Consider the following 57,238-nt stretch of genomic DNA (forward strand, 5'->3'; position numbering starts at 1 on the left):
AGGGACCGGGCTCTCGTCACGGTGGGCGGCCTCCTGAAGGACCGGGGAGGGTGCTCGGCGTCTAGGCTGGCGGGGTGCTGCGCACCCGCCAACCCACCCGGCTCCTGGGCCCCGACGACGTCGATGCCGCCTTGGACCTGTGCGCGCGCGACCCAGCCGCCCACGTCTTCGTCGCGAGCCGGATCCTCGACGGTGGGCTGGGGTCCGGAGCGGCCGGCGCCTTCGGGTGGTTCGAGGACGGACAACTGGCCTCTCTGGTGTGGACGGTCGCCAATGTCGTGCCCGTCGGGACGACCCCGGCCAGCTGGGGGCCGCTCGCCGCGCAGGTGCGCAAGGTCCGTCGCCGGTCGGCCTCCTTCCTCGGCCCCCGCGACGAGGTGCGCGGCCTGTGGGACGCCGTCGGCCACGACTTCCCGCCCCCCCGCGCAGTGCGCGGCGAGCAGCCGCTGCTCGCGACGGCGACACCCCCGTCTCGGCTGGGGATCCCGCTCGACCCCCGGGTCCGGCCCGCGCAGGAGCACGAGGTCGACCTCGTGCTTCCCGCCGCCGAGCACATGTTCACCCAGGAGATCGGCTACCGGCCCTACACCGGCAGCCCTGCCTTCTACCGCGACTCGATCTGGCGGCTGATCCACGCCGGACGCACCTACGTGGTCGTCGAGGGCGGACGGGTCCTCTTCAAGGCCGACGTCGGCTCCGTCGGTCTCGGGGCCTGCCAGATCCAGGGGGTCTGGCTCACGCCCGAGCTGCGCGGTCAGGGTCTGGCCGCGCCGATGATGGCGGCAGCGCTCGAGCAGTCGATGCTCGACCACGCGCCGCTCGCGACGCTCTACGTCAACGACTACAACGCGCCCGCCCTCGCGACCTACCGCCGCATCGGGATGGAGCGGGTCGGCACCTTCGCGACGATCCTGCTCTAGGCCCTCACGACGGGTCGGTCGGCTCCCAGCGCCAGCGTGACGCCGTCCGTTGCACGGGCGATGCCAGGGTGAAGGTCGTCTTGCCCGCGACGGTGGTGGCCATGGCCACGACGGTCTCGTCCAGCCGGTGACGCATCGCCTCGGGGGTGACGTCCTCCCACACCTCGTCGCCCGCGCGGAGCAGACGGGCCCGGCCCGGGGAGTACCCGGGGTTCGCCCACGCATGGCCGTCGGAGGCGCCCGCGCCGACGACCCACCGGTCGTCCACGCGGGCCGCGCTGGTGATGCCGTAGATGTCCACCGGCAGCGGCAGTGCCTCGACCTCGTCCTCGACCGTCCCGTCGGTCGAGACCCGCTGGATGCTCAGCTCATCGGGTCCGTCGTCACCGTCGGTGCGCCACAGCAGGAGGGCGCCCTCGGGGGTGTCGACTGCCCGCGCGAGATGCATCCCCTCAGGGGCCTTGCCGACCTCCTGCCAGTCGAGTCCTGCGTCGTCGGCGAAGAGGACCCGCACGCCGTCCATCCCGTCGACGACGAGGACGAAGCCGGTCCCCGTCGAGGCGAGGTCGACCGGGATGCCCGGCGCCTCGAGTTCGTCCCCCCAGCGGCAGGCGCTCGCGTCCGGGCTCACGGCGAGCCCGCGTGTGGTGTTCTTCACCCCCGACGTCGACTCCTGGTGCCAGGCGGTCACCCCCAGATCGTGGCTGTCGATGGTCGCCACCGCGACGAAGGAGTGGAGTGCGGTCTCTCCAGAGATCATCGGGTCGGGAGCTGCCGGCACCTTCGACGCCGTCGGCGCGGGCAGCGCAGCGTCGGGGTCGGACTGGCCCGCCCAGTCGCCGGACCACGACCGCAGCGTGTGGTCAACCGTGTGGGCCGACGAGGCCCCCAAGGCCACCCACGGGCCGTCTTCGCTGCCCGGCAGGGCCGCGAGATCGACGGGGCGGACCCTGCTCGTGGTGTCGACGTATGCCTCCCACCGACCTCCGGGTACCTCTCGCTGCGGCAGCAGGGCGAAGCCGCTGTCCGTGGGCGCCAACAGGAGGGTCGAGCGACCGTCGGTCCACCACTGCTGGAGCCCCCCGGGAACCTCGTCGTGGGCTTCGGTGGCGATGAGCTGCACGGTGCCGCTGCCGTCGCCCGCCTCGGTGACCATCAGCTCGTCCTGCCAGGGGCGCGCCGCGCCGAGCCACCCCGCGCCCACCCCAGGAGGCCGGCGAGGGTGGCGGCAACGACGGTGGTACGGGAGGGAGCGCGCATGCGGCGAGGGTAGCCGTGCGGGCCGGCGTCAGAGGGTGAAGACGATCTTGCCGATCTGGTCGCCCTCGATCATCTGCGCGAACCCGTCACGGGCCTGCTCGAGCGGCAGCTGGGCATGGACGAGGGGCCGGGTGCCCGTGGCGTGCAGCATCTGGACGAGGGCGTCGAGCTCGTCGCGCGTGCCCATCGTCGAGCCGATGACGCCCAGCTGGAGGAAGAAGATGTGCGTGAGCATCGCGTCGTCGACCTGCGGCCCGCTCGTCGTGCCGGCGATGACGATCCGACCGCCGGGGCGAAGGGAGCGGATCGAGTGCTGCCAGGTCGCACGACCGACCGTCTCCATGACCGCGTCGACCTTGACCGGCAGTCGCTCGCCGGAGTCGAAGACCTCGTGCGCCCCGATCTCCAGGGCCCGGGCTCGCTTGGCCTCGCTGCGGGAGGTCGCGTAGACCCGCAGGCCGGCGGCCCGGGCCAGCGCGACGAGCGCCGTCGAGACGCCACCACCGATGCCCTGGACGAGCACGCTCTCTCCGGGGCGCATCGCCCCGCGGACGAAGAGCATCCGGTAGGCGGTGAGCCACGCCGTCGGCAGGCAGGCGGCCTCGACCATGCTCAGGCCCTCCGGCTTGGGCACGAGGTTGCGCCGCGGCACGACCACGGTGTCGGCGAAGGTGCCCTGATAGCGCTCGGACAGCAGCGAGCGACGCGGGTCGGTCGTCTCGTCGGTGCCGGTGAAGCCAGGGTCCGAGATGACCGCGTGGACGACGACCTCGTTGCCCTCCTCGTCGACGCCGGCGGCGTCGCAGCCGAGGATCATCGGCAGGGCCTCCGCCTTGAGCCCCTGACCACGCAGCGACCACACGTCGTGGTGGTTGAGTGCCGCGGCCTTGACGGTGACCCGCGCCCACCCCTCCGGCGCCTGTGGCTCGGGTCGCTCGCCGACGACGAGCCCGGAGAGCGGGTCCTTGCTGTTGATGCTCTCGGCGTACACGGCGCGCATCGGTGCGCTCCCTTCGATCGGGGACGATGCGCCCTACTCTGCCACCGGGCACTAGCGTGGGCATTACGGACTGTTCCCGAACAAGGAGCTGCGCATGAGCACCATCGCCGACAACGTCATCGCCACCCTCAGGGCCAACGGGGTCACCCGCGCCTACGGCGTGCCGGGTGACTCGCTCAACGGCTTCACCGAGGCTATGCGTCGTGACGGCTCGATCGCCTGGCGTCTGGTGCGCCATGAGGAGTCCGCCGCCTTCGCCGCTGCGGCCGATGCCGAGCTCACCGGCGACCTGGCCGTCGTCCTCGGCAGCTGCGGCCCGGGCAACCTCCACCTGATCAACGGTCTCTTCGACGCACAGCGCAGCCGGGTGCCGGTGCTGGCCATCGCCGCCCAGATCCCGAGCTCCGAGATCGGCAGCGGGTACTTCCAGGAGACCCACCCGCAGGAGCTCTTCCGCGAGTGCAGCGTCTGGGCCGAGATGGTCACCGACGCCTCGCAGATGCCACGGATGCTCGAGACCGCCATGCGCGCGGCGATCCAGGAGCGCGGGGTCGCCGTGCTCGTCGTCCCCGGTGACGTCGCCCAGACCGAGGCCGCCGACGACCGGGTGACCGTCGTCGAGCGGGCCCGCGCGCGGATCGTCCCCGCCGCAGACCAGCTCGAGCGGGCCGCGGAGCTGCTCGGCGCGTCGAAGCGCACCACCCTGCTCGTCGGGGCCGGGGCAGCCGGAGCGAAGGACGACGTCCTCGCCCTCGCGGACCTGCTCGCGGCACCGGTGGTGCACACCCTTCGCTCCAAGCAGGACATCGAGGGAGACAACCCCTTCGACGTCGGCCTGACCGGCCTGCTCGGTTTCGCCTCCGGCTACCGGGCGATGGAGGAGGCCGAGACCGTGCTCATGCTCGGCACCGACTTCCCCTACCGGCAGTTCTACCCGGAGGGTGCGCGCTTCATCCAGGTCGACACGAGGGGCGAGCACCTCGGGCGGCGGGTGCCGCTCGACCTCGGGCTCGTCGGCGACGTCGGCGACACGATCCGGGCACTGCTCCCGCTCCTGCAGCGCGCGCGCGACCGCACCCACCTTGAGGACTCGGTCAAGCACTACCGCAAGACCCGCGACAAGCTCGACGAACTCGCCGAGCCACCGAAGAAGGGGCTGCTCGGGGGCCGCAAGCACCAGGCGATCCACCCCCAGTACCTCGCCCGACTGGTCGACGAGATCGCGGCCGACGACGCCGTCTTCATCCCCGACGTCGGTTCGCCGGTCGTGTACGCCGCCCGGTACCTCGAGTGCCGCGGTGACCGCCGGCTCATCGGCTCCTTCATCCACGGGTCGATGGCCAATGCCGTGCCGCAGGCCATCGGCGCGCAGCTCGCGCAGCCCGAGCGTCAGGTCGTCACGCTGAGCGGTGACGGCGGCCTGGCGATGCTCATGGGGGAGCTGCTTACCGTGCGTCAGCACGACCTGCCGATCAAGATCGTCGTGCTCAACAACTCCTCGCTCAACTTCGTCGAGCTCGAGATGAAGGCCGCCGGACTACCCGACTTCGGCACCGACCTGCACAACCCCGACTTCTCCCAGGTGGCACAGGCCTGCGGGATCAAGGGCTGGCGCGTCACCGAGGCCGCCGACCTCGAGACCAGCCTGCGCGAGGCCTTCGCCCACGACGGACCGGCGCTCGTCGACGTCGTCACCGAGCGGCAGGAGCTGACGATCCCGCCGGCGATCTCCGCCGAGCAGGTCAAGGGATTCACCCTCTACGCCCTGCGCACCGTGATGTCCGGCCGCGGCGACGAGCTGCTGGACCTGTCGCGGGCCAACCTGCGACAGATCTTCTAGGAGGAAACCGATGACCCGACCCGACCTGCCCACGACCGGCCTGGCCGCCCTCCTCGTCGGCGCGGGAGTGCTTCACATCGCGCGTCCCGAGGTCTACGAGCCGATCATCCCCGCACCACTGCGCGGGCGCGCCAGAGAGCTCGTCCTCGCCTCAGGTGTTGCCGAGATCGCCTGCGGTGCAGGGTTGCTGGTACCGGCGACCCGCCCGGCCGCCGGCTGGGCCAGCGCAGCGCTCCTGATCGGGGTGCTGCCGGCCAACGTCCAGATGAGCGTCGACCACGGCCGTCGGGCGCGGCGCAAGGGCACGCCGCAGGCGGTCGGGTTCTTCGCCGGGACGCTGGCCCGGCTGCCGCTCCAGTGGCCCCTGGTGCGCACCGCCCTGCGCGCGGCCCGCGGCGGCTGATCCGTGGGCGTGCTGGAGTGGTCGCCCACGACCGCGGACGACATCGCCTCGCTCGTCCGCCTCGGGACGGCCTGCCTCGAGCGCGACGGCGGGCTGCCCGACCTCGCCGACCCGCAGCACCTGCGCGACGGCTACCTGACCGAGCAGTCGATCTGCGGGCGGGACGAGCTCGGTGACATCGTCGCGGCGGCCGCCATCGGCATCAGTGCCGACGGCGCTCGGACGGCGACCGGCCTCATCGACCCCGCCGCCATGGGGCAGGGGCTCGGGCAGGAGATCGCCGAGTGGGTCATCGGCCACTCGGTGGGCCCGGTGCGCTTCGTCCTGGACTCGGTGAGCCCCGAGGCGGAGACCCTCTTCGCCGAGCTCGGCCTGCACCGCGGTTTCGCCGAGTCGATCATGCGGCACAGCCTGCGCTCGATCCCCTTCGTCCGCCGGCCCGAGGACATCGTCACCCTGCCCTTCACCGACGACACCTCCGAGGCCTTCCGCCACGCCTACGCGGCCTCCTTCGGCGACCAGCCCGGCTACAGCGCCGGCAGCTCCCGGGCCTGGGGCCGGTGGCTGCGCGAGCAGCGCGGCTTCCAGCCGGAGGACTCCCGGGTCGCCATGGACCGCCGCGGCCACGTCGCCGGCTTCGTCACCCTCTCGGACGGCTGGATCGAGGAGGTCGGGGTCGTCCCCGAGTGGCGCGGCCACCGGCTCGGTGCCCATCTCGTCGCCCGCTCTCTGACGGCCCTCCAGCGGGCCGGCGCCGACGAGGTCTGGCTGGCCGTGGGCTGCGACAACCCCGCCCGGTCGCTCTACGAGCGCCTTGGCTTCCGGGGCCACGGCACCCGTGCCCAGTACGAGCAGCCGACCCCGGCGAGCCAGGACTGACCGCGGTGCTCGAGACCCACGAGGCCCCATGGCGCAGCCAGGTCTCCTTCGGCCGGCGGATGCGCCACGACCTCAACGAGATGTGGGGCAACTGGCCCGTGGGGTGGAACCGTCTCGGCGTCTTCTTCGTCGCCCCCATCGGGGTGCCCCTCCTGCTCGGGCTGGCGGTCCGGCCGAGCGGCTCCGTGGGGGACCGACTCTGGACCCTCGTCCTGGCCGCCGCCCTCGGCCTCTACTGGTGCTCGATCTTCTTCCACATGCTGCGCCCCGGTCCGGTGGTGCGGGTGCTGCTCATCGGGACATACGTGCTGGCGTCCGCAGGGGCCGTGCTCGGCGGCCTCGCGCTGCTCGCCGTCGGGGTGCTGGGGCTCGCCCTCGGCGGCGGGGTCGGCCTCGAGCTGGCTCTCGTCGGGTTCGTCCTCCTCGGCGGCGGTGGGTTCATGGCCTTGTGGCTGCGCTGGGAGGTCCGCGGCGGATCGCGGTCCGCTCGGGCGCGCGCGGGTCAGGGAGGACCGCAGGACCCGTCGGCGGCGGTGGTGCTGCCGACGAGCCCGGACACCTCGCATGTGGTCCTGCGGTCGCCGACCGGAGAGGTCGGCACGACACTCCTCGGGCCGATGCAGGCGGCCACCCCCGTCACCACCGCAGCAGGAGGCGTCGTGCACTCGCGGGCCGCCGTCTTGCTCGGCGACCCCGGGGGCCGCCTCGTCGTGCCGGCCGACGTCGCCACCCGGCCCGGGCACGTCCTCGTCACCGAGGTCCTCCGAGGCGGGCAGGTGCACTTCCTCGTGCCGCAGTCCGTGCCGCCCCTTGCGATGATGTGGCGGCACGCCCAGCCCGTACCTCCGCAGGAGCACTCGTGACCGAGACCACCGAGACCGACCTCGTCGTGCCCGACGCCGTGGTCGATGCCGTCCGCGGCGCCCGCCGCGTCCTCGTCCTCTCCGGTGCGGGGATGAGCGCGGAGTCGGGCGTGCCGACCTTCCGCGACGCGCAGACCGGGTTGTGGGAGGAGTTCGACGCCAGCGAGCTGGCGACGGCCGAGGCCTTCCGGCTGGACCCTCCCTTCGTCTGGGCCTGGTACGCCTGGCGGATGCAGCTCGTCCGCGGCGTCGAACCCAACCCCGGGCACCGGGCGCTCGCCGAGCTCGCCGGCCGGCGCGAGGTGACCATCGCGACGCAAAATGTCGACGACCTGCACGAGCGGGCCGGCTCGACCGTCGCCGCCCACCTGCACGGGTCGCTCTTCGAGCTGCGGTGCAGCGACTGTGACACCCCGTACACAGGCGACGTGGACCTGCCGACCGAGCCGACGGAGCGCATCGACCCGCCGACCTGCCCCGAGTGCGAAGGGGACGTGCGTCCCGGTGTCGTGTGGTTCGGCGAGGTCCTGCCGGACGACGCGGTCGCCGCGACCGAGGCGGCCATCGACGCCCTCGAGCCGGGTGACGTCGCGCTCGTCATCGGCACCTCCGGCATCGTCTACCCCGCAGCCGGCTACCCGGCGATGGCGCGGGCCGAGGGAGCCACGGTCATCGAGGTCAACCCCGGCGAGACCGAGATCTCGGACATGTGCCACCTCGTCGTGCGGGGCACCGCCGCGCACGTGCTGCCGCAGCTGGTGGCCGCCGCCCGGTAGAAGCCGGTCGGGTGCGCCCGTCGCTGCCGGCGGTCACCTCCCCACGTGGGCCGCCGGCTCCGGCGAGGGGTCCGGCAGCGCCTCAGGCCGGCGGGGGCGTGAGGCCCACAGGACCCCGCCGACGACCAGGGCGCCTCCGACGAGCTCGAGGGGGGCGGGCACCTCGTCGAGGAGGAGCCACGCGAGGGCCAGGCCGGTCACCGGCACGAGCATGGAGAAGGGGGCGACCGTCCCCGACGGGTGGCGGGCCATGAGCCAGGTCCAGATGCCCAAGCCCACGAGCGTCGCGAGGACGGTCGTGTAGGCCAGGCCCAGCCAGGCGGGGATCGCCGCGGTGGAGAGCGAGTCGGCCAGGGCCGTGCCGATGCGCTCCGGCCCCTCGACGAGCAGCGACAGGGTGAGCATGGGGACCGGCGGGATCACCGTCATCCACAGGGTCAGGTGCAACGGCCGCGGCGCCACGGCCAGGCGGGAGGCGAGGTTGCCGAAGGCCCACCCGAGCCCGCCCATGAGGGTGAGGACGAAGGGGAGGAGCCCCGCCTCCGCGTCGAGCCGCTGGCTGCCGACGACCGCCATCCCGAGCGCGGCGACCGCGACGCCGGCCGCGGCCCGGGTGCCGAGGCGCTCGCCGAGGAGTACGGCCCCGAGGACGACGGTGAAGGGAGCCGAGCTCTGCAGCACGAGGGAGGCCAGACCGGCCGGCATGCCGACGTCCATGGCGAGGTAGAGGAAGGCGAACTGGAGGATGCCGAAGCCGACGCCGTAACCGACGAGCCACCGCGTGGGCACGTCGGGGCGGGGCACGAGCAGGAGCGTCGGGATCGCCATGAGCGTGAAGCGCAGGGCGGAGCAGAGGAAGGGTGGGAAGATCTCGAGGGAGGCGTGGATGGCGATGAAGTTGGCGCCCCAGAGGACGGCGACGACGACGGCGAGCAGGCGGTGGCGGATCGGCACCCGTCGATCGTCGGCGACCAGATCGTGCAGGACAAGCAAATCATCGTGACTGCTCCCTTTAGGGTTGCTACATGGACATCCGGCACCTCGAGCTGCTCCGCGACCTGCGCGAGCGGGGGAGCCTCGCGGCCGTCGCGGCGGCCACGCACCGCACCCCGTCGGCCCTCTCGCAGCAGCTGCGCACCGCCCAGCGGGCCGCCGGCACGCCACTCGTCGAGGCGCGCGGCCGGGGGCTGCGCCTCACGGAGGCCGGCGAGCTGCTCGCCGACGGCGCGGACGAGGTCGGCGCCGCGCTGACCCGGGTCGCGGCCCGCCTCGAGGAGCACCGGGGTGACCCGGTGGGCACGGTCCGGGTCGCCGGCCTGCCGAGCGGCCTGACGGCGCTGCTGCCCGGTGCGCTGACGTCGCTCGCCGGCAGCCGTGTGTCGGTGGAGATCGACGACCTCGACCTCGCGGAGACCGACTACGCCCGGGCCGCGGCCGATGCCGACATCGTCATCGCGCACTCCCTGACGAGCGAGGTGCCCGTCGGAGGTGAGCGGCTGAGCAGCACCGTCCTCGTCCGCGAGCCGCTCGACGTCGCCGTCCCGCCCGACCACCCCCTCGCCCGGCGCTCGTCGCTGCACCCCGGCGACGTCGTCGACGAGGCGTGGATCAGTGTGCCGGAGGGCTACCCCTTCGACACGGTGCTGCAGCGCATCGAGGCCGAGTGCGGTCGAGCCCTGCGGCGGCGCCTGCGCGTGCGGGACAACCAGCTCGTCGCCGCCCTCGTCGCGACCGGCGAGGGCCTGGCCCTGCTGCCGCGCTACACGACCCGCACGGCAGACGAGTTCGCGCTCGTCCCGCTCGTCGACGTGCCCGCGGCACGGTGGATCGTCGCGCTCTCACGACCCGACCGTGCCGAGCGGGTCGCGGTCCGCCTGGTCACCGCACGCCTGCGCGCTGCCGGGGCGGCCCTCACGGGCGAGCGGATACCCTGAGCGGGCACACCCCCTTCGCCTCACCAGGAGCACCGTCCGTGGTCACTCGCATGTCGTCCTTCTTCCTCCGCACCCTCCGCGAGGACCCCGCGGACGCGGAGCTGCCGGGCCACAAGCTCCTCGTGCGGGCGGGCTACGTCCGCCGCGCCGCCCCCGGCGTCTACACGTGGCTGCCGCTCGGGCTGAAGGTGCTGCGCAAGGTCGAGGCGATCGTCCGCGAGGAGATGGAGGCGATCGGCGGCCAGGAGCTGTCCTTCCCCGCGCTGCTGCCCAAGGAGCCCTACGAGGCGACCAACCGGTGGACCGAGTACGGCGACAACCTCTTCCGCCTCACCGACCGCAAGGACGCGCAGATGCTCCTCGGGCCGACGCACGAGGAGATGTTCTGCCTCGCGGTCAAGGACATGTACACGTCGTACAAGGACCTGCCGCTCACCCTCTTCCAGATCCAGACCAAGTACCGCGACGAGGCCCGCCCGCGCGCTGGTGTGCTGCGCGGTCGTGAGTTCGTCATGAAGGACTCCTACTCCTTCGACATCGACGAGGCCGGCCTGCAGAAGGCCTACGACGCGCACCGTGACGCCTACATCAAGATCTTCGACCGGCTCGGCTTCGAGTACGTCATCGTCCACGCCGACTCCGGCGCGATGGGCGGCAGCGCGAGCGAGGAGTTCCTCGCCGTCAGCCCCAACGGCGAGGACACCTTCGTGCGCGACGCCTCCGGCTACGCGGCCAACGTCGAGGCCGTCGAGCTGCCGCAGGCCCCGGCGGTCGAGGTGACCGCCGGACCCGCGCACGTCGAGGACACCCCCGACACCCCGACGATCGAGACCCTCGTCGCGGCCCTCAACGCCCACCACCCGCGCACCGACGGGCGGGAGTGGACCGGTGCCGACACGCTGAAGAACGTCCTCGTCACCCTTGTCCACCCCGCCGACGAGGAGCACGACGAGCCGTGGCGCGAGCCCCTGGCCATCGGTGTGCCCGGCGACCGCGAGGTCGACGCCAAGCGCCTCGAGGCGCAGGTCTCGCCCGCGGAGGTCGAGGACTTCGGCGAGGCCGACTTCGCCGCCCATCCGATGCTCGCCAAGGGCTACATCGGCCCGGGTGTCCTCGGCTCCGAGCGCTCGAGCGGCATCAGGTACCTGCTCGACCCGAGCATCGCCGAGGGCAGCGCGTGGGTCACCGGCGCCGACGAGCACGGCAAGCACGTCATCGACCTCGTCCACGGCCGGGACTTCACCGCCGACGGCACGATCCAGGCCGCCGAGATCCGTGAGGGCGACCCGAGCCCGACCGGCTCCGGCACCCTGACCCTCGCGCGCGGCGTCGAGATGGGCCACATCTTCCAGCTCGGCACCAAGTACGCCGAGGCGCTGGGCCTGAAGGTCCTCGACGAGAACGGCAAGCTCGTCACCGTGACGATGGGCTCCTACGGCGTCGGCGTGACCCGTGCGGTCGGTGTCGTCGCCGAGGACAACCACGACGAGCTGGGCCTGGTGTGGCCCCGCGAGCTCGCTCCCTTCGACGTGCACGTCGTGGCCGCGGGCAAGAGTGACGAGATCTTCACGGCGGCCGGTGACCTGTCGGCCCAGCTCGAGGCGCAGGGTGTCACCGTGCTCTACGACGACCGCACCGGCAAGGTGAGCCCGGGCGTGAAGTTCAAGGACGCCGAGCTCGTCGGCGTCCCGACGATCCTCGTCGTCGGCAAGGGCCTGGCCGACGGGGTCGTCGAGATCAAGGACCGCCGCAGCGGTGATCGTCGCGAGGTGCCCGTGGCTGAGGCCGTCGCGGCCGTGCTCGCAGAGGTGAGGGGCACGGCCTCGTGAGCGTCGACGAGATGCGCCACCCGCTGACGGTCCACGAGCGGCCGGCCGCGGGCCCGGTCGAGGCGGTGATCTTCGACTGGGGCGGCACGCTCACCCCGTGGCACACGATCGATCTCGGCCAGCAGTGGCGGGTCTTCGCCCGGGAGGTCCACGGCATCCCGATCGAGTCCGACGAGGTGCCGCAGGCGGACCTGGACCGCGCGCAGGAGCTCGCCGAGCGGATCCACGCCGTCGAGGCCCATGCGTGGCGCCAGGTCCGCGACGAGCAGCGCGGCGCCCATCTGGACGACATCCTCGCCGAGGCCGGCATCGACCCGCGCGAGGACCGGCACCACGTCGCGCTCGCGGCCTATCGCCGCTTCTGGGAGCCGCACACCCACACCGACCCGCAGGTGCGGCCGCTCTGGGAGGGGTTGCGCGCGAGGGGCCTCAAGGTCGGGGTGCTGTCCAACACCATCTGGAGCGGTGAGTACCACCGCGAGATCTTCGCGCGTGACGGAGTGCTCGACCTCGTCGACGGGGACGTGTACTCGTCGGAGATCAAGGTCGTCAAGCCGCACCGGGAGGCCTTCGAGGCGGCGGCCGCGGCCGTCGGTGTGCCCGTCTCCCACGCCGTCTACGTCGGCGACCGGCTCTTCGAGGACGTGCTCGGGTCGCAGGAGGTCGGCATGCGGGCGGTCTGGGTGCCGCACAGCGACATCCCGGCCGACCAGCAGGTGACCGTCGACGTCGAGCCCGACGGCGTCGCGCACGAGCTGCTCGACGTGCTCGACATCGTCGACGCCTGGCTCTAGGCGAGGCGGCTGACGACGAGCCAGGTCGCGCCGGCGAGCACGAGGGCGAAGCTTGCCACCCACAGCAGGGCCGGCACACCCGTGACCCGGGCGAGCGCGCCCGGGTCGCTGGCCGGCTCGGGCCGGGGCAGCAGCGTCGCCAGGTGGCGCCAGGCGCCGATGAGCAGGAGGACCCCGACCCCGACGAGGACCTGCTGCTGCAGCGCGTCGTCGCGCCACCACCACAGGGCGCCCGTCGCCGCCGTCACCGTGAGGACCACGAGGCCGGTGAGGGCCGATCGCACCCGCGTCAGGGCAGCCAGCAGCCCGGCGAGCACGACGGAGAGTGCAGGGGCGGACCACCCGACGGTGGCGAGCAGGACCACTGCCGCACCGACGACCCCGGGTGCGGGGTAGCCCGCCCAGGTCGTGGCGACCACACCGGCGCCCCGGGCCGGGCCGACGGTCACCGCGTGGCCGGACATGTCGGAGCGCAGGACGAAGCCCGTGAAGCGTCGCCCGCACGCCATGCCCACGAGGGCGTGCCCGAGCTCGTGGACGAGCGTGACGCCCAGGCGCAGGGTGCGCCAGGCCGGCCACCAGGTCGCGGCGATGCAGCCCACCGCGAGGACGGCGACGAGCACCCAGCCCTCGAGGTCGGGGGCGGGACCCGCGGGGGAGAGTCGGTCGATGAGCTGCTGCACGGGGGAGACGCTAGGTGCGCAACCTGTGCGTGGGAGGGTGAGCGCATGACGCACGTGCTGATCCTCGGTGGGACCGCCGAGGCCAGGGATCTGGCCGCCCACCTCGAGGCGAAGGGAGTCCCTCTCACATCCTCGCTCGCGGGCCGTGTCTCCCGCCCCCGACTGCCCGTCGGACAGGTCCGCATCGGCGGCTTCGGGGGCGTCGGAGGACTCCGGTCGTGGCTGCAGGAGCACGACGTGACGGCGGTGGTCGACGCCACCCACCCTTTCGCGACGACGATGGGCGACCATGCGGCACAGGCCTGCTCGTCACTCGGCCTGCCTCTGCTCCGGCTCGCGCGACCGGGCTGGCGTCGGCACCCGGATGCCGGGTCGTGGACCTGGGTGGACTCGCACGAGGCGGCACGGGCGGCCGCGGACGAGGTGGGGGGGACCCCCTTCGTCACGACGGGTCGGCAGACGTTGCACCACCACGTCGACGCCTGGCGTGAGCGGCCGGTGCTCGTCCGGCTCGTGGAGCCGCCCGAGTCGCCGCTGCCGGCGGCGTGGACGGTGCTGCGCTCGCGCGGGCCCTTCGCCGTCGCCGACGAGGAGGCGATCATGCGCACCCACGACGTCTCCGTGCTGCTGACCAAGGACTCCGGCGGGCGCTACACCGAGGCCAAGCTCGACGCCGCGCGCACGCTCGGCGTCCCCGTCGTCGTCGTGGCCCGACCCACGCGTGCTCCGGGCGTCGCCGAGGCGGCGGATGCCGCAGCAGCGGCGACCTGGGTGGAGTCGCTCGGCTCGCTCCGCCCCTGACGCGCGCCCCAGACGCGCTCAGGGGCGGAGCGCGCGGGCGACCAGGCGACCGGCGAGGGCGCCGGCGAGCGCGACGGTCCCGACCCGACGGGCCAGGGTGATAGCACGTGGGAGGTCGGGGACCGTGGGTGCTGGTCCCGACCCCATGACGACCCGGTCCTCGGCACCGCTCGCGTAGACCGTCCGACCGCCGAGGCGGATACCCAGGGCGGCGGCGAAGCCTGCCTCGACCGGTCCCGCGTTGGGGCTGGGGTGGGCCCGGCCGTCGCGGGCGGCGGTGCGCAGCACCTCAACGGCACGGAGGGGGACCGCCGCCGCGGTCGCCAGCACGGTCGCCCGTGCGGGCACCCAGCCCAAGAGGTCGTCGAGTCGCGCTGCGGCCCAACCAAATCGGGCATAGCGCGAGGTGCGGTGCCCGTGCATCGCATCGAGGGTGTTGGCCGCGCGGTGCAGCACGATCCCGAGCGGGCCGAGGGCGGCGCCCCACACGAGTGTGCCGACGACGGCGTCGGAGGTGTTTTCGGCGATCGACTCGACGGCGGCCCGGGCCACCTCGTCGGCCTCGAGGTCGTCGGTGACGCGACCGACGAGGTGCCGCACCCGGGTCCGGGCGCCGGTCAGGTCGTCGGCGGCGAGCAGGTCGTGGACGGCGCGGCCTTCGCGCCCGAGGCTCGTGCCGCCCAAGGCTGTCCAGGTGAGTGTCGCGGTGGCGAGGGTGGACGAGGGGCCGGTGAGCCGGCCCGCAGCCACCCCGAGGGCCACGACGGGGGCGAGGGCGAGGGCCTCGGTGGCGATGCCCGCGGCCCGGCTGTCGCGGTGGGTGCGGGCCTCGACCCACCCGGCCCACGTGCCAAAGAGGGCGACCGGATGCCCGCGGCGAGGGTCGCCGAGCGCAAGGTCGGCCACCCAGCCGAAGGCCAGCCCGAGGCTGACGGCGTCGACGCGGGAAGCGTGGGTCATGCCGGCTCCTTGATCGTCAGCACCTGCCCGGAGACGACGAGGTCGACCCGGTCGGAGGCGCTCGCGATGCGTTGGTTGAGCCAGCCGAGCCGGTCGGCGAAGATCCTCCCGGACCGGTGCTCCGACACCAGTCCCCAGCCGACCTCGTTGGTCACCCCGACGATGAAGGGGGTTGCGCGCCAGGCCTCCTCGAGAGCGGAGACCCGCTGCTCGAGATCCGGTGCCCAGTCGGTCTCGGGGGCCGCCCACGCACCGATCTCGTCGAGCTGCGCGGTCAGCCAGGTGCCGAGGCAGTCGAGGAGCACCGGGCCCGACGCCGCCCGCATACCGGCGGCGGCGTCGGTGCTCTCGAGCGTCAGCCAGGTGTCGGGTCGCCGCGCTCGGTGGGCGGCCACGCGCGCGGCCCAGTCGGCGTCGTCGCGCTGGGGCCCGGCTGCCAGGTAGGTGACCGGGTCCACGCGTGGGTCCCATGTCCCGCGGGGGCGGCCGTCCTCGATCGTCTCGAGGGGAGAGCCCGGCAGGAGCAGGGACTCTGCGTGCCGGGACTTGCCGGACCGGATGCCGCCGGTGACGAGGACGCGCATCGTCACCACGCCACCGTGAGCAGGACGAGCAGGACGGTGAGGGCCACCTCGACCCCGGCGCCGATGACATCACCGCCCACTCCACCGAAGGTGCGAGCAGCCCTGTCCCGCAGGGAGATCGCGGCCCAGACGGCCGCTGGTGCCGCCAGGGCGCCGATGAGGAGCGCCCGGACGGTGACCCAGAGGGAGGTGCTGGAGTCCAGGCCGCCGGGCTGCAGGGCGACGGGCAGCACCGAGGCCACGAGGAGGGCGCTGACGGCGAGGGTCGCGAGCAGCGCGCCCACGACGGGCACGGTGCCCACGAAGGCTGCGCCGAGGCTCGAGCCCTGCGAGGCCCGCTGTCCCCGGGTGCAGACGGCGGCCGGCGCGACCCGGGAGGCGATGACGGCGGCACCGACGACGAGGGCACCCCGCCACCCGGCACCGAAGAGGGCGGCCATCGCAGCGGCCTGCACCAGCAGGAGGACGACGAGAGCGATCGCTCCCATGGGGCCGACGTCACCGCGACGCATGACCTCGAGCGCGCGGTCCCGGTCCCAGCCGGCGCCGAGGCCGTCGACCGTGTCGGCGAGCCCGTCGAGGTGCATCCCGCGCGAGCCGTACGCGAGCACGCCGACCGCGAGGCCCGCGGCGACGAGCGCTGGCACCCCGAGCGGGACGGTCAGCCCGACGAGGACGACCGGGAGAGCGAGTGGAAGCACGGCGAAGGGGGCGAAAAGCAGGGCCGTGCGCGCGGTGTCGGGGGTGATCGTGACCCGACCGCTCGGCGACCGGGTGAAGGTCCCGACCGCCAACCGCATCCCTTCGCCCAGGCTCACGACGAGGCCGGGTCCTGCAGGGAGTCGACGACGTCGCCGATGACGGTGATGGCCGGGGGTGCGATGCCCTCCGCGTCGGCGACGGCGGCGATCTGCGACAGCGGTGCGCGCACCGAGCGCTGCAGGGGGGTAGCGCCGTCGGCGATGCAGGCGGCAGGCGTCTCCGGAGACAGGCCGGCGGCGACGAGTGCCTCGGCGATCGAGCTGAGGGTCGCGACGCCCATGAGGACGACGATCGTCAGTCGCGAGGTGGCGAGGGCGGCCCAGTCGACCTCGCTGCGCGGGTCGTCGGGGCCGACGTGGCCCGACACGACGGCCACTCCCTGGGAGAGCCCGCGGTGGGTCACGGGGATGCCGGCGAGGGCCGGAACGGAGAAGGCAGAAGAGACCCCCGGAACGGCCTCGACGGGGACACCGGCGGCGACGCAGTGGTTCCACTCCTCACCGCCACGACCGAAGAGGTACCCGTCGCCCCCCTTGAGCCGCACGACGGTCCGCCCGGCCCGGGCGTGCTCGACGAGCAGCTCGTTGATGCGCTCCTGCGGGGTGAAGTCCCCGCGCGGGATCTTGCCGACGTGCACGATCTCGGCCTGGGGTGCGATCTCGTCGAGGGCTGACACCGGGCCGAGCCGGTCGGTGACGACGACGTCCGCGGCGGCGAGCGCGTCGCGTCCGGCCACGGTGAGCAGGGCGGGGTCCCCGGGTCCGCCGCCGACGAGCAGGACCCGACCGGTGGCGGGTGCGGTGGTGGCGTCGGTCATGCGGTCCTCCGGTGCAGGATGTGGCCGAGCTCGCGCAGGAGCCCGTCGATGGTGTGCGGGTCACGGACGGCGATCCGCACCCAGGTGGGGTCGAGCCCCGGGAAAGTATCGCCCCGACGCACCGCCCAGCCGGCATCGCGCAGCGCCCCGTGGACACCCGCGCCCACCCGGGCGAGGACGAAGGGGGCGGCCTCGCCCCCGGTCGGGACGCCCAGGGCGTGCAGCCCGCGGGTCAGGTGAGCGCGCCAGATCGTGAACTCGTCGGCGGCACGGGCCGCCTCGGCGAGCGCGGCCGGGGTGGCGGTCTCGGTCATGAGCCGCAGTGCCAGCGAGCCCACGGACCAGTGCGGCTGGTGCGCAGCGAGGGCGGTGACGAGCTCGGCGTCACCGACGACGTAGCCGGCGCGGATGCCGGCGACGGCCCAGGTCTTCGTCAGGGAGCGGACGACGAGCAGGCCGGCGAGGTCACCGTCGAGCAGGCTCTCGCGCTCGCCGGGCACCGCGTCGACGAAGGCCTCGTCGACGAGCACGACCCGCCCCGGGCGCACGAGCGTGCGGATCGCGTCGGCCGGGTGCAGCACGCCCGTCGGGTTGGTCGGGTTGCCGATGACGACGAGGTCGGCGTCCCCGATCTGCCCGAGCGCCTCGGGCGTGAGCGCGAAGCCCTCCTCCGCCCGCAGCAGCACGTGCCGCACCTCGTGCCCGGCAGCCCGCAGCGCGGCCTCCGGCTCGGTGAACTGGGGGTGCACGACCACCGCGTCGGTCGGCGTCAGCGCTCGCGCGACCAGCGTGAAGGCCTCGGCCCCACCGCTCGTCGGCAGCACCTGCTCCCGCGCCACACCGTGTCGCGCCGCCAGCGCGTCCACCGCCCGGGTCGCGTCCGGGTAGGACGCCACGGACCCGAGCTCCTCGACGAGTGCCCGTGCGAGCCACTCCGGAGGCTGCGTCAGCCGCACGTTGACCGCCAGGTCCACCAGGTCGTCCGACACCTCGGCGTCGCCATGATGCCGCAGAGGATCGGGCACCGATCCCTCGAAGGCGACCGGGGGCGTGCGGTCCGGCAAGGACGTGGATCGGGCTGGGGTGGCGCGACTCAAGGGCTGAGCCGGTTGCGATGAGTCAGGTGAGAGCTCCGAGAACTCGTGGTGCACGTGCGAACCCCCCAGCGCCACCCCACCCGATCCACGGACGCCCCGAGGGCCCGCGCCAGACGCCACCGCGCGGGCTTGTGACGCCACCACGCGGGCAGTGCCCCAGCCACAGGCGGCGTCGACGAAGGAACGGGCGACGGAGGGCGAGCCGGCCCAGTGGGTGTGGAGGTAGGAGGCGACGAGGGTGGCTCGGCCGGTGGCGGCGGGGTCGAGGGCGAAGCCCTCGGTGCGGTCGCCGAGGTCCCAGGCTGCGGTGGTGCCGAAGGGGGGGTCCGTCACCGTGCGGTGGAACTCGTGGCCCGTCACCCGGGTTCCGGCGGGGCCGAGGACGGAGTCGACGACGCTCGTCGCCTCGCGGTAGCCGAGGGTGAGGCGCCGACCCATCGCGGCCCGGGCGGGCAGGGCGCCGACCATCGGGTGGTCGTCGAGGGCCTCGGCGAGGTAGAGCATGCCGGCACACTCGGCGACGGTGGGCATCCCGGCGGCGATGGCGTCGCGGATCTGCTGCACGAGAGGGCGATTCGTCGCGAGGGTGCGCGCGTGCACCTCGGGGAAGCCGCCCCCGAGGTAGAGGCCGCTGGTCCCCTCGGGGAGGGCGACGTCGCGTGCCGGGTCGAGCTCGACGACCCGAGCACCCGCCGCTTCGAGCAGCTCGACGGTCTCGGGGTAGCGGAAGGTGAAGGCCCGACCGCCCGCGACGGCGACCACCGGGGTCTCCCGTCGAGACGGGCGCGGGGCGCCCTCCTCAGGGTGCGAGGAGGGGAGCGCTGGGTCCCAGGGCGTGACGTCGAGGTCGGGCGCCGTGCGCGCTGCGGCGAGCAGGGCGTCGAGGTCGAGGTGCTCCTCGGCGACGGCGGCGATGTGGTCGAGGGTCGCGGCGGCCTGCCCGCGCTCGGCGGCGGGGACGAGGCCGAGGTGGCGGGAGGGCACGTGCATGGCGGCGTCGCGGGGGAGCACGCCCCACACGGGCACGCCGACGGCCTCGACGGCTCGGCGGGCCTCGTCGCCGTGGCGGGAGGTGCCCGCCTTGTTGAGCACCACGCCGACGACGTCGAGGTCGGGGTCGATGGTCGCGAGCCCGTGGACGGTCGCGGCCACGGTCCGGGAGGTCGAGCTGATGTCGACGACGACCAGGACGGGGGTGCGGGTCAGCGTGGCGACGTGGGCGCTCGAGGCGAAACCGTCGGTGCCGAGTCGCCCGTCCATGAGGCCCATGACGCCCTCGAGCACCGCGACGTCCGCGGGGGTCGGGTGGGTGGCCCCCCGGGCGAGCAGCGGCTGGACGAGGTCCTCGCCGACGAGCCACGGGTCGAGGGTGCGGCTCGGCCGGCCGGTGGCGAGCGCGTGGTAGCCGGGGTCGATGTAGTCCGGGCCGACCTTGGCCGGGGCCACGGTCAGTCCACGGCGGGCGAGGGCGGCCATGATCCCCACGGCGATCGTCGTCTTGCCGTGACCAGAGGCGGGTGCCGCGACGAGCACCCGGGGGAGGGTCACCACTCGATGCCCTTCTGGCCCTTCTGACCCTGGTCGAAGGGGTGCTTGACCTTGGTCATCTCCGTCGCGACGTCGGCGATCTCGAGCAGCCGCGGGTGCGGGTCGCGGCCGGTGATGACGACGTGCTGGTAGCCGGGGCGGTGGGTCAGCGTGTCGATGACGTCGTCGAGCTCGACCCAGCCCCACTTCATGACGTAGGTGAACTCGTCGAGGATGTAGACGGTGTGCGTCTCGGCGGCCAGCCGCCTCTTGATCTCCTCCCAGCCCTCACGGGCGTCGGCGGCGTGGTCCTCCTCGGACCCGGCCTTGCGCGACCACGACCAGCCCGAGCCCATCTTGTGCCACTCGACGGGACCCCCTTCGCCGGTCTCCTCGTGGACGCGGCCGAGGGTCCTGTAGACCTCCTCCTCGCCGATGCGCCACTTCGCGGACTTGACGAACTGGAAGACGCCGATCGACCAGCCCTGGTTCCACCCGCGCAGGCCGAGGCCGAAGGCCGCCGTCGACTTGCCCTTGCCGACGCCACCGTGGACGACGACGAGCGGCCGGTTGCGGCGCTGCCGCGTGGTCAGCCCGTCCTTCGGCGTGACGGGGGTCTGTCCCTGGGCCATCAGGCGGCGCTCCTTCGGGTGGTGCGGTCGGTGACGATCTCGACGAGGCCGCTCGCGGCGACCTGCTCGAGGGGGATGTGCTCGGCGCCCATCCGCCTGGCGAGGTCGGCGGCCAGACCCATCCGAAATCGGCCGGTCTCGCAGTCGACGACGACCGTCTCCGCGGTGCCGCCCCAGGCGTCGGCGATGTGCTGGGCGCGGGCGAGGGCGTCGGGCCCGGCGGTGGCGCGCCCGTCGGTGACGAGGACGACGAGGGCGCGCTGGTGACGGTCGCGGATGCGCTCTCGGGCCACGACCTTCGCGATCTCGGTCAGTCCCTCGGCGAGCGGGGTGCGGCCTCCGTGCGGCATCTGGGCCAGTCGCGCGGCGCCCGCCTCGACCGACGAGGTCGGGGGCAGCAGCAGCTCGGCCTCGTGCCCGCGGAAGGTCACCAGACCCACCCGGTCGCGGCGCTGGTAGGCGTCGAGCAGGAGCGAGAGGACCGCCGTCTTGACCTCGCCCATCCGCTTGCGGGCGGCCATCGACCCGGAGGCGTCGACGGCGAGCAGCACGAGGTTGGCCTCGCGCCCGCGGGTGATCGCGTGGCGCAGGTCGTCGCCGGTGACCCGGGTCGGGCCGGTGCCCGCAGCGCGCCGCGCGGCCGAGGCCCGGAGGGTGGCGGTCAGGTGCACCGGCGACCCGGCGGGCTCGTGGCCCGCTGGGTGGGTGCCGACGACCCGGCCACGCGGGGTGAGGGCGGGCGAGCGGCGACCGGCCGGGCCGGTGCCCACCCCGGTCAGCTCGAGGCGCCGGGCGCGGTAGGGCTCGGTGGCCGTGGCGGTGCCGGTGGGCGTCGGCTGGGCGCCGGTCGGGGGCGAAGGGGGCGACTCGGGGGCCTCTGTCGCCTCGTCCGGGGGGTCGGGGGCCGGGTCGGCGGACGACTGCGGCCCGGTCTGGGGCTGGTCGCCGGACGACGTCGGGCCCGGGGGCTGGTCGGAGGGGTCGGCGGCGGGCGCCTCGCCCGGGCCGTCGCCGGGCTGGTCCCCGCCCTCCGGCTCGCCACCGTCGGGCTCCTCGCCACCACCCGGCGGGTCGTCCTCGGGCTCCTCGTCGAGCAGCCGGTCGAGCAGGTCCTCGTCGAGACCCGGCGCGTCGAAGGGAGCACGACGGCGGCGGTGGGGCAGGGAGAGCAGCGCCGCGGCCCGGATGTCCTCGCGGGTCACGTGGTCGCGCCCCTCCCACGCGGCGTGCGCCGCAGCGGTGCGGGCGGTGACGATGTCGGCGCGCATGCCGTCGACGTCGAAGCCGGCGCACACCCGCGCGATGGTCCGCAGGGTCCGCTCGTCGAGCGCGACCCGGCGCACCGCCTCGCGGGCGGCGGCCAGGCGCTGGGTCAGCTCGGCCTCGGCGTCGGCGAAGCGGGCCGCGAAGCCCGCCGGGTCGAGGTCGGCCTCGAGCCGGCGACGCACGACCTCGGCGCGCACATGGGGGTCGCGGCTCGCGGCGACGTGGACGGTCAGGCCGAAGCGGTCGAGCAGCTGCGGGCGCAGCTCGCCCTCCTCGGGGTTCATCGTGCCGACGAGGGTGATCTGCGCCGGGTGCGAGATCGAGACACCGTCGCGCTCGACCGTGTTGCGCCCCATCGCGGCAGCGTCGAGCAGCACGTCGACGAGGTGGTCGTGCAGGAGGTTGACCTCGTCGACGTAGAGGATGCCGCGGTGGGCCTCGGCGAGCAGACCGGGCTGATAGGCCGCCTCGCCGTCCCCGAGCGCCCGGCGCAGGTCGAGGGAGCCGACGACGCGGTCCTCGGTCGCGCCGACCGGCAGCTCGACGAGGCGGGCCGGGCGGGTCGTGGCCGCGTCCTCGTGGGGGCCGTCGGGGCAGTCCTCGTCGCGGTCGGGGTCGCAGCCGAAGCGGCACTCGCTCGCCACCCGCTGCTCGGGCAGGACCGAGGCGAGGGCGCGGACGGCGGTCGACTTGGCGGTGCCCTTCTCACCGCGGACGAGGACGCCGCCGATCTCGGGCGAGATCGCGCTCAGCAGCAGCGCCGACGTCAACTCGTCGGCACCGACGAGCGCGGTGAAGGGGAAGGTGGGGGTCCGGGACCCGGTGCGGCTCACAGTGGCGGCCTCCTGGCGAGTGTCCACGCTCGCCGTCCGACGACATCGACGCGGGTTCGCGACGACGGGCACCGACCGAGTGTCTGGCTCGGGCCGCGTGGGCCGTGACAGTGGCGGGACCGCTCCGGAGTTGCACCGGATTCCTCGGGGGAGTGCCTGGGCGCGATCCTCTCACAGGAGGGCGAGGCCCTAGGGTGGGCGTCCGTGATCGAGGTCGTGGGTATCGGGGACGACGGGTGGTCCGGTCTGGACGAGGCCCGACGCGCCCTCATCAGCGGTGCTGCGACCCTCGTCGGGGGCGGCCGTCACCTCGACCTCGTCGCCCCCCACGCACCCGAGGCGCAGCTCGTGCCCTGGCCCAGCCCCCTTCGCCCGGCGCTGCCCGCCCTCGTCGAGGCGCACCCCGACGCCGTCGTCCTCGCCAGCGGTGACCCGCTGCGCTCCGGCATCGCCACGACCCTGGTCGAGCTCGTCGGCGCCGACCGCGTGCGCGTCCACCCCGCCATCGGCAGCGATGCCCTCGCCCGCGCCCGTCAGGGGTGGTCCGCCGAGGAGACCGTCGTCGTCACGACCGTCGGGCGCGACATACGCGCGGTCCTGCCCCACCTGGCCCCCGGCGCGCGACTCGTCGTCCTCCTCTCCGGGGGCGGCGACCCGGCTCGGCTCGGCGCACTGCTCACCGAGCACGGTTGGGGCGCAAGCATGCTCACCGCCCGCTGGCACCTTGGCAGCCCCGACGAGGGCGCTCGCTCCGAGCGCGCCGACGGCTTCGCCGGGGCCACCCCCGACCTCGTGCTCGCCTGCCTCGACGTGCGCGCCGACGACCCCGCGGCGACTGCCGCGACCGCCGGAGCGGTCCCGGGGCGCCCCGAGGACTTCATCGACCACGACGGCCAGCTGACCAAGCGCGACATGCGGGCGAGCGGTCTGGCCCGACTGCGACCCACCCCCGGAGCCCACCTGTGGGACCTCGGTGCCGGCAACGGCTCCGTCGCCCTCGAGTGGTGCCTCGCCGCCGACCGCGCCACCGTCACCTGCGTGGAGCGCGACGCGACCCGCGCCCAGCGCATCCGCGACAACGCAGCCGCCCTCGGCCTCGCCGGCCGCGTCGACGTCGTCGTCGGCGACACCGGCAGCACCGACCTGGCGATGCTGCCGACGCCCGACGCGATCTTCGTCGGCGGCGGGCTCGACCCCGACCTGCTCGACCGGGCCTGGTCCTCCCTTCGCCCCGGCGGACGCCTCGTCGCGCACGCCGTGACGCTCGAGGGGGACGCCGCGCTCATCGGCCGGCACGCCCGCACCGGCGGCGAGCTCACCCGCCTGTCCGTGGAGCGGGCCGTCCCGCTCGGTCGCTTCCTGTCGTGGACCCCTGCCCGCACCGTCACCCAGCTCGCCGCGATCCGCACCGACTCCGAGGACCCGACATGACCGTTCACTTCATCGGCGCCGGCCCCGGTGCCGCCGACCTGCTGACGATCCGCGCGACCCGCCTGCTCGCGGCGAGCCCGGTCTGCCTCTACGCCGGGACCTACCTCGATGCCGCCGTCCTCGAGCACTGCCCCGACGGCGCGCGGCTCGTCGACACCCAGGACCTCGACCTCGACGGGATCACCGCCGAGCTCGTCGCCGCGCACGAGCGGGGCGAGGACGTCGCCCGGCTGTGCTCCGGCGACCCGAGCGTCTACTCCGCGATCGCCGAGCAGACCCGCCGGCTCGACGCCTCCGGCGTGCCGTGGGACATCACGCCCGGCATCGCCGCCTACGCCGCGACCGCCGCCCGGCTCGGCCGCGAGCTCACCGTGCCCGAGGTCGCCCAGTCGGTCGTGCTCACCCGCGCCCAGCGGGACTCGACGGCCATGCCGTCGGGGGAGTCGCTCGAGGCCTTCGCCGCGACCGGTGCGACCCTCGTGCTGCACCTGGCGATCCGCCGCGCCCGCGAGCTCGCCGACCGGCTCGCCGAGCACTACGGCGCCGACTGCCCCGTCGCCGTGGCCTACCGGGTCGAGCAGCCCGAGGAGATCGTCCTGCGCGGCACCCTCGCCGACATCGCCGCCCAGGTCGAGGCGCACGACCTGCGGCAGGCCGCGATCATCGTCGTCGGGTGGGCCCTGCAGGCCGAGGGCTTCGTCGAATCGCACCTCTACTCCTGCCGCCGCGCGGCCGAGCGCGAGGAGCGGACGGCAGCAGACATCCCGGGCGGGCTTCGCTAGTCTCGGCCCCAGCCATCGCCTCCACCTGGAGGAACCCGGTGAGAGTCCGGGACGGTCGCGCCACTGTGAGCGGGTCTTCCGCGAGTCAGGAACTCCGGGGCGAGGGCTGCAGCGGCCGGACGCGTCATCCGGCCAGAGAGAGATTGCGCTGATGCACATCGCCGAGGGCTTCCTGCCACCGGTCCACGCCGCCGCGTGGACTGCTGTCGCCGCCCCCTTCGTCATCCACGGCACCCGCAGTGCCGCCCGCATCGTGCGGGACAACCCGAGCGCCAGGCTGCTGCTCGGGGCCGCGGGCGCCTTCACCTTCGTCATGTCGGCGATCAAGCTGCCGTCGGTCACCGGGTCCAGCTCCCACCCGACCGGCACCGGCGTCGGCGCGATCATCTTCCGGCCACCGGTCATGGCCCTGCTCGGCACGATCGTCCTGCTCTTCCAGGCGCTGCTCCTCGCGCACGGCGGCCTGACGACGCTCGGGGCCAATGTCTTCTCGATGGCGGTCGTCGGGCCCTGGGTCGGCTACGGGCTCTTCCGGCTGCTGGCCGCCGCGCCCTTCATGGTGCGGGTCTTCGTCGGCGTGGCCGTGGCCGACCTCGCCACCTACGTGACGACCGCGACGCAGCTCGCGCTCGCCTACCCGGAGGGCGGCTTCGTCGAGGCTTGGGGTCGCTTCCTCGGGATCTTCGCGGTGACCCAGGTGCCCCTGGCGATCGTCGAGGGCCTCGTCGGGGTCTTGCTGATCAACGCGCTCATCGCCTGGGCGCGCCCCGAGATGGAGGACCTCGAGGTCGTCCCCGCCGAGACCAAGGAGCCTGCCCGTGCGTGATTCCACCCAGACCCTCGGGCGACGCGGCATCGCCCTCGTCCTCGCCGCCGTCGTCCTCCTGCTGGCCGTCGCCCTCTACCTCGGTGGCCGCGCCGCCGCGGGGGAGGAGGAGGCCTTCGGTGGCACCGATGCCGCCGCCACCGAGCAGCTCGAGGAGGCCGGCCACGAGCCGTGGTTCGAGCCCCTCATGCCGCCGGCCGGTGGCGAGATCGAGTCCGGTCTCTTCGCCCTGCAGGCGGGCCTCGGCGGGCTGGCGCTCGGCTACGTCTTCGGCCGGCTCAAGGGGCGCGACGCCACCCGGACCGGGACGGCTGACCGCACGTCATGAGGCTCACCCTCGACGACGCGGCGTGGTCCTCCCCGTGGCGGACCCGCTCGAGGCTGGAGAAGTCCCTGCTCTGCCTGGGGCTGCTCCTCGTCGCCGCGACGACGACCTCGCTCGTCGTCGCGGGCCTCGTCGGGGTGTGCGCCGTGGGCCTCGCCGCCGTGGCCCGGGTCCCGGCGCGGGTCTGGTGCCACGCGATGGCCGGGCCCGCCGTCTTCATCGCCATCGGCGCCGTGACGATCGCGGTGACCTTCGGTGGGGGTGACCTCGTGAGGTGGGGTCCGGTCGGTGTCGACGAAGGGAGTGCCTCCCGGGCCCTCCTCGTCGTCTCCCGGGCCCTCGCCGCGACGAGCGCGACGGTCCTGCTGGCCGCGACCACGCCGATGGTCGACCTGCTCGCCGGGCTGCGCCGGGCGCGGGTGCCCGAGGTGGCCGTCGACGTCGCCGCGGTGACCTACCGGATGATCTTCGCCCTGCTCGACGCCGCGTCGGCGATCCGCGCCGCTCAGGCCGGTCGGCTGGGCTACGCGAGCGGTCGGACCGCGCGACGCTCGGTCGGCCAACTGTGCGCCGCCGTGCTCGTCGCCGCGTGGGACAAGGCCCGCAGGCTGGAGGACGGGCTGGCCGGTCGTGGTGGAGTCGCTGCCGTGCCGCTCGTGCCTGCCCGGGCCGTGTCGACCCCCTTCGTCCTGGCGGCCGGAGCACTCGTCGTCGGGCTGGCCGGGCTGTCGCTGCGGGCGGGACTGTCATGACGCACCGCCTCGGGTCGTGGACCCCACCCGACGACGCCGACACCGCGCTCGCGCTGCGCGGCGTGCACGCCGGCTACCCCGGCACCCCGGGCGTGCTCGACTGCGTGAGCGTGACGATCGGTGCGGGCCGGCGCACCGCGATCCTCGGGGCCAACGGGTCGGGCAAGACGACGCTGCTGCGGGTGCTCTCCGGCGCGCACGCGCCAGCCGAGGGCTCGGTCGTCTCCGGCGGGGAGGTCCTGCGGCACACTCGGCGCGGGCTGACCGCCCACCGGCAGCGGGTGCAGCTGGTCATGCAGGACCCCGACGACCAGCTCTTCAGCGCCGACGTCCGCAGCGACATCGGCTACGGCCCGACCAACCTGGGTCTCGGCGCCGCCGAGACCGCCTCGCGGGTCGACGAGGCGCTCGCGGTGCTCTCGCTCGAGGAGCTCGCCGACCGGCCGGTCCACCGGCTCTCCTTCGGTCAGCGCAAGCGGGTCGCCGTCGCCGGAGCGCTCGCGATGCACCCGCAGGTGCTGCTCCTCGACGAGCCGACGGCTGGCCTCGACCCTGCGGGCGTCGAGGAGATGCTCGCCGCGGTCGCGGCCCTCGAGGCGCACGGCACGACGGTGGTGCTGTCGACTCACGACGTCGACCTCGCCTGGCGCTGGGCCGATGAGGTCGCTCTGGTGGTCGACCACGTCGTCCACCAGGGCGAGGTGACCGATGCGCTCACCGACGTCGACCTCGTCGAGGCTGCGCGGCTGCGTCCACCGTGGTCGGTGCAGCTGCTGCGCGAGTTGGGGATCGAGCCGGCCGCGGTCGGCTGGCCCCGCACGCCCGGCGAGGTGGCGGGGTGCCTCACCCGCCTCGAGATTTCCGGGTGACCCGATAATCCCCGGCTTAGCATGAGTACCGGACTCTTGCGAAGTCGGGGTTTCTCTTGCTGAGCGGCCGCTTCAGCCCTCGCGGGCCGCCAGGATCTGCTCGCGCAGGATGTCGGCGTGGCCCGCGTGCTGGGCGAGCTCGCGCAGCACGTGCACGAGGACCCAGCGAAGGGGGAGCGGCCCTCGGCGGTTGCCGGTCACCACGTCGTCGAGGTCGAGCCCGACGATCGCTGCCCGGCTGTCGCTGCACGCCAGGCGGTGGGCCGCGACGGCGGAGGCGATCGTGTCCTCGGCGGTCAGCGCGAAGGACGCGTCGGGTGACGCGGGGATGCCGATCTCGGCGCGGGTGCGACCGTGGACGCCTTCGTCGAACCACACCCGCTCGACGAAGGTGGCGTGCTTGACCAGCCCGAGCAGGGTCGTGCGCGACGGCACGAGTCGACGCCGCGCCTCGTCCTCCGTCAGGTCGTCGAGGCAGCGACCCAGCATCGCCCGGTGCTCGTCGACGAAGGCGAGCAGCTGCTCGCGTGCCGACGCGTCGAAGGGGACCTCATGCTGGAAGGGCGGCAGGTTCACCCCACGACGGTAGCGTCGGGCGGTCTCACCCCTCGCCATAGATCTCGCCGCCCCGTCGACCTCGCCGGCTCGCCGCGGCTCCGGGCCGACGACCTCGAAGACCATCGCCGGGAACTGTCCGTCGCGCTCCACCCGCTCGCGGCGCAGCCGCAGGCGGCGGAGGAACGTGGCGCCGGCGCCCAGGACGAGGGGCGTCTGGTGGACCCACACCTTGTCGAGCAGGCCGGCATCGGCGAACTGACCGGCCAGGCCGCCGCCGACGACCCACACGTCCTTGTCGACGGCCGCCTCGGTTGCGGCGGCGTGCAGCTCGCGGTGCACCCACGCATAGGTGTTGGCCACGCAGATGACGGCCCCAGCGTGACGGGCGCCACCGACACCGATGCCGCACGACGAGGCGCGGTTACGCTCCCTTCGTCCCCGCTCGAGACCACCCCCGAGGACCCACGCATGAACCGCGTCCCCCGCATCCTGTGGACCGTCGCCACCGCCAAGCGGCGCGGCAGGGTCGCCCCCGGCGAGGTCGCCGTGCTACCGCTGCGGGTGCTGCCCAACGACATCGACTTCGCGTGGCACATGAACAACGGCGTCTACTTCACGATGGCCGACCTCGGGCGCATCGACCTGGCGATCCGCTCCGGGTGGGGCCTGGCGCAGGTCCGCAAGCGGGTGGCGGCGGTCGTCATGCAGGAGACGATGACCTTCCGCAGCTCGCTGCAGCCGCTGCAGGCCTACGAGCTGCACACCGTGATCGCCGGGTGGGACCGCGTCAGCGTCTTCTTCGAGCAGCGCTTCGTCACCGACGGCCAGGTGAGCGCGCAAGCGCTGGTGCGCATGCGCTTCCTCCAGCGGGGCAAGGGCGTCGACACCGACCGGCTGTGGCCGATGCTCGGGATCGCGCCGCCGCCCAGCCACGTGCCGGACTGGGCGAAGGGGTGGGGCGACGGCACCCGGCTGCCCTCGCCGCGCGAGGACGCGCCGGCAGGACCGCCGCCCTTCTGGGGGTGAGGTCAGGCCCTAGCCGACCGACCGCGGAGTCCACACCCGGCCGTCGTCGGTGACCCGGGTCGTCGAGGCGCCGATGACGACGAGGCAGCCCATGTCGACGGCCTCGACATCGAGCTCGCCGAGCGTCGTCACCCAGGACGACTCCTCGTCGCGGCCGACGTGGCGCGCGACGACGACGACGCGGTCCGGGCCGACCGCTTCGACGAGCAGGTCACGGGCGGCGCCGAGGGTGTCCGGGCGGGAGCGGGAGCGCGGGTTGTAGAGGGCGATCGAGATGTCGTTCGTCGCCAGCGCGGTCAGCCGCGCGGCGAGGACGTCCCACGGCTTGAGGTTGTCGCTGAGGTTGACCAGGGCGTGGTCGCCGCCGAGGACGGCACCGACGAGGGCGCTCGCCGCGTGGGCCGCGGTGACGCCCGGCACGACGTCGACCGGCACGTCGGCGTAGCCGGGGTCGTCGGACAGGGCCGCCTCGCGCGACTCGAAGAGCGCCGTCGCCATGCCGAAGACCCCGGCGTCACCACCCGAGACGAGGGCGACGTCCGCGCCCTCGCGGGCCAGGTCGAGCGCCAGACGGCCGCGGTCAAGCTCGACGGAGTTGCCGGAGGCGTGGCGGGTCAGGCCCTCGCGCTGCGGCACCCGGGCGACGTAGGGCGCGTAGCCGACGACGTGGTCGACCCGGGCGAGCACCTCGCTCGCCTGCGGAGTCAGCCAGTGGTCCGGCCCCGGCCCGAGCCCGACGACGTGGACGGTGCCGACGGACGAAGGGGAGGGCTCGCCCCCTTCGTCGGGGGCGCCCGCCGTCAGCCGAGCGAAGTCCGCGGCCCGCCCGGCGGCGTCGTCGCGCAGCCCCTCGCCGGGGACCACGACGAGGGACATGTAGGGCACGCGACCTTCGTCGACCTCGGCAGCCGGCATGACGAGCTCACCCGGGTAGGACGCGCGCTCGACGTAGACGGCACGCTCGAGCATCCCTGCCTGGCGCAGGGCCTCGCGGACCCCGGCGAAGGTGCGGCCGAGCTTCATGATGATCGCCGCGTCGGTGTCGGCCAGACGCCGGGCGAGCTCGGGCACGGGCAGGGTGCCGGGCAGGACGGTGAGGGTGTCCTCGTGCCGGCACAGGCCGGTCGCGACCGCGGCGGTGGCGGCGGACAGCGAGGTGATCCCGGGGACGACCTCGGTGGGGTAGCGCGGACTCAGCCGGTCATGGACGTACATGAAGGAGCCGAAGAAGAGCGGGTCGCCGATGGCGAGGACGACGACGCTGCGGCCGGCAGCGAGGTGGGCCTCGAGCCGGTCGCAGCACTCGTCGTAGAAGTCGGCGAGGGCCCCGTAGTAGCCGCGAGGGTGGTCGGTGAAGCCGGTCGTCACCGGGTAGCGCAGCTCTTCCTCGATGGCGCCATCGGGGATGAGGTCGGCGGCGATGGAGCGCGCGAGCGACTGCTTGCCGGCGCCCGCGTGGTAGGCGATGACGTCGGCGTCACGGATGAGCCGCGCGGCCTTGAGGGTGATGAGCTCGGGGTCGCCGGGACCGATGCCGACGCCGTAGAAGCGCCCGGTGGTCGTCTCGTCGCTCATGCCAGCTCGTCCGGGTGGGCGAGGGCGTTGAGGGCGGCGGCGGCCATCGCGGACCCACCGCGGCGGCCGTGGACGACGAGCCAGGGGATCGGGCCGCCGGTCAGGTCGTGCTCGGCGAGGGCCACCTTGGACTCCGCGGACCCGACGAAGCCGACCGGCATGCCGACGATCGCCGCCGGTCGGGGGGCACCGTCGTGGAGCAGCTCGAGCAGGTGGAAGAGGGCGGTCGGGGCATTGCCGATCGCGACGACCGCGCCCTCGAGGCGCTCGCCCCACAGGGAGACCGCGGCGGCTGCGCGGGTCGTGCCCCACTGGGCGGCGAGGTCGGGCACCTGCGGCTCGCGCAGCGTGCAGATCACCTCGTTGTCGGCGGGCAGACGGCGGCGGGTGACGCCCTGCGCGAGCATGTTGCTGTCGGTGAGGATCGGCGCGCCGGCGACGAGCGCGGCGTGGGCGGCAGCGGCGACCTCGGGGTGGCCGGCGATCTCGCTCGTGATGCCGACGTCACCGGCGGCGTGGATGATCCGCACGGCAGCGCCGTGGAGGTCCGCGGGCAGACGGCTGAGGTCGGCCTCGTCGCGGATCATCCCGAAGGAACGGCGGTAGATCTCCTGCCCGTCGGTGACGTAGTCGTACCGGCGAGGCGGTTGGCGAAGGGGGTTCATCAGGCCTTCTCGTGTTGTGCCGCAACGACATCCGCTGCGCTGATGGGGTTGAGGGCGGTCGCGTGCGTGCGGGCGGGGTGGCCGCACGAGCGCTCGCAGCCGATGACGTGCACGGCCGGTCCGGTGACGTCGACGAAGGGGGCGGCCTCCCTGGCGAGGTCGCGCGTGCGGGTTGTCGTCCGCGCGCACGAGGGCGCCCCGGCGCAGGCGGTGAGGACGGTCCAGGGGGAGTCGGCGGTCGTGGCGAAGCCGGCCGCCGCGAGCACCTCGGCCCGTGCCGCCCCACCCGGCACGATGACCGAGCGCCAGGGCGTGATGCAGAGCTTCCCCTCGAGCCCCGCCACCATGGCCGGCGTCAGCAGCCCCAGCGGCACGAGGGCCACGAGGTCCTCGCCAACCGGTCCGGGCGCCGGTGGCTCACCCGCGAGCACGTCGAAGGGGAGTCCCCCCGGCAGCAGGTCGGTCCGGGTCGCGTCGGGCAGGTCGCGGATGTTCCAGGTCCGGTCGTCGGTGCGGGCGGCGAGGAAGCGACGGGCCACGTCGAGGGCGGCGGCAGCAGCAGCCTCGCGGGGGACGGTGATCGCCCGGTCCGCGGCGAGGAGGGTGGCTTCGAGGCTCGTTCCTCGCACCTCAGCCAGCGGGGAGGTGACGATCGCGACGTCCCAGGGTTCCCCGAGGACAGCACCACCGGGCTCGGCGACGGCGAGGAGGAAGCGCCCCGGCAACTCGGCCAGCCCGGGGTCCGCGAGCAGTCCCTCGTCGAGCGCGGTCACGAGGTCGTCGAGTCCGGCATGCGGGTCGGCGACGATGTTGCGCGCCTTGTCGTGCGGCCCGGAGGGGACGAGTCCGAGGTCGTCGATCGCCGTGATGAGCTCACGGGGGAGCGGGTCGGGCAGGCCGCGCAGCTGCAGGCTGCCCCGCGAGGTGAGCGTGATGGCCGGGTTGCCGAATCGCTGTGCGAGAGAAGAGATCTCGCGCAAGGTGGACGCGTCGACCCGACCGCCGGGGATGCGCAGGCGCACCATCGCCCCGTCCGCCGAGACGAAGGGGGTGAGCAACCCCGGGCAGCGGTCGGCGCCGCTGCGGGAGGGCGTCGGTGTGCTCACGGCAGGGCAGCCTACGCGGCCCCGGTAGGCTGCCGGACAACCGAGCAGCGCGGAACCCGGTGCAAGTCCGGGACGGTCCCGCCACTGTGAGCGAAGCCCACTTCGCGAGTCAGACACGCCCTGCCGGCCGGCCCGCACGAGACCGTGCGGGTCACTCCCTTCGAACCGCGGGGCGCGGACCCCCGCCAAGGAGCCCACGACGTGACCACCGTCGCCCTGCTGTCCACCTCCGACACCGACCTGCTGAGCGCGCGCAGCGCCGGCGTCGACTATGTCGTCGGCAACCCGGCCCGCCTCACCGACGAGCAGATCGCCGAGCGCGTCGCCCGCGCCGACGTCGTCGTCGTCCGCTACCTCGGCTCGCCGCAGGGGCTGTGGGAGGGCTTCGCCGACCTGCGCAGCGCCAGCGCACCGCTCGTCGTCCTCGGCGGCACACAGGAGCCCGACGCGGCGCTCATGGAGCTGTCGACGGTGCCGCCCGGCACCGCGGCGGAGGCCCACCGCTACCTCGCCGAAGGGGGCCCGGCCAACCTCGCGCAGCTGCACGCCTTCCTCGGCGACACGCTCCTGCTCACCGGTGAGGGCTTCGAGGCGCCGCAGGCGCTGCCCCAGTGGGGTGTCCTCGACCGCGACGAGCCGGCCGCCCTCGACGCAGCCGGCGGCGATGTCCGGCGCCCGCGGGTTGGTGTCCTCATCTACCGGGCCCAGTACGCCGCCGGCAACACCGACTACGCGCACGCGCTCGCCGACGCGATCGACGCCGCCGGCGGGCAGGGCGTCGTCATCCACTCGGCCTCGCTGCGCGACGCGCCCGACGGCCTGCTCGAGCACCTCGGCACCCTCGACGCGCTCGTGACGACCGTGCTCGCGGCCGGCGGCACCAAGCCCGCCACCGCCTCGGCCGGCGAGGACGACGAGGCCTGGGACGTGGAGAGGCTCGCCGCCCTCGACATCCCGATCCTCCAGGGCCTGTGCCTCACCTGGGGCCGCGCCGACTGGGAGGAGTCCGACGACGGCATGAGCCCGCTCGACGTCGCGACCCAGGTCGCCGTCCCCGAGTTCGACGGTCGGCTCATCACGGTCGCCTTCTCCTTCAAGGAGTTCGACGACGAGGGCCTGCCGCACTACGTCGCCGACCCCGAGCGCGCCGCCCGCGTCGCCGGCATCGCGGTCAACCACGCTCGCCTGCGGTCCACGCCGGTCGCCGAGCGCAGGATCGCCGTCGTCCTCTCGGCCTACCCGACGAAGCACTCCCGCCTGGGCAACGCCGTCGGCCTCGACACCCCGGTCTCGACGATCCGGCTGCTGCGCGCGATGCGCGAGGCGGGCTACGACCTCGGCGAGGGCTTCGTCGGGATGGACCTGCTCCCTCCGGTCGAGGGCGAGGCCCCCGACACGACGTCGGGCAATGCCCTGATCCACGAGCTCATCGCCGCCGGCGGGCAGGACGAGGAGTGGCTCACCCAGGAGCAGGTCGAGGGCGCGCAGGTGCGCATCCCAGCCGCGCGGTACCGGGAGTGGTTCGACGCCCTCCCGGCCGACCTGCGCGAGGCGATGACCGAGCACTGGGGCGAGGCGCCCGGCGAGGTCTTCGTCGACACGACGACCGACGCCCAGGGCGAGATCGTCACCGCCGCCCTCGTCCGCGGCAACGTCGCGCTCCTCGTGCAGCCGCCCCGCGGTTTCGGTGAAAACCCGATCGCGATCTACCACGACCCCGACCTGCCGCCGACGCACCACTACCTCGCGACCTACCGCTGGATCGAGGAGGAGTTCGGCGCGCACGCCGTCGTCCACGTCGGCAAGCACGGCAACCTCGAGTGGCTCTCCGGCAAAAACCTGGCGATGTCCGCCTCCTGCGGCACCGACGCGGCCCTGGGCAACCTGCCGCTGATCTACCCCTTCCTCGTCAACGACCCCGGTGAGGGCACGCAGGCCAAGCGCCGTGCCCACGCGACGATCGTCGACCACCTCGTCCCGCCGATGGCCCGCGCCGAGTCCTACGGCGACATCGCCCGCCTCGAGCAGCTCCTCGACGAGTACGGCAACGTCTCGGTCATGGACCCGGCCAAGGCGCCGGCCCTGCGCGGCGAGATCTGGCAGCTGCTGCACGCGGCGCAGATGCACGTCGACCTCGGGCTGGGCGACGACGTCGACCTCGACGACGCCGACGGCTTCGACGACCTCGTCATGCACGTCGACGGCTGGCTCTGCGAGATCAAGGACGTCCAGATCCGCGACGGCCTGCACGTCCTCGGCCAGGCGCCGCAGGGCGAGGAACTCGTCAACCTCGTGCTCGCCGTCCTGCGCGCCGCGCAGGTGTTTTCCGGTCAGGTCGGGTCCGTCCCCGGTCTGCGGGCGGCGCTCGGCCTCGCCGAGGACGCCTCCACCACCGAGACCGATGCGGTCGAAGGGAGGGCCCGTCACCTCGTCGAGGCCCTCGCCGCCGCGGACTGGTCCGCCTCTGCCGCAGGCGATCTCGTCGCCGAGCACGAGCCGCAGCTCGACCCGGCGGCGGCCGCCGAGGTCACCCGGGTGCTGGAGTTCGCCGCGACGCAGGTCGTGCCGCGGCTCGCCGCGACCGAGCGCGAGCTGCCGATGGTGCTGCACGCCCTCGATGGCGGCTACATCCCTGCGGGGCCGAGCGGGTCCCCCCTTCGCGGCCTGGTCAACGTGCTGCCCACGGGGCGAAACTTCTACTCCGTCGACCCCAAGGCGATCCCCTCGCGGCTGGCCTACCAGACCGGCACGGCGATGGCCGACTCGCTCCTCGCCCGCTATCGCGAGGAGACCGGCGAGCTGCCGACCTCGGTCGGCCTGTCGATGTGGGGCACGTCGGCGATGCGCACCTCCGGCGACGACATCGGCGAGGTGCTCGCCCTGCTCGGCGTGACGCCGGTGTGGGACGAGCAGTCCCGCCGGGTCACCGGGCTCGAGCCGATCCCGCTCGCTGAGCTCGGCCGCCCACGCATCGACGTCACCGTGCGCATCTCGGGCTTCTTCCGCGATGCCTTCCCGCACGTCATCGCCCTCATCGACGACGCCGTCGCGCTCGTCGCTGGCCTCGACGAGTCGCCCGAGGACAACCACGTGCGCGCCCACACGATCGCCGACCTCGCCGAGCACGGTGACGAGCGGCGCTCTCGCACACGGATCTTCGGCTCCAAGCCGGGGTCCTACGGTGCGGGCATCCTCCAGGTCGTCGAGTCGGGCAACTGGCGCAGTGACGACGACCTCGCGCAGGTGTACACCGCGTGGGGTGGCTACGCCTACGGCCGCGACCTCGACGGCGCACCCGCCGCCGAGGACATGGAGCGCACCTACCGCCGCATCCAGGTCGCGGCCAAGAATGTCGACAACCGCGAGTCCGACATCCTCGACAGCGACGACTACTTCCAGTACCACGGCGGCATGGTCGCGACCGTCCGCGCGCTCACCGGCAGCGAGCCCAAGGCCTATGTCGGCGACTCGACCTCGCCCGACGCAGTGCGCACCCGCACCCTGCAGGAGGAGACCAACCGCGTCTTCCGCTCGCGCGTGGTCAACCCGCGGTGGATCTCGGCGATGCAGCGCCACGGCTACAAGGGCGCCTTCGAGCTCGCGGCGACCGTCGACTACCTCTTCGGCTTCGACGCGACGGCCGGCGTCGTCCACGACTGGATGTACGACCGGGTCGCCCGCGACTACGTGCTCGACGAGACCAACCAGGAGTTCATGCGTCGGGCCAACCCCTGGGCGCTGCGCGGCATCGTCGAGCGACTCACCGAGGCCGCCGACCGCGGCCTGTGGGAGGAGCCAGACCCCGAGGTCGTCCGTGCCATGCAGCAGGTCTACCTCGACGTCGAGGGGGACATGGAGGACAGCGAGTGACGAGCGGAGGGAGCGAGCCCCGATACGCCCGGCCGGTCCCGACGATCGGCGACACGAGCAGCGCGGCGCAGCGCCGGGACGACCCGACGGGCTGGGCCATGGGCGAGGCGGTCACCGAGGCCCTCGCCGCGGTCGTGGCCGGCCGTCGCGACATCCGTCGCTACCGGCCCGACGCAGTGCCCGAGGAGCTCATCACGGCCGTCCTCGAGGCCGGGCACCGGGCGCCGAGCGTCGGGCACTCGCAGCCCTGGCGCTTCGTCGTCGTCAGCGACCCGGCGACCCGTGACCGAGCCGCAGCGATGGCCGACAGGGCTCGGGTCGACCAGGCCGCACACCTGGCCTCGGAGCGCGCCGCGCGCATGCTCGACCTCAAGCTCGAAGGTCTGCGCGAGGCGCCCGTCGGCATCGTCGTCGCCTGCGACCGGCGCACTCCTGCAACGGGCGTGCTCGGCCGAGCGACCTTCCCCGACGCCGACCTGTGGTCCTGCGCGACCGCGATCGAAAACATGTGGCTCACCGCCCGCGCCCACGGTCTCGGCATGGGCTGGGTGACCCTCTTCGACCCCGACGAGCTCGCCGACCTGCTCGGTCTGCCCGAGGGCGTCGTCACCCTCGGCTGGCTCTGCCTCGGCTGGCCCGACGAGCGCCCGCCGTCGCCCGGCCTGGAGCGGGTCGCGTGGTCGAAGAAGACGCCGCTCGAGCAGGTCGTCCTGCACGACCGCTGGCCCGCGGACGAGGCCGCTCCGCAGCAGCCGGTCTCGCACCTGCGCGGTCCCGAGCCGACCCGGCTCGTCGGCGCGACCGACGCCGCCGACGAGCTGCTCTCGCCGCCCGAGTCGCTCGGCGTCCTCGACCGCGCGCTCAACCGCGTGCTCGCCGTGGGCGCCCAGGACGTCACCGGTGGCACCCTCGTGCTCGCCGGCGCCGACCACCCGGTGACCGGGCTCGGCGTCAGCGCCTTCCCGGCCACGACGACCCACGACGTGCTCGCCGCGACCGTCGCCGGCACCTCCCTCGGTGCCGCCACGGCGAAGGGAGCCGGACTCGCCGTCGTCGGTGTCGACGCCGGTGTGGCACAGGCGGTCCCGGGTGCGCACAAGACACGGCCCGCGGGGGAGCGGGGCGACCTCGCCACCACGGATGCGATGACGCTCGCCGACGTAGAGGCCTTGGTCGCCGCAGGGCGCGACATCGGTACCGGGGCCGCGGTCACCGGTCTCGTCTGCCTCGGCGAGGTCGGGGTCGGCAACACGACGGTCGCCGCCGCTCTGGCCTGCGCCCTCCTCGACCTCGAGCCGCAGGACGCGGTCGGCCTGGGCTCCGGCTCGGATGCCGACATGGTCGCGCGCAAGCGCGACGTCGTCGCCGCGGCGCTCGCCCGGACGCAGGGTGAGTCGGACCCCCTTCGCCTCCTCGCGATGGTCGGTGGGCCCGAGATCGCGCTGCTCACCGGAGTCACGCTCGGGGCCGCGGCCGCCGGCGCACCGGTGGTGCTCGACGGCCTCGCCGGATCGCTGCCGGGCGTCATCGCCGCTCGTCTCGAGCCGGCCGCCCAGGCCTACCTGCTCGCCGGGCAGGTCAGCCGCGAGCGGGCCCACGCCCTCGTGCTGCGCGAGCTGGGCCTCGAGCCGCTGCTCGACCTGCGCCTGCGCGCCGGCGAAGGGGTCGGCGCCTGCCTCGCCGCCTCGATGCTGCTGCAGGGCCTGGCGGTCCGCCGCATCGCCGCCCGCACCCGCTGACCCCCGGTGGCTGAGGAGGTCGCTCTGCGACCGTCTCCCTGACCCCGGTGGCTGAGGAGGTCGCTCTGCGACCGTCTCCCTGACCCCGGTGGCTGAGGAGGTCGCTCTGCGACCGTCTCGAAGCCTCAGGCAGGCGTGAGCGCGTAGACGTCCATGACCCACCCGTGGGTCGCCCGCAGGTCCGCCCGCAGCTGCACGATCTCGTCGATGACGTCGGCCAGGCGCCCGGAGCGCAGCTCCTGCTGCGGCATGCCGACGTAGGCGCCCCAGTGGATCACCGTGTCGGGGTGGGTGGCGGCGAGCTCGCGGCAGTGCAGGTGCCCGTCGAGCATGACGACGACCGTGCCCAGGCCCAGCCCCGCGGCCTCGGCCGCACGCCACTCCTCGACGAGGCGGCGACCGGTCGTGATGTGGACCGGTTCGCCGACGCGGTGCAGCACGACGCCGTGCGCGGCGGCGAGGGTCTGGAAGGCCGAGATCCCCGGCAGCACCCGCACCCGTGTCGCGATCCGCTCGCCGATCGCGTCGACGACGCGGATCGTGCTGTCGTAGAAGGCCGGGTCGCCCCACACGAGGAAGCCGACGACCGCGTCGGCGGGCAGCTCGTCGATGATCCGCACGTAGGCGTCGGTGCGGGCGGCGTGCCAGTCGCGCACCCCCTGTGCGTACTCGGCGGAGTCGCGGTCGGCGTCCGGCCCGCGCTTCGGGTCCGGCACGGTGACGAACTCGTAGGCGTGGTCGGCGGGGATGAAGCGGTCGCAGATCGCCCGACGCACCGCGACGAGCTCGTCCTTGGCCCCGCCCTTGTCGGCCACGAGGAAGACGTCGACCTCGGCCAGTGCCGCGGCCGCCTCGGCGGTCACGTGCTCGGGCGAGCCGGCCCCGATGCCGATGACGTGGATGGTGCGAGCAGCGGTGTCTCTCAAGGCTTCTCCCGGGTGAGGTCGATGATCGCGTCGACGTCCACGTGCGTCTCGAGGGCATCGGCGAGGATGTCGATCATCCCCTCACGACGAGCGGCGAAGGGGGCCGCCCCCGGCTCCGCGGACCACCGCGCCCCGACCGTCGCGGCCACGTCGTCGAGCAGGGCCCGCCGGTAGTCGTCGCACTCCAGCGTGCCGTGCCAGATCGACCCGCGGACCGGCCCGACGGCGTGGCCGCCGGGGAAGTCCTCGCCGCCGGTCGGCTCGACGACGCCGTGGTGGATCTCGTAGCCCTCGACGTGGTGACCGCGCCAGGTCCCGATCGGGCGGGCGAGCACCTTGTCCTCGTGGAAGACGACCCGGCCGGGCAGCAGCCCGAGGCCCAGGACCGTTGCGGCAGAGGGGGTCTCGCTCCCTTCGTCGGGCGTGCTCTCGACCCCGTCGTCGACGATCTCGTCGAGGAGCATCTGGTAGCCGCCGCAGATCCCGAGCACGGGCGCGCCACGGCTGGCCCGCTCGAGGACGACGTCGGCGAGGCCGGTGCGGCGGAGCCAGGCGAGGTCGGAGGTCGTCGCGCGCGAGCCGGGCAGGACGACGAGGTCGGCCTCGCGCACGGCGTCGGAGTCCACCGTCACCCGCACGTCGACCCCGGGCTCGGCGGCGAGGGCGTCGACGTCGGTGCCGTTGGAGGTGCGGGGCAGGCGGACCACCGCGACCGACAGGCGACGGTCGGCGGGCACGCCGTCCGCGGCATCGCCCCACGCGCCCATCGAGAGCGAGTCCTCGGAGTCGAGCCACACGTCCTGCAGCCACGGCAGGACCCCGAGCGATGGCATGCCCGTGCGGTGGGTGATCTCGGCCAGCCCGGGCTCGAGCACCGACGCGTCGCCGCGGAACTTGTTGATGACGTAGGCCGCGAGCAGCGGCCGGTCCTCGTCGGAGACGAGCGCCCAGGTGCCGTAGAGCGCGGCGAGCACCCCGCCGCGGTCGATGTCGCCGACGAGCACTGTGGGCAGCGAAAAGCGTTGCGCCAGACCAAGGTTGACGTAGTCACCGGCCCGCAGGTTGATCTCGGCGGGTGAGCCGGCGCCCTCGCAGACGACGAGGTCGTGCTCGGCCGCCAGTTCCTCGTAGGCGGCGAAGGCCGCCTGCGCCAGGTGCGCACGCCCGGTCGCGTACTCGCCGGCGCGCAGCTCCCCAGCGGGGCGACCGCGGACGACGACGTGCGCACGGCGGTCGCTGCCCGGCTTGAGGAGCACGGGGTTCATCGCCGAGGTCGCCTCGACGCCGGCAGCCTGGGCCTGGAGGTACTGGGCGCGCCCGATCTCGGAGCCGTCGCGGCAGACCATCGAGTGGTTGGACATGTTCTGCGCCTTGTACGGCGCGACGGCCAGACCTCGTCGGGCCAGCGCGCGGCAGAGCCCCGTCACGACGAGCGACTTGCCCGCATCCGACGAGGTCCCGGTGATCAGGAGGCCGCTCACGAGCCGACACTCTACGGATCCCCACTACGGTGGCCACCGTGAGCCCGACGCGCGTGCACCTCATCCGTCACGGGCAGTCGACGTGGAACCGTGACGGACTCGTCCAGGGCGCCTACCGCGGTCGCAACCAGTCGGTGCTCACCGACGAGGGTCGCGCCCAAGCGGCACGTGCCGGTCTGGCCCTCGGCGCCCTGGTCGGCCCGCCCCGCCACGAGCACTCGCTCGACCTGTGGAGCAGCGACCTCATGCGCACGATGCAGACCGCGGAGATCATCTCCGTGGCGCTGCGGCCGATCCGCTGGATCGCGTCGGTGCGCAACGAGCCGGGGCTGCGCGAGCAGGCGCTCGGAGAGCTCGAGGGGGAGCGGACCGACGCCCTGCAGGCCCAGCCGGTCCCCGAGGGAGAGCACATCAGCGAGATCCGGTGGGGCGGTGGCGAGTCGATGCGCGACGTCTTCGAGCGGGTGGGTGACTGGTTCGCCCCGGCCCTCATCGAGCAGCCCGACCACCTCGTCGTCGTCAGCCACGAGCACACGATCCGCGCTGCGCTCGCCTGGTTGCGCTCGCGGTCCCACCGCGACATCGACTGGGACGAGCCGATCGACGCGGGCTCGGTCACCACGGTCGACGTCGTCGACTGACGCTCCGCGCCGCCGCGCCCACGTGGGTCCGTCAGCCGCAGGTCGGCAGCCGGTCCCCGACGTCGTTGACGTCACCTGGCGGCGATGATGTCGCTGGGGTGCCCGGAGCAGGGCCACCAGGTGGCATCAACGCCGCCACGCGGCACCAACGCCGCCACGGACGCGCCCAGTGGTCCGGCTGTGGACAACTCCACCGCTCGCGGGCGCCATCCCGGTCACGATGTGGCCATGCATCCGATCATCCGGGCCGCGCTCGACGCCGGCCGCGGCACGGCCACCGGTTCTGACCTCCTCCGGCGGGGAGCGAGTCGCCGCGACGTCGAGCGCGCTGTCGGCGCGGGCGACCTCGTGCGGGTCCGTCGCAACGCGCTCGTCGACGGTGAGCGGTGGCGGGAGACCAAACCGTGGCACCGACATGACCTGCGGCCACGAGCCGTGGCGCGGGCTCTCGGCAATGAGCCGCCACTGGTCCTCACCCACCACAGCGCACCCGCGGTGCGCGGCATCGAGGTCCACGGCGTCGACGACCGCGTGCACGTCGCGCGCATCGGGTCGGGACGCGGGCGCACCGACACGGGTCTGGCCGGCCACCGCCCTCTGGGCGCCTCACTCACCGCGACGCACCAGGGCCTGTTGACCGTCACCCCGACCGTGGCCTGCGTCCAGGTCGCCAGCCACTTCGGAGGGGAGGCAGGCCTGGTGAGCGCACACCATGCGCTGCACCAGGAGGTGATGACCCGCGCCGACTTCGACGGTGCGATGGCTGTCCTGGAGCCGTGGCGGTGGTCACGCGAGCCGGCCAAGATGCTGGCCCTCGCGGACGGCAGTGCCGAGTCCGGCGCGGAGTCCCGCACGCGATGGGCGCTGCGGACGCTGGGTCTGCGTCTGCCGACGCCCCAGGTGGAGATCTTCGACAGCAGGGGTGACTTCGTGGCGCGCGTCGACTTCCTCTACGAGGACATGAAGCTCGTCATCGAGGTCGACGGTCGCAAGAAGTACGAGAAGGCTCAGGACGTGTGGGACGAGAAGTTGCGGGAGGACCGTCTCCGGGCGCTGGGGTACGTCATCGTCAGACTGACGTGGGCTGACCTGGACGACCTGGCCGTCGTCCGCGGCAAGGTCCTGCGCGGCGTCGCCCTCGCCGCCTGACGGCGTTGGCGTCGCCCGGTCCCCCTTCTCCGGGCAACCCGGTGACGTCATCGACGACGGGTGACGTCAACGCTCCCAAGCGCCACCGTAGGAGGGCCTCAGTCGCCCAACGCCTTGACGAGCGCGATCGCGCGCGAGACCCGCTCGCCGTCACCGTCCTCGCTGGCCCAGACCGCATTGACCACCTCGCGCAGCGCGCTCACGGCCCGCACGAGGTCCTCGTCGAGCGCCGCCACGTCGCACACGACCTCGACGCGCCGCCGCACCGACCAGCGCAGCGAGGGGCCGGTGCCCATCTCCGCCCACCGGTTGGTGAGCAGCGGCGCGACCTCCCACGCGGGGTGGCCGACGAGCGGCTTGGGGTCGATCGCGACCCAGTCGGTGCCGTCGGACAGGACGTTGCCGTAGTGGAGGTCGCCATGGAGCAGCCGCTCACCACCGAGCGTCCCCAGCGAGCGAAGGGTGGACCTCGCCTGCTCGACGAAGCGCCGCGGGAGGGCCGCGGCGCCCCGGCGGTCGAGGTGCGCCCCCGCCCAGGGCACGAGCCTCGGCACCTGCGGCAGGGGAGTGACGTGCAGGTCGGCGTAGAGCCCGGCGACGACGCCGACGGCCTCCTCGTCCCACAGGTCGGTGAGGTCCTCGGTCGTCAGCCGCTCGAGCAGCAGCACCGAGCGGCGCGGGTCGGCCCGCAGCAGGCGCGCGGCGCCGCGTCCGCCCCACGCCCGCAACGCGAGGTGCTCGCCGTCGGCGTCCTCGTGCGGCCAGCCGAGCTTGAGCGCAGCCGGCCCTTCGGGGCCACGTACGGGCAGCACGAGCGCGCAGTGACCTGTCATCGGTGGGCCGTCGACGGTCAGCTCCCACTCGGGCAGGACCTCGGCGAGCAGGTGGGGGAGTCCGGCCACCCACGCGATGCCCGCGGGGCCCCCTTCGGCCTCGAGCGTCGCGATGTGCTCGGCGAAGGGCGCCGGCACGAGGGCCGCGGCGTCCTCGACCCTCACGACGGCTGCGCGCCGTCCCCGTAGAGCTCGGGGGACGGCTGGGGGAACTGGGTGCGGGAGACGCGCTCGGCAGCGACCATCCACTGCGTCGTCTCGAGAGCCGCGTTGCGGTCGTCGCCGAGGCGGGTCAGTCCGGCGGCGTAGGCGGCCTGCAGCCGGACGAAGCTCTCGGTCACCCAGTCGGTGCCCGCGCTGCCGGACAGGTCGTCAGGGCGCTCGTAGCCGAGGGTCACGGACCCGACGTCGTCGCCGGCGGCGGTCGTCTGGCGCACCTCGAGCTGGCGCAGCTCGCGCAGCGTCGTGAGCGTCCGCGTGCGGGACGTGCCGTCGGCGAGACGGCCGGCGACGACCGCCAGGGCGTAGCTCGTGGCGCGCGTCGCCTCGAGCGCGTCGGCGGCGACGTCGCCGGCCTGCCAGGCGGAGTCGCCGGAGGGCGTCCACAGGCGCGCCCTGGCCCCGATGGGGTCGGTGATGCGCAGGGTCGCGGTCAGCTGGCCGACGAGCCGGAGCAGCCCGGGCCCGCACTCGCGGACCGCGGCCTCGCAGGCGGCGGCCGTCTCGGCGTCGGTGTCCGGTGCCTGCGCCGCGTCGAGGACCCGCTCGGGCACGCCGGACTCGGCGAGGGCTGCACGCAGGCGGTCCGCCCGGGCGGTAGCGTGCTCGCCGTCGGCGCTCTCGAGAGTGCCGAGCATCGCGAGCAGGGCGGTCTCGCCGGGGATCGGCTCCCGCGTCGGGACGAAGGGGATGTCCGGCGCGTCGTCCTCGAGGCGCACCCCGCACCCCGTGAGTGCGCCGGTCGTCAGCGCGAGGGCACCGGTGAGCAGGAGGCGGCGGCTGGGTCGGGCGGACACGGTGTCGATCCTCGCATGCCACGACCGGCGCAGATCATCGCTAGAGTGGCGGGCCAGCACGGCAACTCCACACGGAAGGCTTCCCATGGTTCAGGAGCAGGACGTCCTCGCGCAGGTCTCCAGCGCATTGGGCGACGACTTCACCGTGGCGGGCGTGAGCGTGACGCCGGCCGGCAAGCGCCGGGTCGCGCGCATCACCGTCGAGCGACCGGTCGCCGAGGCCGTCGGCGACACGCCGATCGAGCCCCTGACCCTCGACGAGATCGCCGACGCGACGCGTCTGGTGAGCGACGCGCTCGACGACAGCGACGTCATGGGCAGCCAGCCGTACACCCTGGAGGTCAGCACCCCCGGCACCGACCGGGTGCTCACCGAGCCGATGCACTTCCGCCGCACCGTGGGCCGCCTCGTCGAGATGACGAAGGGCGACGGCACCCAGGTCACCGGTCGGGTCCTCGCGACGACCGCCGACGGCGTCGACCTGCACCTGGCGGGCACCAAGAAGCAGGCCCCCCGGACCGAGCACTTCCCCTTCGCCGACATCACCAAGGGCGTCGCCCAGGTGGAGTTCAACCGACCGAGCACGCCCGACGGCGACGACGACAAGGACTGACATGGACATCGACATCCACGCCCTCAAGGCCCTCGAGCGCGAGCGCGAGATCCCCTTCGACATCCTCGTCGACGCCATCGAGGCGGCGCTCCTCGGCGCCTACCACCGCACCGAGGGCGCGTACAAGAACGCGCGCGCCGAGCTCGGCCGCAAGGACGGGCACGTCGTCGTGTGGGCCCGCGAGGAGCACCTCCTCGAGGAGGAGGTCCCCGTCGAGGCCGCCGAGGGCGAGCCGACCCCGGTCGACGACGAGGGCAACCCGCTCATGCGCACCCGCACCCGTCGTGAGCTCGGCCCGGAGTTCGACGACACCCCGGACAACTTCGGTCGCGTCGCCGCGGCCACGGCCCGTCAGGTCATCACCCAGCGGATGCGTGACCTCGAGGACGAGGCGGTCCTCGGCGACTTCCGCGGTCGCGAGGGCGACATCGTCGCCGGCGTCATCCAGCAGAGCTCCAACCCGCGCAACGTCCTCGTGGACTTCGGCACGGTCGAAGGGGTCCTCCCTTCGGCCGAGCAGGTGCCCGGTGAGGTCTACAACCACGGCGACCGCATCCGCGTCTACGTCGTGTCGGTCAAGCGCGGCATGCGCGGGCCGGAGATCGGGCTCTCCCGCACCCACCCCAACCTCGTGCGCAAGCTCTTTGCCATGGAGGTCCCCGAGATCGCCGACGGCTCCGTCGAGATCGCGGCGCTGGCCCGCGAGGCCGGCCACCGCACCAAGATCGCCGTCCACTCCAAGATCCCTGGGCTCAACGCGAAGGGGGCCTGCATCGGTGCGATGGGTGCCCGCGTGCGCGCGGTGATGAGCCACCTGCAGGGGGAGAAGATCGACATCGTCGACTTCTCCGACGACCCGGAGAAGTTCATCGCCGCAGCCCTGTCGCCCTCCAAGGTCGAGTCGGTCACGGTCGTCGACCCCAAGCTGCGCTCGGCCCGCGTCGTCGTCCCCGACTACCAGCTCTCCCTCGCCATCGGCAAGGAGGGGCAGAACGCCCGTCTGGCGGCCAAGCTCACCGGCTGGCGCATCGACATCCGTCCGGACACCGCCCCCGGCACGAGCGAGGGCGTCGCCGTCCCCGGTCAGCCGGGCGCGTGATCGTCCCGACCGGACAGGCGCTAGACTGATGGAGTTCGACCGGACTGGACTCCAGTCCGACGACGTCGCCGCAGGACCGATCCGGACCTGCATCGGGTGTCGTGGACGGGATAGCCGGTCGACTCTGCTGCGCATCGTCGCGGTGACGGATGACCGAGGGGAGACCTCTGCCCAGCCCGATCCGCGCCGGCGCTTGCCGGGCCGTGGAGCATGGCTCCATCCCGACATCGCCTGCTTGGACCTCGCCGTCCGGCGGCGGGCCCTCTCCCGTGCCTTGCGGTGCCGGGTCGAGGTGACCGACGCCCTTCGTGCCTGGATCGAGGAGATGGCGCAGTCGTCTGCATCCGTACGTACAGCAACCGAGAGCGGGTTTGACGCTGATGAGCACCCGATGAGTACTCAGCAATGAGCATTCACCTCAACTGACGACGGTCCGCGCCTTCTCTCAGGTACGGACCAGAGAAGGAGAAACGTGGCCAAGGTCCGTGTCCACGAGCTCGCCAAGGAGCTCGGGGTTTCCAGCAAGGCCCTCCTCGCCCACCTGGGCGACATGGGGGAGTTCGTGAAGTCGGCGAGCTCGACGATCGAGGCGCCGGTCGTGCGTCGGGTGAAGGACAACCCGCCCGCCGCCGACCCCAAGGCGAAGAAGGCTGCCGCCAAGCCGGCCGCCACGCCCACCCCCGCCAAGCCCGGTCCCAAGGCTCCGACGAAGCCTGCCGAGCCGGAGGCCCCGGCCCCCGCTCCCGCGGCGAAGCCGACGCCCGGCCCGGCGGCCCCTGCGGCCCCGTCCGCGCCGGCCACCCCGCAGGCCCCGGCTGCTCCTGCCGCCGAGACCCCCGCCGCCCCGGCCGAGACGCAGCAGCCCGCTGCGTCGGCGACCCCGGGTCCCAAGGCGCCCACCCCCGGCCCGCGCCCCGCTCCGGCCAAGCCGGCCGAGCGCCCCGGCCCGCGCCCGGGCAACAACCCCTTCGCCTCGAGCCAGGGCATGGGTACCCGCCGCGAAGGGGGCGGCTCCGGCAGCCCCCGCCCCGGCAACAACCCCTTCGCCTCGAGCCAGGGCATGCCCCGCCCCGGGCAGCGCCCCGGCGGTCGTGGCGGTCAGGGCCAGGGCGGTCCGCGCCCGCCGGCCCGCGAGGGCGCCGGTGCCGGCGGTCCCCGCCCGGCCGGTCCTCGTCCCGGTGGTGCCCGCCCGTCGCCCGGCATGATGCCGGCGAGCTCGGCGGTCCCGCGCCCCGGTGAGCGTCCCGGCGGCCGTGGTGGCCCCGGTGCCGGTCGCGGTCGTCCCGGTGGCGGCCCCGGTGCACGTCCCGGCGGCGGTCCCGGTGGCGGTGGCTACCGCGGTGGCCCCGGCGGTCGTGGTGGCACCCAGGGTGCCTTCGGTCGCGGTGGCGGCAAGCGCAAGCAGCGCAAGAGCAAGCGGGCGAAGCGCGCCGAGTTCGAGCAGATGTCCGCGCCGTCCATCGGCGGCGTCATCGTCCCCCGGGGCGACGGCAACACCGTGGTGCGCGTGCGCCAGGGTGCGTCGATGAGCGACTTCGCCGACAAGATCAACGCCAACCCGGCGTCGCTCGTCACCGTGCTCTTCAACCTCGGTGAGATGGCGACGGCGACCCAGTCGCTCGACGAGGAGACCTTCCAGCTCCTCGGTGCCGAGCTGGGCTACGACATCCAGATCGTCTCCCCGGAGGAGGAGGAGCGCGAGCTCTTCGACTCCTTCGACATCAACCTCGAGATCGGTGTCGATGCCGAGGACGAGGAGAACCTGGAGGCGCGTCCGCCGGTCGTCACCGTCATGGGTCACGTCGACCACGGCAAGACGCGACTGCTCGACGCGATCCGCAACGCGGACGTCGGCTCCGGCGAGACCGGTGGCATCACCCAGCACATCGGTGCCTACCAGATCCACACCGAGCACGAGGGTGACGAGCGGGCGCTGACCTTCATCGACACCCCGGGTCACGAGGCCTTCACGGCCATGCGTGCCCGTGGTGCCAAGGTCACCGACATCGCGATCCTCGTCGTCGCTGCCGACGACGGCGTCATGCCGCAGACCATCGAGGCGCTCAACCACGCCCAGGCGGCGGACGTCCCGATCGTCGTCGCGGTCAACAAGATCGACGTCGAGGGCGCCGACCCGGCGAAGATCCGCGGTCAGCTCACCGAGTACAACCTCGTGGCCGAGGAGTACGGCGGCGACACGATGTTCGTCGACGTCTCCGCCAAGCAGGGGCAGAACATCGACAGCCTCCTCGAGGCCGTCCTGCTGACGGCCGACGCGGCGCTCGACCTGCGGGCCAACCCCGAGCGCGACGCCCGTGGTGTCGCGATCGAGGCCAACCTCGACAAGGGCCGCGGTGCCACGGCGACCGTCCTCGTCCAGTCCGGAACGCTGCACGTCGGTGACGCGATCGTCACCGGCTCGGCCTTCGGTCGTGTGCGGGCCATGCTCGACGAGCACGGCAACACGGTCGACGAGGCGGGCCCCTCCCGCCCGGTCCAGGTGCTCGGTCTCTCGTCCGTCCCGCGTGCCGGCGACACCTTCGTCGTCGCGCCGGACGACCGGACCGCTCGCCAGATCGCCGAGAAGCGTGAGGCCGCCGACCGTCAGGCCAGCCTGGCCAAGGCGCGCAAGCGGATCAGCCTCGAGGACCTCGACCAGGTCATCGCCGCCGGCAAGATCGACACCCTCAACCTCATCCTCAAGGGTGACGTGTCGGGCTCGGTCGAGGCGCTCGAGGACGCGCTGCTGCAGATCGACGTCGGCGACGACGTGGACCTGCGGATCATCGACCGTGGTGTCGGCGCGATCACGCTCAACAACATCAACCTCGCCATGGCCTCGGACGCGATCATCATCGGCTTCAACGTCCGCGCCGAGGGGCAGAACGCCGAGGTCGCCGAGCGCGAGGGCGTGGAGATCCGCTACTACGGCGTGATCTACCAGGCCATCGAGGAGATCGAGCAGGCGCTCAAGGGCATGCTCAAGCCGGAGTACGAAGAGGTCGAGCTCGGCTCGGCGGAGATCCGTGAGGTCTTCCGCTCGAGCAAGTTCGGCAACATCGCCGGCTCGATCGTCCGCAGCGGCGAGATCAAGCGCGGCTCCAAGGCGCGCATCACCCGCAACGGCGTCGTCATCACCGAGGGCCTCGAGCTCACCGGTCTGCGACGCTTCAAGGACGACGTCACCGAGGTCCGCGAGGGCTTCGAGTGCGGTATCAACCTCGGCAGCTTCAACGACGTGCAGGAGGGCGACCTCATCACGACGTACGAGATGCGCGAGAAGCCGCGCGCCTGACGTCTGGACGCACTGCGCAGGGCGCCGCTCCCAGGACCACCGGGGGCGGCGCCCTTCGTCGTCCTCCCGTCCGCACACCCGGGGCGCACCCACCGGGGAGAACTCCTCACCCTCAATGCGGCGGTAACCGCCGCGCGCCGACTAGGGTGTGTCCGACCGCACCAACGACTTCTAGGGGAAGCGACACATGACGACGCCACCTCCTCCGCCCGGCGGCGGAAGCAACCAGCCCTACGACCCCTCCGGCAGCGGCTCGGCCCCCGCCGGCGGCCCGTCCGGGGCTCCGACCTACGGCTCCGCCCCCGGTGGCGGCATGCCGCCCCAGGCGCCCCCGCCGGCTCCCGGTGGCGCGCCGCAGGGCGGCAGCGACCAGACGAAGATCCTCTCCTTCGTCTCCATGGGCACCGGTATCGTCGGCGTCCTGCTGTGCTGCTGCTGGGGCCTGCCGATCTTTTCGGTCGTCGCCCTCATCACCGGTCTCATCGCCAAGAACCAGACGAAGACCAACCCGCGCCCCGACCTGAAGACCTACATCCTCATCGGCATCATCACCGGTGCGATCGGTCTGGCCATCGCGGTCATCTACTGGATCCTCGTGGCTGCCGGCGTCATCGACATCAACGCCTACAGCGACATGAGCTGACGCTGACCTCGTCAGACGCCCCCGGTGCCTCGGTGCCGGGGGCGTCGCACGTCTCCTCCCGACGACTCACAGGACATCCTCATGACGACACCGCCCCCCGGACCCGGGTACGGTAGCCAGCCCGAGCCCTACGGCCAGCAGCCCCAGGGCCAGCCCTACGGCCAGCCGCAGGGCCAGCAGCCCTACCCGTCGACGCCGCAGTACGGCCAGCCGCCGTACGGCGCCGCCGCCCCGCCGCCGTACGGCGCACCGGAGGCGAACCCCTATGCCATGCCTCATGCCGCCCCGGACGGGAGCGCCAAGACCCTCGGCATCGTCTCGATCGTCGTCGGCCTGATCGCCATACCCCTCGGCTGCTGCTGCTGGCCGGTGGGCGCCCTGGCGGCACTCGTCGCGGTCATCTGCGGCGGCATGGGTCTGTCCAAGGCGAATGCGCTGCAGGGTGACGGCAACGAGCGCACCCTCGCGATCATCGGCATCGTCCTCGGCGTCGTCGCCTTCGGCGTCACGATCATCAGCCTGCTCGCCGGCATCGCCAACGTCGCCACCAACTCGTAGTGACGGTCCGCGGCGCGGCGTCGTCGCACGCGGCGGCGTCGCATACCGTGGACCTCGTCCTCACCCAGCCCCTCACGGAGGTGTGCCATGGCCGACCCGGCCCGCGCCCGCAAGATCGCCGATCGCATCCAGGAGCTCATCGCGGCCAACCTGCAGCAGGTCGTCAAGGACCCGGACCTCGGGTTCGTGACGATCACCGACGTGCGGGTGACCGGTGACCTCCAGCACGCGTCGGTCTTCTACACCGTCTTCGGTGACGACGACCAGAGGGCCCGCAGCGCGGAGGTCCTCGAGGCCAACCGCGGCAAGCTGCGCTCCTTCGTCGGCAAGCAGCTGGGCATCCGGCTGACGCCGACGCTGGAGATCCTCCCCGACGGCGTGCCCGAAAACGCGTCGCACATCGACGACCTGCTCCGCTCCGCGCGCGAGCGTGACGAGGACCTCGCACGATCCCGGGCGAGTGCCTCGCCGGCCGGTGACGCCGACCCCTACCGCACCAAGGACGACGAGGGGGAGGGCACCCCTCCGGGGAGCGACGCGTGAGCGAGGGCCTCGTCGTCGTCGACAAGCCCGCCGGCTGGTCGAGCCACGACGTCGTCGCCCGCTGCCGGCGTCTCTACCGGACCAGGAAGGTCGGCCACGCCGGCACCCTCGACCCGATGGCCACGGGCGTCCTCGTCCTCGGCGTCGGTCGGGGCACCAAGCTGCTCACCTTCCTCGTCGGCGCGGACAAGGAGTACACCGCGACGATCCGTCTGGGTCAGGCGACGATCACCGACGACGCCGAAGGGGAGGTCACGGCCGTCGGCGACGTGGCCGGGACGGACCGGCCGGCGCTCGACGCGGCCGTCGCCCGGCTCACGGGCGACATCGAGCAGGTGCCGAGCTCGGTGAGCGCCATCAAGGTCAAGGGGGAGCGCTCGTACGCCCGCGTGCGGGCGGGGGAGCAGGTCGAGCTCGCCGCCCGCCCCGTCAGGGTCTCGCGCTTCGACATGCTCGACGTGCGGTCGACCGAGGCGGAGGGGCACCCCGTGCTCGACATCGACGTCGTCGTCGAGGTCTCGTCGGGCACCTACGTGCGCGCCCTGGCGCGCGACCTCGGGGCCGACCTGGGCTGCCACGGTCACCTCACGGCGCTGCGGCGCACCCGCGTGGGTGGGCTGACCCTCGCGCACGCCCACACCCTCGACGAGCTCTCGGCCCTGCGCGAGAGCGGGGGAGAGGACGCTCTGCTGCCGCTCACCCCGCTCGAGCAGGCCGCTGCCGCAGCGCTCGTCACGCGCGAGCTCACCGAGCCCGAGGCTCGGGCGCTCGGCTACGGACAGCGCATCGACAGCGCCAGCCCCGGCCGCACGGAGCCGGTGGCGGCTCTCGGCCCCGACGGGTCTCTCGTCGCCGTCCTCGACGAGAGCCGCGGCACCGCGCGAGCCCACGTCGTCTTCGCGCCCGCCAGTTCGTAGAGTGTCGTCCCGTGCAGCAATGGTCATCTCCGAGTGCCACCCCGCCGCAGCTGCGGCCGTGCGTGGCGACCTTCGGCAACTTCGACGGTGTCCACCGCGGGCACCGTGCCATCCTCGACGAGCTGGTCCGGCAGGGGCGTGAGCGCGACCTGCCGGCTGTGGCAGTGACCTTCGACCCGCACCCCGTCGAGGTCATGCACCCCGAGCGGGCGCCGGAGATCATCTCGCCGGGGCCGCTGCGCGACGAGCTGCTCGCCGAGGCGGGCGTCGACGGACTGTGCGTGCTGCCCTTCACCATGGACTTCGCGCAGACGAGCGCCGTCGACTACGTCGTCGACACCTTCGTCACCGGCCTGCAGGCGGCGGTCCTCGTCGTCGGGGCCGACACCCGCGGCTTCGGAGCCGGCTACACGGGCGACGTCGACCTGCTCCGGCAGCTGGGAGCCGAGCACGGCTTCGAGGTCGTCGTCATCGAGGACCAGGGCGAGACCGAGCGGTGGTCCTCGTCCGCGGTGCGCGCCCACCTGTCCGCCGGCGAGGTGGCAGCGGCGGCCGCGATCCTCGGGCGCACCCACCGCGTCGTGGGCACGGTCGTCCACGGCTTCCACCGGGGTCGTGAGCTCGGGTACCCGACGGCCAACCTCGGCGACGACAGCCTCGGTCTCGTGCCCTCCGACGGGGTGTACGCCGGGTGGCTCACCCGCCTCGACCTGCCGATCGACGCGGCCGACCGCCGTCTCCCGGTGGCGATCTCCGTGGGGACCAACCCCACCTTCGACCAGCAGACCCGCGTCGTCGAGGCCTACGTCCTCGACCGCACCGACCTCGACCTCTACGACGAACGGGTGGCCGTCGACTTCGTCGACCACGTCCGCCCGACCCTGCGCTTCGACTCCATCGACGCGCTGCTCGAGGCGATGGCCGCCGACGTCGAGCAGACCCGCCGCGTCCTCGGGCTCCCGCCGGCCGCGCCCGCCTGAGGTCGTGCGGACCGAAGGGGGCTTCGCCGCCCGCCTGCTGCGCTCCGACCTCGTGCTGCTTGCAGCCGCGCTCATCGCCGCGGGGCTCGGCGCGGTGCTCGTGCACTCCGCGACGCGGCACGAGGCCGGGTCGGCCTACCTGGTGCGCCATCTCGTCAACCTCGGGATCGGTCTGGTCATCGCCCTGTTCGTCGCCCGGCTGGACCGGGCCGTGCTGCGGGCGCTGGCCCCCTTCGCCTACCTCGTGGGGCTCGTCGGGCTCGTGCTCGTGCTCAGCCCGCTCGGCTCCGAGGTCAACGGCTCCCGGTCGTGGATCCAGCTGCCCGGCGGCTTCTCCCTCCAGCCGAGCGAGCTGGCGAAGGTCGGGCTGTGCGTCGCCCTGCCGATGCTGCTCGCGCCCGCGGCGGAGCGTCGGCAGCGACCCCGACCGCGCGAGATCCTGCTCGCCGGTGCCGCGACCGCCGTGCCGGTGCTGCTCGTCATGGCCCAGCCCGACCTGGGGTCGGCGCTCGTGCTCGTCGCGCTGGCGCTCGGGGTGCTCGTCGTCTCCGGAGCCTCGTGGCCGTGGCTCGCCGGTGTGCTCCTCGCGGGTGTCGCAGCGGTGACGGCGGCCTTCACGACCCCGCTGCTCAGCGGCTACCAGCGCGATCGCCTCACCGCCTTCCTCGACCCCAGCGCGGACCCGATGGGCATCGGCTACCAGACCCAGCAGGTGCGGCGGGCGATCGCCAACGGGGGCTGGGGCGGGCAGGGGCTGCACGCGGGAGAGCTGACGACCTCGGGCGCGATCCCCTTCCAGGAGACCGACTTCGTCTTCTCCGTGGCGGGGGAGGAGCTCGGCTTCGTCGGCGCCGCCTTCGTCGTCGTGCTCCTCGGGCTCGTCGTCGCCCGCATCGCCCTGGCCGGCACCCGCAGCGACGACCCCTTCGTCCGGCTCGTGTGCTGGGCCGTCGCCGCGTGGTTCGCCGTGCAGTCGGTCGAAAACATCGGCATGAACCTCGGTCTGCTGCCCGTCACGGGTCTGCCGCTGCCCTTCCTCTCCTACGGCGGCTCGTCGATGTTCGCCTGCTGGGCGGCGATCGGCGTGGTCGTCGCGGTGGCCCGGGAGGAGAGGTCCGCCACAGGTCGTGAACCCGTGCCCACCCATCGGTGACGATGGCCCCCGTGCAGAGCCCCTCCTTCCAGACCCTGTCCAAGGACCTCGGCGCCACCGCGCTGCGCCGTGGGCTCAACCTCTGGCCGCCCTTCCTCGCCGCGAGCGTCCACGTCGACCGGATCTCCGCAGACTTCCGCGAGTTCGACGTCTCGCTGCGGATGCGCCCGTGGAGCCGCAACTACGTCGGGACGCAGTTCGGCGGCTCCCTCTTCGCCATGTGCGACCCGTGGTGGATGCTCGGGGCCCTGCGGTGCCTCGGGGACGAGTACATCGTCTGGGACAAGGCGGGGGAGATCGACTTCGTCAGTCCTGGCCGCACCGACGTGCGCACGAGCATCCGGATCACCGACGAGCTGCTCGACGAGATCCGCGCCGCGACGGCTGACGGCAGCAAGTACCTGGTGTGGTGCGACAACGACGTCGTCGCCGAGGACGGGACCCTCGTCGCCCGCTACCGCAAGCAGCTGTACGTGCGCCGCAAGCCGGCCTGAGGGGCCGGCGGCGGAGCCACCGTCAGCATTTGGTCACCAAATGGTCACGCTGTGGGCGGACCAGTGACACCCGGCCCGACGCTGGGGGAGGATGCGCGCATCACCCGAAGCCCACGAAGGAGTGGACTCCTGTGCCTGACCCCCGCCCCACCCGCGCCGTCGACGAGGCCTACGACGCCAGCATGTTCGAGGACCGTGCGCCCTCCGTCGGTCACCTGCTGCGGCAGCGCATTGCCGACACCCCTGACAACACCGCCTACTCCTACCCCTCCGGCATCGCCTGGGACGAGCTGACCTGGGCCCAGCTCGGTGATCGCGTCTGGCAGCTGGCGGCCGGTCTCGTCGATCTCGGGATCCGTCCCGAGGACCGTGTCTCCCTCGCCTCGAGCACCCGCATCGAGTGGGTCCTCGCCGACTACGCCATCATGGCCGCCGGCGCCGCGACGACGACGATCTACCCGACGTCGATCAGCGACGACGTCGCCTTCATCGTCGACAACTCGGGCTCCCGGGTCGTCATCGCCGAGGACGCGGAGCAGGTCGGCAAGCTGCGCCAGGTCCGCGACGCGATCCCCGAGGTCATGACGGTCGTCGTCGTCGACACCGACGGCGTCGACCTCGACGACTGGGTCATCTCCTTCGAGGACCTCGAGGGACGCGGCGCGGCCCTGCTCGCGGCCGAACCGGGCGTGGTCGACGCCCGCATCGACGCCACCGGGCCGCAGTCGCTCGCGACGATCATCTACACCTCGGGCACGACCGGCCGCCCCAAGGGCGTGCGTCTGCGTCACGCGACGTGGACCTACCAGGGCGCCGCGATCCGCTCGACCGGGATGCTCACCCCGGACGACGTGCACTACCTGTGGCTGCCGCTGTCGCACGTCTTCGCCAAGGTCCTGCTGCTCATCAGCACCGACGTGGGCATGCAGACGGCCGTCGACGGGCGGATCGACAAGATCGTCGACAACCTCGGTGAGGTCCGCCCGACCTTCATGGCGGCGGCCCCGCGCATCTTCGAGAAGGTCTACGGCAAGCTCTCGCTCGGCATGCAGGAGGAAGGGGGCGCCAAGGCGAAGATCTTCGACTTCGCCTCCGCGACGGCCCGGCAGTACTCCCAGGCCCAGTCCGACGGGCGTCGGCCGGGCCTGCTCCTCGGGCTGAAGCACAAGGTCGCCGACAAGCTCGTCTTCGCCAAGGTGCGCGACCGCTTCGGCGGCCGGGTGCGCTTCTTCATCTCCGGCTCCGCGGCGCTCAACACCGACATCGCCCACTGGTTCAACGGTGCCGGCCTGCCGATCCTCGAGGGCTACGGCCTCACCGAGACCTCCGCGGCGGCCACGGTCAACCGGCCCTACGCCCTGCGCGTCGGCACCGTCGGCTGGCCCAACGTCCAGACCGAGATCAAGGTCGCCGAGGACGGCGAGATCCTCGTCCGCGGCGAGCACGTCATGGAGGGATACCACAACAACCCCGAGGCGACTGCCGAGGTGCTCACCGAGGACGGGTGGTTCCACACCGGTGACATCGGGGAGGTCGACGCCGACGGCTTCGTCAAGATCACCGACCGCAAGAAGGACCTCTTCAAGACGAGCAACGGCAAGTACGTGGCGCCGTCGCAGATCGAGTCGACCTTCAAGGGGCTGTGCCCCTACGTCGGCCAGCTGCTCGTCCACGGGGAAAACCGGCAGTTCGTCACGGCGCTCGTCACCCTCGACGAGGAGGCCATCCAGCCGTGGGCCGAGGCCAACGGCCTGGCCGATGCCGGGTACACCGAGATCGTCTCGTCGATGCAGGCCCGCGAGATGGTCCAGTCCTACATCGACGAGCTCAACGCCGGGCTCAACCGGCACGAGCAGATCAAGCGCTTCCACATCCTCGGGCGTGACCTGACGGTCGAGGACGGGGAGCTCACGCCCAGCCTCAAGCTGCGCCGCAAGGTCGTCGCCGACAAGTTCAAGGGCGACATCGAGGAGATGTACCCGAGCTGATCCGCGGGAGGGGTCCGGTGCGCGGTGTTTGGGACTGCCGCGCACCGGACCTACCCTTGGGGTATGTCCGGTGAGTCGATCTTCCCTGCCCTCGAGCCCCTGCTCGAGCGGGTCAGCAAGCCCATCCAGTACGTCGGGGGCGAGCTGAACTCGACGGTCAAGGACTGGCACGTCGGTGGCCACGGTCCCGACGGTGACGAGCTCACGGTCCGCTGGGCCCTCATGTACCCCGACGCCTACGAGGTCGGCGTGCCCAACCAGGGCGTCATGATCCTCTACGAGGTGCTCAACGAGCGGGCCGACGCCCTCGCGGAGCGCAGCTACGCGGTGTGGCCCGACATGGAGGCCCTGCTGCGCGAGCACGGCCTGCCGCAGTTCACCGTCGACGGGCACCGCCCCGTCGGCGACTTCGACGTCTTCGGCCTGAGCTTCTCGACCGAGCTCGGCTACACCAACATGCTCACGGCCCTCGACCTCGCCGGCATCCCGCTGCACGCGGCCGACCGGGGCGACGAGCACCCGCTCGTCGTCATGGGCGGGCACGCCTCCTTCAACCCGGAGCCGGTCGCCGACTTCATCGACGCGGCGATCGTCGGTGACGGCGAGGAGGCCGTGCTCGCGGCCACCGACATCATCGCCGGGTGGAAGGCCGAGGGCCGACCCGGCGGCCGTGTCGAGGTGCTGCGACGCCTCGCGGCGACCGGCGGCGTCTACGTCCCGGCCTTCTACGAGGTCGACTACCTGCCCGACGGGCGCATCCAGCGCGTCGCCCCGGTGGAGACCGGCGTGCCGTGGCGCGTCGACAAGCACACGGTCATGGACCTCGACGCGTGGCCCTACCCCAAGAAGCCGCTCGTCCCCCTCGCGGAGTCGGTCCACGAGCGGATGAGCGTCGAGATCTTCCGCGGCTGCACCCGCGGCTGCC

The 57,238-nt window shown here is 73.4% G+C and carries 53 protein-coding genes and 3 riboswitches (1 of these 56 cut by a window edge); of the genes, 34 read left to right on the forward strand and 19 right to left on the reverse strand.

The annotated features are described in order from the left end of the window. The first annotated feature begins 74 nt into the window (after positions 1–74). Positions 75–920 (forward strand): GNAT family N-acetyltransferase, encoded by an 846-nt coding sequence (locus tag CWN80_RS02290; protein ID WP_128276817.1) that lies wholly within the window; start codon positions 75–77, stop codon positions 918–920. Positions 921–924: 4 nt separating this feature from the next. Here CWN80_RS02290 and CWN80_RS02295 read toward each other — a convergent pair whose 3' ends face one another. Together CWN80_RS02295 and CWN80_RS02300 are read right to left on the reverse strand one after the other, a co-directional pair. Continuing rightward, the gene (locus tag CWN80_RS02295) at positions 925–2,076 is read right to left on the reverse strand and encodes a hypothetical protein (protein ID WP_128276818.1); all 1,152 of its coding nucleotides are present in this window, start codon (positions 2,074–2,076) and stop codon (positions 925–927) included. Between the two features lie 132 nt (positions 2,077–2,208). Continuing rightward, a complete protein-coding gene (locus tag CWN80_RS02300; protein ID WP_007928493.1) occupies positions 2,209–3,180 on the reverse strand; it encodes a zinc-binding dehydrogenase in 972 nt (323 codons plus the stop codon). A 94-nt stretch (positions 3,181–3,274) separates the two neighbouring features. On the opposite strand from CWN80_RS02300, the gene poxB reads away from it, so the two are divergent. Genes poxB through CWN80_RS15730 form a run of 5 tightly spaced genes read left to right on the forward strand, consistent with a single transcriptional unit; the run spans position 3,275 to position 7,941 of the window. After that, positions 3,275–5,020, forward strand: coding sequence for a ubiquinone-dependent pyruvate dehydrogenase (gene poxB, locus CWN80_RS02305; protein ID WP_007928491.1), 1,746 nt, complete (start codon positions 3,275–3,277; stop codon positions 5,018–5,020). A gap of 10 nt (positions 5,021–5,030) precedes the next feature. Continuing rightward, a complete protein-coding gene (locus tag CWN80_RS02310) occupies positions 5,031–5,423 on the forward strand; it encodes a DoxX family protein (RefSeq protein ID WP_007928489.1) in 393 nt (130 codons plus the stop codon). A 3-nt stretch (positions 5,424–5,426) separates the two neighbouring features. Beyond that, positions 5,427–6,302 carry a GNAT family N-acetyltransferase gene (locus CWN80_RS02315; RefSeq protein ID WP_007928487.1) on the forward strand — a complete coding sequence of 292 codons (876 nt, stop codon included), beginning with the start codon at positions 5,427–5,429 and terminating at the stop codon, positions 6,300–6,302. 5 nt (positions 6,303–6,307) lie between these two features. Next, entirely contained in the window at positions 6,308–7,165 is an 858-nt protein-coding gene (locus tag CWN80_RS15725; protein ID WP_007928485.1) for a hypothetical protein, read from the forward strand. After that, positions 7,162–7,941 (forward strand): SIR2 family NAD-dependent protein deacylase, encoded by a 780-nt coding sequence (locus CWN80_RS15730; RefSeq protein ID WP_007928481.1) that lies wholly within the window; start codon positions 7,162–7,164, stop codon positions 7,939–7,941. Before CWN80_RS15725 ends, CWN80_RS15730 begins: the two co-directional genes overlap by 4 nt. Before the next feature lie 33 nt (positions 7,942–7,974). Here the strand turns inward: CWN80_RS15730 and CWN80_RS02330 are convergent, their stop codons facing one another. Then, complete coding sequence (locus CWN80_RS02330; RefSeq protein ID WP_128276819.1) at positions 7,975–8,895, reverse strand: EamA family transporter; 921 nt, start codon at positions 8,893–8,895, stop codon at positions 7,975–7,977. Positions 8,896–8,966: 71 nt separating this feature from the next. On the opposite strand from CWN80_RS02330, the gene CWN80_RS02335 reads away from it, so the two are divergent. Genes CWN80_RS02335 through CWN80_RS02345 form a run of 3 tightly spaced genes read left to right on the forward strand, consistent with a single transcriptional unit; the run spans position 8,967 to position 12,498 of the window. Beyond that, entirely contained in the window at positions 8,967–9,875 is a 909-nt protein-coding gene (locus CWN80_RS02335; protein WP_128276820.1) for a LysR family transcriptional regulator, read from the forward strand. Positions 9,876–9,925: 50 nt separating this feature from the next. After that, a complete protein-coding gene (locus CWN80_RS02340) occupies positions 9,926–11,704 on the forward strand; it encodes a proline--tRNA ligase (protein ID WP_192899832.1) in 1,779 nt (592 codons plus the stop codon). Continuing rightward, on the forward strand, positions 11,701–12,498 hold the full coding sequence (locus CWN80_RS02345; protein ID WP_007929449.1) for an HAD family hydrolase: 798 nt from the start codon (positions 11,701–11,703) through the stop codon (positions 12,496–12,498). Before CWN80_RS02340 ends, CWN80_RS02345 begins: the two co-directional genes overlap by 4 nt. Here CWN80_RS02345 and CWN80_RS02350 read toward each other — a convergent pair. Further along, positions 12,495–13,181 (reverse strand): M50 family metallopeptidase, encoded by a 687-nt coding sequence (locus tag CWN80_RS02350; RefSeq protein ID WP_128276822.1) that lies wholly within the window; start codon positions 13,179–13,181, stop codon positions 12,495–12,497. The two genes, CWN80_RS02345 and CWN80_RS02350, sit on opposite strands and share 4 nt — an antisense overlap. 45 nt (positions 13,182–13,226) lie before the next feature. Between CWN80_RS02350 and CWN80_RS02355 the strand changes: the two genes are divergently transcribed. Next, entirely contained in the window at positions 13,227–13,982 is a 756-nt protein-coding gene (locus CWN80_RS02355) for a cobalt-precorrin-6A reductase (protein WP_128276823.1), read from the forward strand. Positions 13,983–14,000: 18 nt separating this feature from the next. On the opposite strand, the gene CWN80_RS02360 is transcribed toward CWN80_RS02355, so the two are convergent. The 7 genes from CWN80_RS02360 to CWN80_RS02390 are packed head-to-tail and all read right to left on the reverse strand — an operon-like array spanning position 14,001 to position 22,487. Next, entirely contained in the window at positions 14,001–14,942 is a 942-nt protein-coding gene (locus CWN80_RS02360; protein WP_128276824.1) for a cobalamin biosynthesis protein CobD/CbiB, read from the reverse strand. Then, the gene (locus CWN80_RS02365) at positions 14,939–15,526 is read right to left on the reverse strand and encodes a bifunctional adenosylcobinamide kinase/adenosylcobinamide-phosphate guanylyltransferase (protein WP_040881706.1); all 588 of its coding nucleotides are present in this window, start codon (positions 15,524–15,526) and stop codon (positions 14,939–14,941) included. Before CWN80_RS02365 ends, CWN80_RS02360 begins: the two co-directional genes overlap by 4 nt. A gap of 2 nt (positions 15,527–15,528) precedes the next feature. Next, the gene (locus tag CWN80_RS02370; RefSeq protein ID WP_007929459.1) at positions 15,529–16,344 is read right to left on the reverse strand and encodes an adenosylcobinamide-GDP ribazoletransferase; all 816 of its coding nucleotides are present in this window, start codon (positions 16,342–16,344) and stop codon (positions 15,529–15,531) included. Further along, positions 16,341–17,105, reverse strand: coding sequence for a uroporphyrinogen-III C-methyltransferase (gene cobA / locus CWN80_RS02375; RefSeq protein WP_007929461.1), 765 nt, complete (start codon positions 17,103–17,105; stop codon positions 16,341–16,343). The genes CWN80_RS02370 and cobA overlap by 4 nt, the downstream gene beginning before the upstream one ends. After that, positions 17,102–19,753 carry a bifunctional hydrogenobyrinic acid a,c-diamide synthase/histidinol phosphate aminotransferase CobBC gene (locus CWN80_RS02380; RefSeq protein ID WP_192899831.1) on the reverse strand — a complete coding sequence of 884 codons (2,652 nt, stop codon included), beginning with the start codon at positions 19,751–19,753 and terminating at the stop codon, positions 17,102–17,104. The genes cobA and CWN80_RS02380 overlap by 4 nt, the downstream gene beginning before the upstream one ends. Next, positions 19,747–20,361, reverse strand: a complete 615-nt coding sequence (cobO, locus tag CWN80_RS02385) for a cob(I)yrinic acid a,c-diamide adenosyltransferase (RefSeq protein ID WP_007929465.1) — start codon at positions 20,359–20,361, stop codon at positions 19,747–19,749. Before cobO ends, CWN80_RS02380 begins: the two co-directional genes overlap by 7 nt. Further along, positions 20,361–22,487, reverse strand: coding sequence for a VWA domain-containing protein (locus CWN80_RS02390; RefSeq protein ID WP_238148033.1), 2,127 nt, complete (start codon positions 22,485–22,487; stop codon positions 20,361–20,363). Before CWN80_RS02390 ends, cobO begins: the two co-directional genes overlap by 1 nt. Positions 22,488–22,537: 50 nt before the next feature. Then, positions 22,538–22,606: riboswitch (cobalamin riboswitch) on the reverse strand. 58 nt (positions 22,607–22,664) lie between these two features. Between CWN80_RS02390 and CWN80_RS02395 the strand changes: the two genes are divergently transcribed. The 6 genes from CWN80_RS02395 to CWN80_RS02420 all read left to right on the forward strand — a co-directional run bounded on the left by CWN80_RS02395 (position 22,665) and on the right by CWN80_RS02420 (position 27,445). Next, positions 22,665–23,891, forward strand: a complete 1,227-nt coding sequence (locus tag CWN80_RS02395) for a bifunctional cobalt-precorrin-7 (C(5))-methyltransferase/cobalt-precorrin-6B (C(15))-methyltransferase (protein ID WP_007928626.1) — start codon at positions 22,665–22,667, stop codon at positions 23,889–23,891. Continuing rightward, positions 23,888–24,673, forward strand: coding sequence for a precorrin-4 C(11)-methyltransferase (gene cobM / locus CWN80_RS02400; RefSeq protein WP_007928625.1), 786 nt, complete (start codon positions 23,888–23,890; stop codon positions 24,671–24,673). The genes CWN80_RS02395 and cobM overlap by 4 nt, the downstream gene beginning before the upstream one ends. Before the next feature lie 28 nt (positions 24,674–24,701). Next, positions 24,702–24,768, forward strand: a riboswitch (cobalamin riboswitch). Between the two features lie 56 nt (positions 24,769–24,824). Further along, on the forward strand, positions 24,825–25,499 hold the full coding sequence (locus CWN80_RS02405; RefSeq protein WP_007928624.1) for an energy-coupling factor ABC transporter permease: 675 nt from the start codon (positions 24,825–24,827) through the stop codon (positions 25,497–25,499). Beyond that, on the forward strand, positions 25,492–25,827 hold the full coding sequence (locus CWN80_RS02410) for an energy-coupling factor ABC transporter substrate-binding protein (RefSeq protein WP_007928623.1): 336 nt from the start codon (positions 25,492–25,494) through the stop codon (positions 25,825–25,827). Before CWN80_RS02405 ends, CWN80_RS02410 begins: the two co-directional genes overlap by 8 nt. Next, a complete protein-coding gene (cbiQ, locus tag CWN80_RS02415) occupies positions 25,824–26,576 on the forward strand; it encodes a cobalt ECF transporter T component CbiQ (protein WP_007928622.1) in 753 nt (250 codons plus the stop codon). The genes CWN80_RS02410 and cbiQ overlap by 4 nt, the downstream gene beginning before the upstream one ends. Continuing rightward, positions 26,573–27,445 (forward strand): energy-coupling factor ABC transporter ATP-binding protein, encoded by an 873-nt coding sequence (locus tag CWN80_RS02420; protein WP_007928621.1) that lies wholly within the window; start codon positions 26,573–26,575, stop codon positions 27,443–27,445. Before cbiQ ends, CWN80_RS02420 begins: the two co-directional genes overlap by 4 nt. Before the next feature lie 72 nt (positions 27,446–27,517). Here the strand turns inward: CWN80_RS02420 and CWN80_RS15300 are convergent, their stop codons facing one another. Continuing rightward, positions 27,518–28,060 (reverse strand): DinB family protein, encoded by a 543-nt coding sequence (locus tag CWN80_RS15300; RefSeq protein WP_083853773.1) that lies wholly within the window; start codon positions 28,058–28,060, stop codon positions 27,518–27,520. Between the two features lie 411 nt (positions 28,061–28,471). Between CWN80_RS15300 and CWN80_RS02430 the strand changes: the two genes are divergently transcribed. Then, entirely contained in the window at positions 28,472–29,029 is a 558-nt protein-coding gene (locus CWN80_RS02430; RefSeq protein WP_007928618.1) for an acyl-CoA thioesterase, read from the forward strand. A 9-nt stretch (positions 29,030–29,038) separates the two neighbouring features. On the opposite strand, the gene CWN80_RS02435 is transcribed toward CWN80_RS02430, so the two are convergent. The 3 genes from CWN80_RS02435 to CWN80_RS02445 are packed head-to-tail and all read right to left on the reverse strand — an operon-like array spanning position 29,039 to position 32,375. Further along, positions 29,039–30,604: a precorrin-2 C(20)-methyltransferase gene (locus CWN80_RS02435; RefSeq protein ID WP_007928617.1), complete on the reverse strand. Its 1,566-nt coding sequence runs from the start codon at positions 30,602–30,604 to the stop codon at positions 29,039–29,041. Next, a complete protein-coding gene (locus CWN80_RS02440; protein ID WP_007928616.1) occupies positions 30,601–31,269 on the reverse strand; it encodes a precorrin-8X methylmutase in 669 nt (222 codons plus the stop codon). Before CWN80_RS02440 ends, CWN80_RS02435 begins: the two co-directional genes overlap by 4 nt. Continuing rightward, the gene (locus tag CWN80_RS02445; protein WP_040881460.1) at positions 31,269–32,375 is read right to left on the reverse strand and encodes a hypothetical protein; all 1,107 of its coding nucleotides are present in this window, start codon (positions 32,373–32,375) and stop codon (positions 31,269–31,271) included. Before CWN80_RS02445 ends, CWN80_RS02440 begins: the two co-directional genes overlap by 1 nt. A gap of 51 nt (positions 32,376–32,426) precedes the next feature. After that, positions 32,427–32,492, forward strand: a riboswitch (cobalamin riboswitch). Between the two features lie 84 nt (positions 32,493–32,576). Between CWN80_RS02445 and cobN the strand changes: the two genes are divergently transcribed. Next, the gene (gene cobN / locus CWN80_RS02450; RefSeq protein ID WP_007928614.1) at positions 32,577–36,245 is read left to right on the forward strand and encodes a cobaltochelatase subunit CobN; all 3,669 of its coding nucleotides are present in this window, start codon (positions 32,577–32,579) and stop codon (positions 36,243–36,245) included. Continuing rightward, positions 36,242–37,984, forward strand: coding sequence for a 5,6-dimethylbenzimidazole synthase (bluB, locus tag CWN80_RS02455; RefSeq protein WP_128276825.1), 1,743 nt, complete (start codon positions 36,242–36,244; stop codon positions 37,982–37,984). The genes cobN and bluB overlap by 4 nt, the downstream gene beginning before the upstream one ends. 125 nt (positions 37,985–38,109) lie before the next feature. Here bluB and cobF read toward each other — a convergent pair whose 3' ends face one another. Both cobF and CWN80_RS02465 read right to left on the reverse strand, forming a co-directional pair. Next, on the reverse strand, positions 38,110–38,910 hold the full coding sequence (cobF, locus tag CWN80_RS02460; protein ID WP_007928612.1) for a precorrin-6A synthase (deacetylating): 801 nt from the start codon (positions 38,908–38,910) through the stop codon (positions 38,110–38,112). Continuing rightward, on the reverse strand, positions 38,907–40,391 hold the full coding sequence (locus CWN80_RS02465) for a cobyric acid synthase (RefSeq protein ID WP_007928611.1): 1,485 nt from the start codon (positions 40,389–40,391) through the stop codon (positions 38,907–38,909). The genes cobF and CWN80_RS02465 overlap by 4 nt, the downstream gene beginning before the upstream one ends. Positions 40,392–40,429: 38 nt before the next feature. Between CWN80_RS02465 and CWN80_RS02470 the strand changes: the two genes are divergently transcribed. Then, positions 40,430–41,032 carry a histidine phosphatase family protein gene (locus tag CWN80_RS02470; protein WP_040881464.1) on the forward strand — a complete coding sequence of 201 codons (603 nt, stop codon included), beginning with the start codon at positions 40,430–40,432 and terminating at the stop codon, positions 41,030–41,032. A 228-nt stretch (positions 41,033–41,260) separates the two neighbouring features. Then, positions 41,261–42,181, forward strand: coding sequence for a type IV toxin-antitoxin system AbiEi family antitoxin domain-containing protein (locus CWN80_RS02475; RefSeq protein WP_007928609.1), 921 nt, complete (start codon positions 41,261–41,263; stop codon positions 42,179–42,181). Between the two features lie 98 nt (positions 42,182–42,279). On the opposite strand, the gene CWN80_RS02480 is transcribed toward CWN80_RS02475, so the two are convergent. Together CWN80_RS02480 and CWN80_RS15500 are read right to left on the reverse strand one after the other, a co-directional pair. Further along, the gene (locus CWN80_RS02480; protein WP_007928608.1) at positions 42,280–43,179 is read right to left on the reverse strand and encodes an aminoglycoside phosphotransferase family protein; all 900 of its coding nucleotides are present in this window, start codon (positions 43,177–43,179) and stop codon (positions 42,280–42,282) included. Next, on the reverse strand, positions 43,176–44,030 hold the full coding sequence (locus tag CWN80_RS15500) for a hypothetical protein (RefSeq protein WP_007928607.1): 855 nt from the start codon (positions 44,028–44,030) through the stop codon (positions 43,176–43,178). Before CWN80_RS15500 ends, CWN80_RS02480 begins: the two co-directional genes overlap by 4 nt. Before the next feature lie 85 nt (positions 44,031–44,115). On the opposite strand from CWN80_RS15500, the gene CWN80_RS15505 reads away from it, so the two are divergent. From CWN80_RS15505 to CWN80_RS02545, 13 genes are all read left to right on the forward strand, one after another. Continuing rightward, complete coding sequence (locus CWN80_RS15505; RefSeq protein ID WP_007928606.1) at positions 44,116–44,643, forward strand: ribosome maturation factor RimP; 528 nt, start codon at positions 44,116–44,118, stop codon at positions 44,641–44,643. A 1-nt stretch (position 44,644) separates the two neighbouring features. After that, positions 44,645–45,742, forward strand: coding sequence for a transcription termination factor NusA (gene nusA, locus CWN80_RS02490; RefSeq protein ID WP_007928605.1), 1,098 nt, complete (start codon positions 44,645–44,647; stop codon positions 45,740–45,742). Positions 45,743–45,770: 28 nt separating this feature from the next. Continuing rightward, the gene (locus tag CWN80_RS02495; RefSeq protein WP_007928604.1) at positions 45,771–46,151 is read left to right on the forward strand and encodes a YlxR family protein; all 381 of its coding nucleotides are present in this window, start codon (positions 45,771–45,773) and stop codon (positions 46,149–46,151) included. Between the two features lie 63 nt (positions 46,152–46,214). Continuing rightward, complete coding sequence (gene infB / locus CWN80_RS02500) at positions 46,215–49,037, forward strand: translation initiation factor IF-2 (RefSeq protein WP_128276828.1); 2,823 nt, start codon at positions 46,215–46,217, stop codon at positions 49,035–49,037. A 187-nt stretch (positions 49,038–49,224) separates the two neighbouring features. After that, positions 49,225–49,680, forward strand: coding sequence for a DUF4190 domain-containing protein (locus tag CWN80_RS02505; RefSeq protein ID WP_128276829.1), 456 nt, complete (start codon positions 49,225–49,227; stop codon positions 49,678–49,680). Positions 49,681–49,761: 81 nt separating this feature from the next. Beyond that, positions 49,762–50,238, forward strand: a complete 477-nt coding sequence (locus CWN80_RS02510) for a DUF4190 domain-containing protein (RefSeq protein WP_007925127.1) — start codon at positions 49,762–49,764, stop codon at positions 50,236–50,238. A gap of 87 nt (positions 50,239–50,325) precedes the next feature. Further along, entirely contained in the window at positions 50,326–50,781 is a 456-nt protein-coding gene (rbfA, locus tag CWN80_RS02515; RefSeq protein WP_007925125.1) for a 30S ribosome-binding factor RbfA, read from the forward strand. Further along, positions 50,778–51,698 carry a tRNA pseudouridine(55) synthase TruB gene (gene truB, locus CWN80_RS02520; protein ID WP_007925123.1) on the forward strand — a complete coding sequence of 307 codons (921 nt, stop codon included), beginning with the start codon at positions 50,778–50,780 and terminating at the stop codon, positions 51,696–51,698. The genes rbfA and truB overlap by 4 nt, the downstream gene beginning before the upstream one ends. A gap of 11 nt (positions 51,699–51,709) precedes the next feature. Beyond that, positions 51,710–52,678: a bifunctional riboflavin kinase/FAD synthetase gene (locus CWN80_RS02525; protein ID WP_040880686.1), complete on the forward strand. Its 969-nt coding sequence runs from the start codon at positions 51,710–51,712 to the stop codon at positions 52,676–52,678. A gap of 4 nt (positions 52,679–52,682) precedes the next feature. Further along, a complete protein-coding gene (rodA, locus tag CWN80_RS02530; RefSeq protein ID WP_007925119.1) occupies positions 52,683–53,831 on the forward strand; it encodes a rod shape-determining protein RodA in 1,149 nt (382 codons plus the stop codon). Between the two features lie 2 nt (positions 53,832–53,833). Continuing rightward, on the forward strand, positions 53,834–54,325 hold the full coding sequence (locus tag CWN80_RS02535) for a DUF4442 domain-containing protein (protein WP_083853616.1): 492 nt from the start codon (positions 53,834–53,836) through the stop codon (positions 54,323–54,325). Between the two features lie 131 nt (positions 54,326–54,456). Beyond that, positions 54,457–56,313 (forward strand): AMP-dependent synthetase/ligase, encoded by a 1,857-nt coding sequence (locus tag CWN80_RS02540; RefSeq protein ID WP_007925115.1) that lies wholly within the window; start codon positions 54,457–54,459, stop codon positions 56,311–56,313. Between the two features lie 63 nt (positions 56,314–56,376). Beyond that, positions 56,377–57,238 carry the beginning of a TIGR03960 family B12-binding radical SAM protein gene (locus tag CWN80_RS02545; RefSeq protein WP_007925113.1) on the forward strand. It continues 1,133 nt past the right edge of the window, so 862 of the gene's 1,995 nt are visible here — the first part of the coding sequence; it begins with the start codon at positions 56,377–56,379; its stop codon lies off the right edge, out of view.

The organism is Janibacter hoylei PVAS-1 (genome assembly GCF_004025845.1).
Classification (GTDB): domain Bacteria; phylum Actinomycetota; class Actinomycetes; order Actinomycetales; family Dermatophilaceae; genus Janibacter; species Janibacter hoylei.

Coding starts and splice junctions, on each gene's coding strand:
- CWN80_RS02355 (WP_128276823.1), top strand. CDS start 13,227: ATGACGCACGTGCTGATCCTCGGTGGGACCGCCGAGGCCAGGGATCTG.
- CWN80_RS02295 (WP_128276818.1), bottom strand. CDS start 2,076: ATGGTCACCGAGGCGGGCGACGGCAGCGGCACCGTGCAGCTCATCGCC.
- CWN80_RS02420 (WP_007928621.1), top strand. CDS start 26,573: ATGACGCACCGCCTCGGGTCGTGGACCCCACCCGACGACGCCGACACC.
- CWN80_RS02310 (WP_007928489.1), top strand. CDS start 5,031: ATGACCCGACCCGACCTGCCCACGACCGGCCTGGCCGCCCTCCTCGTC.
- cobA (WP_007929461.1), bottom strand. CDS start 17,105: ATGACCGACGCCACCACCGCACCCGCCACCGGTCGGGTCCTGCTCGTC.
- CWN80_RS15300 (WP_083853773.1), bottom strand. CDS start 28,060: ATGGCGAGGGGTGAGACCGCCCGACGCTACCGTCGTGGGGTGAACCTG.
- CWN80_RS02510 (WP_007925127.1), top strand. CDS start 49,762: ATGACGACACCGCCCCCCGGACCCGGGTACGGTAGCCAGCCCGAGCCC.
- CWN80_RS02335 (WP_128276820.1), top strand. CDS start 8,967: ATGGACATCCGGCACCTCGAGCTGCTCCGCGACCTGCGCGAGCGGGGG.
- CWN80_RS02365 (WP_040881706.1), bottom strand. CDS start 15,526: ATGCGCGTCCTCGTCACCGGCGGCATCCGGTCCGGCAAGTCCCGGCAC.
- rbfA (WP_007925125.1), top strand. CDS start 50,326: ATGGCCGACCCGGCCCGCGCCCGCAAGATCGCCGATCGCATCCAGGAG.
- nusA (WP_007928605.1), top strand. CDS start 44,645: ATGGACATCGACATCCACGCCCTCAAGGCCCTCGAGCGCGAGCGCGAG.
- CWN80_RS02300 (WP_007928493.1), bottom strand. CDS start 3,180: ATGCGCGCCGTGTACGCCGAGAGCATCAACAGCAAGGACCCGCTCTCC.
- CWN80_RS02535 (WP_083853616.1), top strand. CDS start 53,834: ATGGCCCCCGTGCAGAGCCCCTCCTTCCAGACCCTGTCCAAGGACCTC.
- cobO (WP_007929465.1), bottom strand. CDS start 20,361: ATGGCCCAGGGACAGACCCCCGTCACGCCGAAGGACGGGCTGACCACG.
- CWN80_RS02360 (WP_128276824.1), bottom strand. CDS start 14,942: ATGACCCACGCTTCCCGCGTCGACGCCGTCAGCCTCGGGCTGGCCTTC.
- poxB (WP_007928491.1), top strand. CDS start 3,275: ATGAGCACCATCGCCGACAACGTCATCGCCACCCTCAGGGCCAACGGG.
- CWN80_RS02430 (WP_007928618.1), top strand. CDS start 28,472: ATGAACCGCGTCCCCCGCATCCTGTGGACCGTCGCCACCGCCAAGCGG.
- cobM (WP_007928625.1), top strand. CDS start 23,888: ATGACCGTTCACTTCATCGGCGCCGGCCCCGGTGCCGCCGACCTGCTG.
- CWN80_RS02405 (WP_007928624.1), top strand. CDS start 24,825: ATGCACATCGCCGAGGGCTTCCTGCCACCGGTCCACGCCGCCGCGTGG.
- CWN80_RS02505 (WP_128276829.1), top strand. CDS start 49,225: ATGACGACGCCACCTCCTCCGCCCGGCGGCGGAAGCAACCAGCCCTAC.
- CWN80_RS02340 (WP_192899832.1), top strand. CDS start 9,926: ATGTCGTCCTTCTTCCTCCGCACCCTCCGCGAGGACCCCGCGGACGCG.
- CWN80_RS02440 (WP_007928616.1), bottom strand. CDS start 31,269: ATGAACCCCCTTCGCCAACCGCCTCGCCGGTACGACTACGTCACCGAC.
- CWN80_RS02435 (WP_007928617.1), bottom strand. CDS start 30,604: ATGAGCGACGAGACGACCACCGGGCGCTTCTACGGCGTCGGCATCGGT.
- cbiQ (WP_007928622.1), top strand. CDS start 25,824: ATGAGGCTCACCCTCGACGACGCGGCGTGGTCCTCCCCGTGGCGGACC.
- CWN80_RS02495 (WP_007928604.1), top strand. CDS start 45,771: ATGGAGTTCGACCGGACTGGACTCCAGTCCGACGACGTCGCCGCAGGA.
- CWN80_RS02475 (WP_007928609.1), top strand. CDS start 41,261: ATGCATCCGATCATCCGGGCCGCGCTCGACGCCGGCCGCGGCACGGCC.
- CWN80_RS15505 (WP_007928606.1), top strand. CDS start 44,116: ATGGTTCAGGAGCAGGACGTCCTCGCGCAGGTCTCCAGCGCATTGGGC.